This window comes from Maricaulis sp. (assembly GCF_030149515.1).
Taxonomy (GTDB): Bacteria; Pseudomonadota; Alphaproteobacteria; order Caulobacterales; family Maricaulaceae; genus Maricaulis.
Genome location: NZ_JASBRI010000012.1, coordinates 56,958 through 113,859, shown reverse-complemented (window position 1 = coordinate 113,859; position 56,902 = coordinate 56,958). Strand labels below are relative to the sequence as shown.

50 protein-coding genes (3 of these 50 cut by a window edge) are annotated in these 56,902 nt (G+C 65.2%); 20 read left to right on the top strand and 30 right to left on the bottom strand.

What is annotated here, in order from left to right; all coding sequences use genetic code 11:
* A protein-coding gene (locus Q1U94_RS05185) for a hypothetical protein (protein ID WP_300542473.1) crosses the window boundary here: on the bottom strand, nt 1–2,688 show its 5' portion. The gene continues 258 nt to the left of window position 1, outside the view; only the first 2,688 of its 2,946 coding nucleotides appear in the window; its start codon is at nt 2,686–2,688; the stop codon falls past the left edge of the window.
* Between the two features lie 171 nt (nt 2,689–2,859).
* Between Q1U94_RS05185 and Q1U94_RS05180 the strand changes: the two genes are divergently transcribed.
* Both Q1U94_RS05180 and Q1U94_RS05175 read left to right on the top strand, forming a co-directional pair.
* Nucleotides 2,860–3,270, top strand: a complete 411-nt coding sequence (locus Q1U94_RS05180; protein WP_300542472.1) for an NADH:ubiquinone oxidoreductase subunit NDUFA12 — start codon at nt 2,860–2,862, stop codon at nt 3,268–3,270.
* A 55-nt stretch (nt 3,271–3,325) separates the two neighbouring features.
* Nucleotides 3,326–3,811, top strand: coding sequence for a DUF2155 domain-containing protein (locus tag Q1U94_RS05175; protein WP_300542471.1), 486 nt, complete (start codon nt 3,326–3,328; stop codon nt 3,809–3,811).
* On the opposite strand, the gene aat is transcribed toward Q1U94_RS05175, so the two are convergent.
* From aat to aroQ, 4 genes are read right to left on the bottom strand one after another with little or no spacing between them, the layout of a single operon-like run.
* Nucleotides 3,778–4,428 (bottom strand): leucyl/phenylalanyl-tRNA--protein transferase, encoded by a 651-nt coding sequence (gene aat / locus Q1U94_RS05170; protein WP_300542469.1) that lies wholly within the window; start codon nt 4,426–4,428, stop codon nt 3,778–3,780. The two genes, Q1U94_RS05175 and aat, sit on opposite strands and share 34 nt — an antisense overlap.
* 21 nt (nt 4,429–4,449) lie before the next feature.
* Nucleotides 4,450–5,796: an acetyl-CoA carboxylase biotin carboxylase subunit gene (accC, locus tag Q1U94_RS05165; RefSeq protein ID WP_300542467.1), complete on the bottom strand. Its 1,347-nt coding sequence runs from the start codon at nt 5,794–5,796 to the stop codon at nt 4,450–4,452.
* 28 nt (nt 5,797–5,824) lie between these two features.
* Nucleotides 5,825–6,310, bottom strand: a complete 486-nt coding sequence (gene accB, locus Q1U94_RS05160) for an acetyl-CoA carboxylase biotin carboxyl carrier protein (protein ID WP_300542466.1) — start codon at nt 6,308–6,310, stop codon at nt 5,825–5,827.
* Nucleotides 6,311–6,341: 31 nt separating this feature from the next.
* Nucleotides 6,342–6,776 (bottom strand): type II 3-dehydroquinate dehydratase, encoded by a 435-nt coding sequence (aroQ, locus tag Q1U94_RS05155; protein WP_300542464.1) that lies wholly within the window; start codon nt 6,774–6,776, stop codon nt 6,342–6,344.
* 76 nt (nt 6,777–6,852) lie between these two features.
* Here aroQ and thiS point away from each other — a divergent pair, with 76 nt between their 5' ends.
* Genes thiS through Q1U94_RS05140 form a run of 3 tightly spaced genes read left to right on the top strand, consistent with a single transcriptional unit; the run spans nt 6,853 to nt 8,332 of the window.
* Nucleotides 6,853–7,053 (top strand): sulfur carrier protein ThiS, encoded by a 201-nt coding sequence (gene thiS, locus Q1U94_RS05150; RefSeq protein ID WP_366917259.1) that lies wholly within the window; start codon nt 6,853–6,855, stop codon nt 7,051–7,053.
* Between the two features lie 2 nt (nt 7,054–7,055).
* A complete protein-coding gene (locus tag Q1U94_RS05145; protein ID WP_300542462.1) occupies nt 7,056–7,856 on the top strand; it encodes a thiazole synthase in 801 nt (266 codons plus the stop codon).
* Nucleotides 7,857–7,915: 59 nt separating this feature from the next.
* A complete protein-coding gene (locus tag Q1U94_RS05140) occupies nt 7,916–8,332 on the top strand; it encodes a VOC family protein (RefSeq protein ID WP_300542461.1) in 417 nt (138 codons plus the stop codon).
* Between the two features lie 9 nt (nt 8,333–8,341).
* Here Q1U94_RS05140 and Q1U94_RS05135 read toward each other — a convergent pair whose 3' ends face one another.
* The 3 genes from Q1U94_RS05135 to Q1U94_RS05125 form a co-directional block, all read right to left on the bottom strand.
* Entirely contained in the window at nt 8,342–9,088 is a 747-nt protein-coding gene (locus Q1U94_RS05135; protein WP_300542460.1) for a thioredoxin domain-containing protein, read from the bottom strand.
* A 111-nt stretch (nt 9,089–9,199) separates the two neighbouring features.
* Nucleotides 9,200–9,511 (bottom strand): cupin domain-containing protein, encoded by a 312-nt coding sequence (locus tag Q1U94_RS05130; protein ID WP_300542458.1) that lies wholly within the window; start codon nt 9,509–9,511, stop codon nt 9,200–9,202.
* On the bottom strand, nt 9,511–9,972 hold the full coding sequence (locus tag Q1U94_RS05125; RefSeq protein WP_300542456.1) for a RidA family protein: 462 nt from the start codon (nt 9,970–9,972) through the stop codon (nt 9,511–9,513). Before Q1U94_RS05125 ends, Q1U94_RS05130 begins: the two co-directional genes overlap by 1 nt.
* A 103-nt stretch (nt 9,973–10,075) precedes the next feature.
* Between Q1U94_RS05125 and Q1U94_RS05120 the strand changes: the two genes are divergently transcribed.
* Complete coding sequence (locus Q1U94_RS05120; RefSeq protein WP_300542455.1) at nt 10,076–10,942, top strand: alpha/beta hydrolase; 867 nt, start codon at nt 10,076–10,078, stop codon at nt 10,940–10,942.
* A gap of 135 nt (nt 10,943–11,077) precedes the next feature.
* On the opposite strand, the gene Q1U94_RS05115 is transcribed toward Q1U94_RS05120, so the two are convergent.
* Nucleotides 11,078–12,361, bottom strand: coding sequence for a DNA polymerase IV (locus Q1U94_RS05115; protein ID WP_300542454.1), 1,284 nt, complete (start codon nt 12,359–12,361; stop codon nt 11,078–11,080).
* Nucleotides 12,358–13,251, bottom strand: a complete 894-nt coding sequence (locus Q1U94_RS05110) for an ROK family protein (protein ID WP_300542453.1) — start codon at nt 13,249–13,251, stop codon at nt 12,358–12,360. The genes Q1U94_RS05115 and Q1U94_RS05110 overlap by 4 nt, the downstream gene beginning before the upstream one ends.
* Nucleotides 13,252–13,445: 194 nt before the next feature.
* On the opposite strand from Q1U94_RS05110, the gene Q1U94_RS05105 reads away from it, so the two are divergent.
* Nucleotides 13,446–13,811 (top strand): response regulator, encoded by a 366-nt coding sequence (locus Q1U94_RS05105; protein ID WP_300542452.1) that lies wholly within the window; start codon nt 13,446–13,448, stop codon nt 13,809–13,811.
* 10 nt (nt 13,812–13,821) lie between these two features.
* Nucleotides 13,822–15,186 carry a PleD family two-component system response regulator gene (locus Q1U94_RS05100; protein WP_300542451.1) on the top strand — a complete coding sequence of 455 codons (1,365 nt, stop codon included), beginning with the start codon at nt 13,822–13,824 and terminating at the stop codon, nt 15,184–15,186.
* 54 nt (nt 15,187–15,240) lie between these two features.
* Here Q1U94_RS05100 and rpmG read toward each other — a convergent pair whose 3' ends face one another.
* From rpmG to Q1U94_RS05070, 6 genes are all read right to left on the bottom strand, one after another.
* On the bottom strand, nt 15,241–15,408 hold the full coding sequence (rpmG, locus tag Q1U94_RS05095) for a 50S ribosomal protein L33 (protein ID WP_203293366.1): 168 nt from the start codon (nt 15,406–15,408) through the stop codon (nt 15,241–15,243).
* A gap of 101 nt (nt 15,409–15,509) precedes the next feature.
* Nucleotides 15,510–16,685, bottom strand: coding sequence for an MFS transporter (locus Q1U94_RS05090; RefSeq protein WP_300542448.1), 1,176 nt, complete (start codon nt 16,683–16,685; stop codon nt 15,510–15,512).
* A gap of 78 nt (nt 16,686–16,763) precedes the next feature.
* Nucleotides 16,764–17,444 carry an NUDIX hydrolase gene (locus Q1U94_RS05085; protein ID WP_300542446.1) on the bottom strand — a complete coding sequence of 227 codons (681 nt, stop codon included), beginning with the start codon at nt 17,442–17,444 and terminating at the stop codon, nt 16,764–16,766.
* Nucleotides 17,441–19,705: a ribonuclease R gene (rnr, locus tag Q1U94_RS05080; RefSeq protein WP_300542444.1), complete on the bottom strand. Its 2,265-nt coding sequence runs from the start codon at nt 19,703–19,705 to the stop codon at nt 17,441–17,443. The genes Q1U94_RS05085 and rnr overlap by 4 nt, the downstream gene beginning before the upstream one ends.
* A gap of 5 nt (nt 19,706–19,710) precedes the next feature.
* Nucleotides 19,711–22,317 carry a type I DNA topoisomerase gene (gene topA / locus Q1U94_RS05075; RefSeq protein ID WP_300542442.1) on the bottom strand — a complete coding sequence of 869 codons (2,607 nt, stop codon included), beginning with the start codon at nt 22,315–22,317 and terminating at the stop codon, nt 19,711–19,713.
* Nucleotides 22,318–22,444: 127 nt separating this feature from the next.
* Nucleotides 22,445–23,728 (bottom strand): D-alanyl-D-alanine carboxypeptidase, encoded by a 1,284-nt coding sequence (locus tag Q1U94_RS05070; RefSeq protein WP_300542440.1) that lies wholly within the window; start codon nt 23,726–23,728, stop codon nt 22,445–22,447.
* Nucleotides 23,729–23,887: 159 nt separating this feature from the next.
* On the opposite strand from Q1U94_RS05070, the gene Q1U94_RS05065 reads away from it, so the two are divergent.
* From Q1U94_RS05065 to clpA, 3 genes are all read left to right on the top strand, one after another.
* Nucleotides 23,888–24,553, top strand: coding sequence for a phasin family protein (locus Q1U94_RS05065; RefSeq protein WP_300542438.1), 666 nt, complete (start codon nt 23,888–23,890; stop codon nt 24,551–24,553).
* A gap of 358 nt (nt 24,554–24,911) precedes the next feature.
* On the top strand, nt 24,912–25,241 hold the full coding sequence (gene clpS / locus Q1U94_RS05060) for an ATP-dependent Clp protease adapter ClpS (RefSeq protein WP_300542437.1): 330 nt from the start codon (nt 24,912–24,914) through the stop codon (nt 25,239–25,241).
* Nucleotides 25,242–25,245: 4 nt separating this feature from the next.
* The gene (clpA, locus tag Q1U94_RS05055; RefSeq protein WP_300542435.1) at nt 25,246–27,555 is read left to right on the top strand and encodes an ATP-dependent Clp protease ATP-binding subunit ClpA; all 2,310 of its coding nucleotides are present in this window, start codon (nt 25,246–25,248) and stop codon (nt 27,553–27,555) included.
* A 64-nt stretch (nt 27,556–27,619) separates the two neighbouring features.
* On the opposite strand, the gene Q1U94_RS05050 is transcribed toward clpA, so the two are convergent.
* Entirely contained in the window at nt 27,620–28,699 is a 1,080-nt protein-coding gene (locus tag Q1U94_RS05050) for an AraC family transcriptional regulator (protein ID WP_300542434.1), read from the bottom strand.
* Nucleotides 28,700–28,879: 180 nt separating this feature from the next.
* Between Q1U94_RS05050 and Q1U94_RS05045 the strand changes: the two genes are divergently transcribed.
* From Q1U94_RS05045 to Q1U94_RS05035, 3 genes are all read left to right on the top strand, one after another.
* Entirely contained in the window at nt 28,880–29,704 is an 825-nt protein-coding gene (locus tag Q1U94_RS05045; RefSeq protein WP_300542433.1) for a DUF2306 domain-containing protein, read from the top strand.
* Nucleotides 29,705–29,777: 73 nt separating this feature from the next.
* Nucleotides 29,778–31,565 carry a DNA helicase RecQ gene (gene recQ, locus Q1U94_RS05040; protein ID WP_300542432.1) on the top strand — a complete coding sequence of 596 codons (1,788 nt, stop codon included), beginning with the start codon at nt 29,778–29,780 and terminating at the stop codon, nt 31,563–31,565.
* Between the two features lie 229 nt (nt 31,566–31,794).
* Nucleotides 31,795–32,217, top strand: coding sequence for a hypothetical protein (locus Q1U94_RS05035; protein ID WP_300542430.1), 423 nt, complete (start codon nt 31,795–31,797; stop codon nt 32,215–32,217).
* Here the strand turns inward: Q1U94_RS05035 and Q1U94_RS05030 are convergent.
* The 4 genes from Q1U94_RS05030 to Q1U94_RS05015 all read right to left on the bottom strand — a co-directional run bounded on the left by Q1U94_RS05030 (nt 32,214) and on the right by Q1U94_RS05015 (nt 38,056).
* On the bottom strand, nt 32,214–32,651 hold the full coding sequence (locus Q1U94_RS05030) for an HIT family protein (protein ID WP_300542429.1): 438 nt from the start codon (nt 32,649–32,651) through the stop codon (nt 32,214–32,216). The genes Q1U94_RS05035 and Q1U94_RS05030 overlap by 4 nt on opposite strands.
* The gene (locus tag Q1U94_RS05025; protein ID WP_300542428.1) at nt 32,648–33,844 is read right to left on the bottom strand and encodes a GNAT family N-acetyltransferase; all 1,197 of its coding nucleotides are present in this window, start codon (nt 33,842–33,844) and stop codon (nt 32,648–32,650) included. The genes Q1U94_RS05030 and Q1U94_RS05025 overlap by 4 nt, the downstream gene beginning before the upstream one ends.
* A gap of 12 nt (nt 33,845–33,856) precedes the next feature.
* Complete coding sequence (locus tag Q1U94_RS05020; RefSeq protein ID WP_300542427.1) at nt 33,857–35,227, bottom strand: M48 family metalloprotease; 1,371 nt, start codon at nt 35,225–35,227, stop codon at nt 33,857–33,859.
* Between the two features lie 114 nt (nt 35,228–35,341).
* On the bottom strand, nt 35,342–38,056 hold the full coding sequence (locus Q1U94_RS05015) for a ribonuclease E/G (RefSeq protein WP_300542426.1): 2,715 nt from the start codon (nt 38,054–38,056) through the stop codon (nt 35,342–35,344).
* A gap of 476 nt (nt 38,057–38,532) precedes the next feature.
* Here Q1U94_RS05015 and Q1U94_RS05010 point away from each other — a divergent pair, with 476 nt between their 5' ends.
* From Q1U94_RS05010 to prfB, 3 genes are all read left to right on the top strand, one after another.
* Nucleotides 38,533–39,744 carry an N-acetylmuramoyl-L-alanine amidase gene (locus Q1U94_RS05010; protein ID WP_300542425.1) on the top strand — a complete coding sequence of 404 codons (1,212 nt, stop codon included), beginning with the start codon at nt 38,533–38,535 and terminating at the stop codon, nt 39,742–39,744.
* A gap of 97 nt (nt 39,745–39,841) precedes the next feature.
* Nucleotides 39,842–42,346, top strand: a complete 2,505-nt coding sequence (locus Q1U94_RS05005; protein ID WP_300542424.1) for a penicillin-binding protein 1A — start codon at nt 39,842–39,844, stop codon at nt 42,344–42,346.
* Between the two features lie 88 nt (nt 42,347–42,434).
* Nucleotides 42,435–43,566 (top strand): peptide chain release factor 2 gene (prfB, locus tag Q1U94_RS05000; RefSeq protein WP_300542422.1). Its coding sequence is split into 2 segments (ribosomal slippage): nt 42,435–42,503 and nt 42,505–43,566, totalling 1,131 coding nucleotides; the frame shifts between segments, so codons are not numbered across the junction.
* Here prfB and Q1U94_RS04995 read toward each other — a convergent pair.
* The 3 genes from Q1U94_RS04995 to Q1U94_RS04985 form a co-directional block, all read right to left on the bottom strand.
* Nucleotides 43,563–43,880 (bottom strand): transcriptional regulator, encoded by a 318-nt coding sequence (locus Q1U94_RS04995; protein ID WP_300542420.1) that lies wholly within the window; start codon nt 43,878–43,880, stop codon nt 43,563–43,565. The two genes, prfB and Q1U94_RS04995, sit on opposite strands and share 4 nt — an antisense overlap.
* A 10-nt stretch (nt 43,881–43,890) precedes the next feature.
* Entirely contained in the window at nt 43,891–44,511 is a 621-nt protein-coding gene (locus Q1U94_RS04990) for a hypothetical protein (protein WP_300542419.1), read from the bottom strand.
* Nucleotides 44,512–44,574: 63 nt separating this feature from the next.
* A complete protein-coding gene (locus tag Q1U94_RS04985; RefSeq protein ID WP_300542417.1) occupies nt 44,575–45,819 on the bottom strand; it encodes an acyltransferase family protein in 1,245 nt (414 codons plus the stop codon).
* 255 nt (nt 45,820–46,074) lie between these two features.
* Between Q1U94_RS04985 and Q1U94_RS04980 the strand changes: the two genes are divergently transcribed.
* Nucleotides 46,075–47,325 carry an acyl-CoA thioesterase/bile acid-CoA:amino acid N-acyltransferase family protein gene (locus tag Q1U94_RS04980; protein WP_300542415.1) on the top strand — a complete coding sequence of 417 codons (1,251 nt, stop codon included), beginning with the start codon at nt 46,075–46,077 and terminating at the stop codon, nt 47,323–47,325.
* A 134-nt stretch (nt 47,326–47,459) separates the two neighbouring features.
* On the opposite strand, the gene Q1U94_RS04975 is transcribed toward Q1U94_RS04980, so the two are convergent.
* The 4 genes from Q1U94_RS04975 to bcp form a co-directional block, all read right to left on the bottom strand.
* Nucleotides 47,460–47,942, bottom strand: a complete 483-nt coding sequence (locus tag Q1U94_RS04975; RefSeq protein ID WP_300542414.1) for a polymer-forming cytoskeletal protein — start codon at nt 47,940–47,942, stop codon at nt 47,460–47,462.
* Nucleotides 47,943–48,003: 61 nt separating this feature from the next.
* A complete protein-coding gene (locus tag Q1U94_RS04970; protein ID WP_300542412.1) occupies nt 48,004–49,245 on the bottom strand; it encodes a peptidoglycan DD-metalloendopeptidase family protein in 1,242 nt (413 codons plus the stop codon).
* A gap of 116 nt (nt 49,246–49,361) precedes the next feature.
* Entirely contained in the window at nt 49,362–50,171 is an 810-nt protein-coding gene (locus Q1U94_RS04965) for a ferritin-like domain-containing protein (protein WP_300542410.1), read from the bottom strand.
* Nucleotides 50,168–50,641 (bottom strand): thioredoxin-dependent thiol peroxidase, encoded by a 474-nt coding sequence (bcp, locus tag Q1U94_RS04960; RefSeq protein ID WP_300542409.1) that lies wholly within the window; start codon nt 50,639–50,641, stop codon nt 50,168–50,170. Before bcp ends, Q1U94_RS04965 begins: the two co-directional genes overlap by 4 nt.
* Before the next feature lie 102 nt (nt 50,642–50,743).
* On the opposite strand from bcp, the gene Q1U94_RS04955 reads away from it, so the two are divergent.
* A complete protein-coding gene (locus tag Q1U94_RS04955) occupies nt 50,744–54,178 on the top strand; it encodes an AsmA-like C-terminal region-containing protein (RefSeq protein WP_300542408.1) in 3,435 nt (1,144 codons plus the stop codon).
* Between the two features lie 320 nt (nt 54,179–54,498).
* Here Q1U94_RS04955 and tyrS read toward each other — a convergent pair whose 3' ends face one another.
* On the bottom strand, nt 54,499–55,740 hold the full coding sequence (gene tyrS, locus Q1U94_RS04950) for a tyrosine--tRNA ligase (RefSeq protein ID WP_300542406.1): 1,242 nt from the start codon (nt 55,738–55,740) through the stop codon (nt 54,499–54,501).
* Nucleotides 55,741–55,802: 62 nt separating this feature from the next.
* Between tyrS and Q1U94_RS04945 the strand changes: the two genes are divergently transcribed.
* On the top strand, nt 55,803–56,902 hold the 5' portion of the coding sequence (locus tag Q1U94_RS04945; RefSeq protein ID WP_300542404.1) for an anhydro-N-acetylmuramic acid kinase. The gene runs 16 nt beyond the window's last position; 1,100 of the gene's 1,116 nt are visible here — the first part of the coding sequence; it begins with the start codon at nt 55,803–55,805; the stop codon falls past the right edge of the window.
* Nucleotide 56,902, bottom strand: a 1-nt sliver of a protein-coding gene (locus Q1U94_RS04940) for an alpha/beta hydrolase (RefSeq protein WP_300542403.1). The gene runs 683 nt beyond the window's last position; just 1 of its 684 coding nucleotides falls inside the window; its start codon lies beyond the right edge, outside the window — the gene reads right to left on this strand; the stop codon is cut by the window's right edge — 1 of its three bases falls inside, at nt 56,902. The genes Q1U94_RS04945 and Q1U94_RS04940 overlap by 17 nt on opposite strands.

The window sequence follows — 56,902 nt, the reverse complement described above, 5'->3', positions numbered from 1 at the left end:
GAAGCCACGGGAAATGAATTTCGCTGCTTCTTCCCGGGAGAGCTTTTCCTGTTCGACACCCTTGCCGATGCCGCCGGGGTCGGCGCGATCCGGTGCGATTTCGGCCAGGTCCTGCCGGCCCAGATAGGATACGCCCAGCTCGCGGAAGAGATAGTCGAGGATCGAGGTCGCCTGCTGTATGGAGTCATTGCCTTCGACCGGGCCGGCGGGCTCGAACCGGGTGTAGACGAAGGCATCGACATATTCCTCCAGCGGCACCCCGTATTGCAGGCCGATGGAAATCGCGATGGCGAAATTATTCATCAGCGAGCGGAAGGCGGCGCCTTCCTTGTGCATGTCGATGAAGATTTCGCCCAGCTCGCCATCGTCGAACTCACCGGTGTGCAGATATACCTTGTGGCCGCCCACTGTGGCCTTCTGGATATAGCCCTTGCGCCGGTCCGGCAGTTTGCGGCGCGCGGCCGGCTTTTCCACGACACGTTCGACTGTGCGTTCGACGATGCGCTCCTCGACCGGCGGTTCGGCGGCGTAATCGCCCTTGTCGAAATCGATGGCGGGCAGCAGATCGAACAGGCCGGAGGCTGTGCGACGGATGTCCAGGCGGCGCAGGCCCAGTTCGGCACCCGTGTCGATCAGCGCGGCGACATCGTCGATGGTGGCATCGCCGTCCAGCTCCAGGGAAAGCGCGCAGGCCCCTTCGATCTGGTGTTCCAGGGCTTCGGCCAGGCGCATCTGCGCCTGCGGTGGTGCCGGTGCGAAAACCCCGCGGATGCCGGCATCGAGACCGGGGGCCTCATACAGGTCGCCCGCGCCCAGCGCATAGCGGTCAGCGGCGCGAATGTCGGCCTCGGAATAGCCCAGCGCTGCGCACAGGGACTGGCCTTCCGTCTCCACCACATCGCCCGGCAGGCCAAGTTCGCGGCAAACCCTGTCGCCGAGTGTCCAGCGATTGAGCGCATGGCGTACCGAGGCGCCTTCACCGATTGAATCCTCAAGCCGTTCCAGGGCATCTTCGGGTACGCCGCGCTCGAGCAGGGCCTCGCGGGAAATTCCTGGCGCGCCGCGCAGCGTGCCGTGTCCGGCGGCGTGATCCTCTGCAGTCTCGATCTCGGTGGCGGACAGGCCCAGCGTTTCCAGTCCGCGCCGGGCACATTCGCGCAGGCGGTAACCGCCCGCGAAGCTGCCGTCGGCTGTGACGGCGCCCGCAACCGGTGCGGCACCCAGGCTGTCGGCGTCCAGCAGGCCGGCGATGCACGGGTCGGGGGCGTGACAGGCCAGCTGAACGCCGGGCCGCGCGAGGGCCGCCTTGGGCAGGAAGGGACCGGCGGCCTCTTGCAGGCGGGTCACGACGCCGTCGAAGGCTTCGGGCAGTCCGTCAAGCTCGAGATCGGGGCCAAGGCCGGGCGCATTGGCGCCGGTTTCCGACGCTGCTTCGCGCAGCGCGATTGTCGCCAGGCGTCCGATCGCGGCGGCGGCCGTACGACCTTCCTCGCTGTCATAGGCCAGGCCGCAGCTCATCAGCAGGGCGCCGACCCCGTCCAGCGACAATGTGCCTGCCGACTGCGCACCCTTGGGAGCGCTCAGGGCCAGTGCCGCTGCCCAGTAACATACGGCGTCGGCAAGCAGGTCGGCGCGCACCTGGCTGGCTTCGTCGAGGAAGGCGGGCAGGTGAATGTAGAGCGTGGGCCCTGCCGCGGCGGGGCTTTCGTGAAATGCCAGTCCCGGCGTGCCGAAACTCCAGATCGTGCGGGCGATTCCGGTGCGGAAGTCGCGGGCGCGAACGCTGCCGCCGTCCTGGTCGAAGGACCAGGCATCGTCGTCGCGGATCGCCTGGGCCAGCGCGTTGGGCACATGCAACAGCGCCGGGCGCTGCGGCACGGCGTCGGGGATGAGGGCGCTCAGGGCATCGTCGCTCGTGCCTTGGCGCGCCAGGGCAAGGGCACGCTCGACGGCTTCCTCGGGAATACCGTCCTTGAGGGCCCGGCGCATGGCACGGGCCAGGGCAGCATTGCGCCTGGGGTCGAAACAGTCCGCCTCGTCTCCGGAACAGCGCCGGCAGGCTTCGCCGATCGCTTCCAGGCGGTCGCGCGTGACGCGGGCGCCGACTTCGAGCACGGATGAGCGCAGCGCACCTTCTGCAACCCTGCGCAATTGCCCGGGCGCTGTGCGGGCGCCGGCACGTATCTGCAAGGGTGCGTCGGCCGCGCCGGCCGGTTCCGGTGTGTCGCCATAGGCCCAGTCGACACCGCCGTCGCGGATCAGGCCGGCGTCGGGACTGACAAAACGGCCGGTGATCGTGGCGGCCAGTTCGCGGGCAAAGGTCTCTGCCGCCTCCGGCGTATCGAAACCGCCCTGGCGCGCGGCAGACCAGGCCAGCGAGCCGGCAAGACGGGTGCCCACGTCCTCCAGTCCGCGCTCGAGACGGCGTTCCTCACCATCGGCGATATGGGGTGTGAGTGCGCCGAACGACTTGACGCCAGGCCTGGGCTTGGTGGCAGCGGGGCGCGGGATGTTCAGGAGATCGGCCAGGGTCTGCGCGGCGTTGGAACTCCAGCCGGCCGGCACCGTGATATGGCGCGTATCGGCGCCGAATTCAGGATCGCAACCGGCTGCAACCTCGCGGTCTTCCGGCATGTAGCGCTCGCCCGCAGCAGACAGAGTTTCGGCGAACCGTTCGAAGACCTGCATGTTTTCCACCACCCTCAAGCCTCCCGAATCGCCCGGGAGAGTCACAAGTCTACCGCGCCGGAGGACGGCCAAGAACCCCGCCGCCAGGCCCAGCCGCGTTCGGCACTGGACCGGCCCGTCTTGCGCAGGCATATAGGCGCGGCTGTCTCGACCGACTCGGAGCCGCTGACAATGTTCGGATTGATCGCCAAGATTTTCGTGTGGTGGAAGGACGCCACGCCGGGAACCTTCCTGACGCTTGCCATGCGCGGCGCGAAGAAGGTCGGTGAAGACGAATACGGCAATCGCTATTTCGAAGAACGCGGAACGACAGGACCCGACGGCCGCAAGCGCCGCTGGGTGGTCTACAAGGGTTATGCCGATGCCTCGCGTGTGCCGTCCGACTGGCATGGCTGGCTGCACCACACGTTCGAGAAGCCGCCGAGCGAGGAGCCGCTGCGGCGCCAGCCCTGGGAAAAGGACCATTATCCCAATCTCACCGGCACGGTTTACGCCTATCGCCCGACCGGCAGTCTCCTGGTAGGCGAGGAACGTCAGGCCGCCACGGCCGATTACGAGGCCTGGTCTCCGGACGAGGCCTGATCACCGGGGCGGCCGCGCCTCGACAGTGTCACAATCGGTGGGCAGAGTGGGCGTCATGAAAACCGGTCTTCTTGTTTCCCTTGCGTCTGTGTGCTTGGCGGCGTCAGCGCTGGCTCAGCAGACACAGTCCCAGTCGTCCGAACCCTCCGGCGCGGATCGCGACGAGGTTGCCGGCATGCTGCGCCGGGACGATCCCGATGCGCGCGAGCGGGAGCCGCTGTCTTCCGAGCCCGGCAGCGTCGTTGTGCTGCGTGGTCTCGACAAGGTCACGGCGCGCACCCGGGATTTCGAAATCGAGATCGGCGAGACGGAACAGTTCGGCGCCCTGGCCATCACCGCGCAGTATTGCCGCAAACGGCCGCCGGAAGAGACGCCGGAGACCTATGCCTTCCTGCAGATCCGTGACCGGCGCACGGATGGGTTCGGGGTGGATGTCGAGGGCGAGCAGATCTTTTCCGGCTGGATGTTTGCCTCACGCCCGGCGCAAAACCCGCTCGAACATGCCGTTTACGATGTGTGGGTGCTGGACTGCAGGGCCTGAGCGCCGCTGATTTCATCCGGCATTGCGAAGAAATCCGCATCCTTGGCGAGAGCCCGCGAAAGCAGCGTCTTGTAGTCGGTTCGCGGGATCGTCTCGGCGCCGAAACGTTCCAGGTGTTCCGTGGTGAACTGGGTGTCCAGCAGGACATATCCGCCGGCCCTCAGCCGTGCGACGAGATGGACCAGGGCGACTTTCGACGCGTCGCGCCGTCGCGAAAACATGCTCTCGCCGAAGAACGCGCCGCCCAGTGCGACGCCGTAGAGGCCGCCGACCAGCTCGCCTCCGGCCCAGCACTCTACCGAATGGGCATAACCGAGCCGGTGCAGTTCGCTGTAGAGCGTGAGAATGCCGGAATTAATCCAGGTCTCCTCCCGGCCGGGCGCCGGTTCGGCACAGCCCTGCACCACTTGTTCGAAGCACTCGTCGATACCGACCTGGTACAGGTCCTTGCGTACGGTCCTGGCAAGGCTGCGGGAGATGTGGAAACCGTCCAGCGGAAGCACGCCGCGTTCGTCGGGATCGAGCAGATAGATGCGCGGATCGTCACGGCCCTCGGCCATCGGAAAGACGCCGCGAGCGTAACAATCGATCAGGTCTTCCGCACCGAAACCGCGCATCGGGCCTCCGCAGCGAAACGGCTAGCCGTTGCGCTTGGCCAGCCACTCCTCGAGCCAGCGGATATGGTAGTCCCCGTTCACGAAATCCGGTTCCTCGAGCAGGTCGAGGAAGATCGGGATCGTGGTCTCCACACCGCCGACGACCATTTCTTCCAGTGCCCGTCGCAGCCGCAGCAGCGTTTCCGCCCGCGTCCGGCCGTGCACGATCAGCTTGCCGATCAGGCTGTCATAATAGGGCGGGATGGAATAGCCCGCGTATAGGGCGGAATCGAGGCGAACGCCGAGACCGCCCGGGGCATGGAATTCGGTGACCTTGCCCGGCGAGGGCGCGAAGGTCTTGGGGTTTTCCGCATTGATACGGCACTCGATGGCCCAGCCCTCGAAGGCGATGTCGGACTGCTTGATGTCCAGCGGCGCGCCGTCGGCCACGCGAATCTGTTCGCGCACGAGGTCGATACCGGTGATCATCTCGGTGACCGGGTGTTCCACCTGCAGGCGGGTATTCATTTCGATAAAATAGAACTCGCCGTTCTCCCACAGGAATTCGATCGTTCCGACACCGCGATAGCCGATCGCCTCGATCGCCTTGCGGACCGTGTCGCCGATCTTCTTGCGGTCTTCGGCATTGAGCGCCGGCGAGGGTGCCTCTTCCAGGAGTTTCTGGTGGCGGCGCTGCAGCGAGCAGTCGCGTTCGCCCAGATGGACCACATTGCCGTGCGTATCGGCCAGGACCTGGATCTCGATGTGGCGCGGCTGGCCGAGATATTTTTCCAGATAGACCGTGCCGTCGCCGAAGGCGGCCGAGGCTTCTGCCGACGCAGTCTCCATCGCGCCTTTCAGCTTGTCGGGGCTTTCAGCGACCTTCATGCCGCGCCCGCCGCCACCGGAAGCAGCCTTGATCAGAACCGGATAACCGATCTCCTCCGCGATCGGCTTGGCTTCCTCATAGGTTGCGACACCGCCTTGCGAGCCGGGCACAACCGGGATACCGGCGTCCATCACGGCCTTCTTGGCCGTGATCTTGTCGCCCATCATGCGGATATGCTCGGCCGTCGGGCCGATGAAGGCGAGGCCATGGGCCTCGACGATCTCGGCGAACCGGGCATTCTCCGACAGGAAGCCATAGCCGGGATGGATGGCCTGGGCGCCGGTCACTTCCGCTGCGGTAATGATCGAGGGAATGTGCAGAGAGGATTTGCTCGCCGGCTGCGGGCCGATGCACACGCTTTCGTCGGCCAGGCGGACAGGCATCGCATTGGCGTCGGCCTCCGAGTGGACGGCCACGGTGCGGATGCCCATCTCGCGGCATGCGCGATGGACGCGAAGGGCAATCTCGCCGCGATTGGCGATGAGGATCTTGTCGAACATGGTTATGCGCTCGCGTCGGGTATGAGCGTCAGGACAGGACGAAGAGCGGTTCGCCGTATTCCACGGGCTGGCCGTCCTCGACCAGGATATCCGAAATCGTACCGGCCTTGTCGGCGGTGATCGGGTTGAAGGTCTTCATGGCTTCGACCAGCAGGATGGTGTCGCCCTGTTTCACCTTGTCGCCCACGCGGACGAAATTGGCGCTGTCGGGATTCGGCCTGAGATAGACGGTGCCGACCATGGGCGATTTCACCGTGCCGGGCTGATCTCCGGCGGGGGCGGGAGCGGCGGCCGGCGCCTCCTGCGGTGCCGAAGCGGCGGCTGCAGCGGGCGCCGGCGACGGGACGGACACGGTCTGTGCGACCGGTGCCACCGTCAGCTGGCGTGCGATGCGCAGGCGCAGATCGTCATGCTCGACTTCGATCTCGGACAATTCCGTTTCGCGGAGGATGTCCGCCAGCTCGCGAACGAGTTTGGGGTCGATCGGAGAGCGGGAGCGGGAATCAGAACTCATGATGAAATGCCTTTGGTTCCGTCGATTGCGTTTAAAGACACCGGGCGGCGGCTTCGATCCCCAGCAGGTAGCTGTTCAGCCCCAGACCCGTGATGGAGCCCCGTGCGGCCGAGGCGATGTAGGAGTGATGCCGGAAAGGTTCTCGTGCCGCTGTTTGACTCAAATGAACTTCGATGACCGGAGGTTCTATAGCGCGAACGGCGTCATGCAAAGCGACCGATGTATGCGTCAATGCACCCGGGTTGAAAACGACCGCAGAGGCGTTGACGTTCGCGTCATGCAGCCAGTCGATCAGCTGTCCCTCGTGATTGGACTGGCGAAAGACGATGGAAACCCCCAAATCACGGGCACGGGACTCGCACGCGGATTCGATATCGGCCAGCGACATCGCCCCGTAGACTTCGGGTTCGCGCGTACCGAGAAGATTGAGATTCGGGCCGTTGAGGATGTGAATGGGTTTGGTCATGGCCTTGCTTTGAAGCCGGAAGGGGAATTACGACGTGACAGACGTCAGGACTCACGAAAGGTCAAGCGAAGCCGTGCTGCAGCTCACAGTCAATGGCGAAAGCCGGTCGATCCCGGCCGGTGCGAAGATTGCCGACCTTGTCGCCGATCTAAAGCTCGACGGGCGAAAGATCGCTGTGGAACGCAATCTGGAGATCGTGCCGCGCTCTCTTTATGGACAGACGGCACTGGAAGACGGCGACCGGATTGAAATCGTCGCGTTTGTAGGAGGTGGTTAGGCATGGACGACGCAACGACCCTCAAACCGCAACAGGACGCACCGCTGGTCGTCGCCGGCCGCAGCTTTTCGTCGCGTCTGATCATCGGCACGGGCAAGTACGAGACCTATGCGCTCAATGCCGAGGCGCTGCAGGCGTCCGGCGCGGAGATGATCACGGTGGCGGTGCGCCGGGTGAACCTGTCCGATCCCGGCGAACCGCGCCTGATCGATTTCATTTCGCCCGAGGATTACACCTACCTGCCCAACACGGCCGGCTGTTTCACCGGCGAGGATGCCATCCGCACGCTGCGCCTGGCGCGCGAGGCTGGAGGGTGGAACCTGGTGAAGCTGGAAGTCCTCTCCGATCCCAAACACCTCTATCCCGACATGGCCGAGACGTTGCGCGCAGCCGAGATGCTGATCGCGGACGGGTTCGAGGTGATGGTCTATTGCTCGGACGATCCGGTCTACGCCAGGAAGCTGGAAGAGGCCGGCTGCTGCGCGATCATGCCGCTTGGCGCGCCGATCGGGTCGGGCCTGGGCATCCAGAACCCGGTCAATATACGCCTCATCGTCGAACAGTCGGGCGTTCCGGTGATCGTGGATGCGGGCGTCGGAACGGCCTCCGATGCCGCCGTGGCGATGGAACTGGGCTGTGACGGCGTGCTCATGAATACGGCCATTGCCGAAGCGAAGGATCCGGTGCGCATGGCGCGGGCGATGCGCCACGCCGTTGTCGCTGGCCGCGAGGCCTATCTCGCCGGGCGCATGCCGAAGAAGCGCTATGCTGATCCGTCCTCGCCGCTGTCGGGTCTGATCTGATCCCGGCTTGCAATGTTCCCATTTTGTTCTAGTCTGGTTTTCCGCTATGGAGGACCGGTATGGAACAGCGTGTCTCGCTTATCACCCTTGGCGTGGACAATCCCGCGAGGGCGCGTGAATTCTATGAAAAGCTCGGCTGGACCGCCGCGTTCGAGAATGAACAGATCGTTTTCTTCCAGCTCAACGGTGTGGTGCTGGGCCTGTTCCAGCGCGAAAGTTTCGATCACGACATGAAGCGCGACAATGATGGCCGGGGCCGTGTGGCGCTGGCCTATAATGTGCGCGACAAGGCCGAGGTCGATCCATTGCTGGAAAAGGCCGTCGGCGCCGGCGCCACCCTCCTCAAACCGGCCGAAGAAGCCCCCTGGGGCGGCTATTCCGGCTATTTCGCCGATCCCGACGGCCATGCCTGGGAAATCGCCTGGAATGGAAGCTGGGCCATCGATGCAGACGGCAATGTGCGCATCGACGGGTAGGGCGGGTGCCTAATCCGCCGCCAGGGCCCGGTTCAACGCCTCTTCCAGCGCCATTTCGTTGGCACCGGGCACCACTGTGCCGTCGACGATGAAGAAGGGGGTGCCGGACACGCCCAGAACCTGGCCAAGCGAGCGCACCTGGTTGATATGATCCATGATTGCCGGGTCTTCCATGTCTTCGCGCATGCGCTCGACATCGACACCGGAGACCCGGGCTAGCTGGTCGATCCGTTCGTCCGGCAGGGGGCCGGACGAAGACACCATGGCATGGTGGAAGGGGGCATAGACGTTTTCGCCCTGGCGCAGCGCGGCGATGGCCGCCCGGGCCGCCTGGAGCGAATCCTCGCCCAGGATCGGGTATTCCTTGAAGATGAACTGGACGCGGTCACCGTGCCGCTCGCGCACCGCCTCGACCCATTGCGCGGCCACGCGGCAATAGGAACAGCGATAGTCCATGAATTCGACGATCACGACATCCGCGTCGTCGGGCCCCACGCGTGGATCGCGAGGATCATTGTAGATCGCGTCGGACTGGGCAGCGACAGCATCGTAGGTCGCCTGCATTTCGCGGGCCCGGGCGCGGCGCTGCAGTTCGATCAGGGCCTCTTCGATGATTTCCGGATTTTCAAGGATATAGTCGCGCACGATCTCGCGCACTTCCTCCCGGTCCGCATCGGACATCTGGGCATCGGCGTTGCCCTGCTGGCAGCCCATCAGGAAAACGGCCGCAGCCACCAAACCGGCAAATCGCATCATGATCGAAGATCCCTTTTCGACAGTGTCCGGCACCTTTAGCCGACACCGGCAGGCCGGGCGAGGGCTGCACCTGTAAATTCGTCGTGTCCGGTCCGCGCGCCGCAGCGACGGCTAGTCGCTGTTGATGTCCTCGACCACGAGAATGCGGGCCTCGCCGACCGGATGGGCGACATGTTCCTCGCCATTGCCGATGGCCAGTGCGTCGCCCACCTCCAGCAGCATGACTCTCTCCTCACCGTCTTCGCGGTATTTCATCTCCACTGTCCCATCGAGGACGACAAAGACCTCGTCGCCCGTATTGCGGTGCCAGCGATAGGGTTTGTCGGTCCAGTGCAGGTCGACGCCGGTGGTGCCGAACAGGGCGAGGCGGTGCGAGCCCCAGGCGCGATCGGCGGTGAAGTCGCGGGCTCGGATGCGTTTCATCAGGCGATCTCGAAGATGCCATCGACTTCGACCGCCGCACCCAGCGGCAGTTCGGGACATGAGACTGCCGAACGGGCATGGCGGCCCTTGTCGCCGAAGGCCTCGACCATGAGGTCGGAACAGCCGTTGATGACCTGGGGGATTTCGACGAAGCCCGGTTTCACGGAGACGAACCCGCCGAGCTTGACGACCCGTTGCAGCCGCGAGAGATCGCCACTGCAGGCAGACTTGAGCTGGGCGATCAGATTGATGCCGCACAGCCGGGCTGCGGCCTGGCCGGCGGCCAGGTCCATGTCCTCGCCCAGCCGGCCCTTTACCAGACCGTCCGGTCCGAGCGAGACCTGGCCGGAGATGAAGACCAAATTGCCCGTCTGCACGAAGGGCACGTAATTGGCCACCGGTGCGGCAGGTTCGGGAAGGGAAATGCCGAGTTCGGCAAGGCGGGCTTCGATCGCGGACATCGGCGTCTCCATGGCTGCGTGTCACCGGCAACTTAATGGCGTATTCGCGCCATTCAATCTGCCTGCTTGACTTGACGCGCACGTCATCCGGCAGAGTCATGTCATGACCACGCTGATCGAAGAAGATGAAATCCGGTTCGACGCCCGAGACGGCTATTCGCTGTCCGGACGGATCATCGCGCCGGACAATCCGAGGGCCGCAGTGCTGATTTCGTCCGGCACGGGTTTTCCCAAGGGATTCTACCGCCGCATCGCCCTGGCCGGGGCGGAACACGGTTTTGCCTGCCTGGTCTATGACTACCGCGGTATTGCGGGATCCGCGCCCGAACGCCTGCGTGGTTTCAGGGCCGACATTCTCGACTGGGGCCGGCTGGACATGCCCGCCGCGCTGGACCGGGCGGAGGCGTTGGCGCCAGGCAAGCCGCTCTACACGCTGGGGCATTCGGTGGGCGGCCACCTGATCGGCCTGGCGGACAATGCCGGCAAGGCCCGCGCGCATGCCTTCGTGTGCTGCGGGTCGGGACATTGGGGCCGGCATCGGGCCGGCTACAAGCCACGCGTGAAATTCTTCTGGTTCCTCTACGGGCCGGCCTGCCTGGCCCTTGCGGGCTATATACCCGCGGGCGGCGCCTGGGGTGGAACGGCGCTGCCGCGCGAGGTTTTCCTGCAGTGGCGCCGCTGGGCATCGCTGCCAGGCTATCTGGGCGACGATCTGGAGAATATAGGCGAGCATTGTTACGACCGGATCGCCGCGCCGATCCGGTCCTACCAGTTCTCCGACGATCCGATCGCCACGGAGGGGGCGGTGCAGGATATTCTGGATATCTACACGTCCGCGCCGAGTGAAATGATCCGCCTTGCTCCCGCCGATCTCGGCCTTGACCGCGTCGATCATGCCGGCGCCTTCCGGCGCGGGGCTGAACGCTTCTGGCCGATGCCGTTCGACTGGTTCGATACGTTGGCAAGCTAGGCTTTCCTCCCCGCAAGGCGGAATGTCGGCGACAAACTGCGCCCTCCCGGCGCCGCGCGCCGGGCCCCTTCGACCCGATGTTGCGCATAGGCCCGCTTCCCCACGATGTGGGGAAGAAAAACTTGCCGCTAATCCTCACTCCTTCCGCTTCGACCGGAAACCGATTCCCTTGACCACGGCGTCACCGCCATACTTTTCCCGGGCCCTGTCCATGGCGCGCTCGGCGGTGGCGCGGCGCAGGGCGCCCGGGTCCAGCAGGTCGCCACTGTCACCCACTGCATCCTGCAAACTCGAAAACCCGATCCCGATCAGCCGGTAGCGGGTGCCGTCTATCTCCGGCGACAGAAGTTCGCGGCCCACGCGGAACAGCGTGTCGGCAAGCTGGCTGGGCTCCTTGAGAGTGCGCCGCCTCGTACGGGTCTTGAAGTCGGAGGCTTTCAGCTTGAGTGTCACCACAAGGCCGGAAATCCCCTTGGCCTTCATCTGGTCGGACACACGCACGCACAGCCGCCAGAGCTGTTTTTCCAGGATTTCGCGGTCGTCATAATCGGCATTGAACGTGGTCTCGCAGGACACGCTCTTGCGTTCGCGCTCGGGCTTGACCTTGCGCGTATCCTCGCCGCGGGCAAGACGGGCCAGGTGATAACCCATTTCACCATAGCGCCGGGCCATGTCCCTGTCGCCATGCCGGCGGATGTCGGCGAGGGTGCGGATGCCGTCTCGCTCCAGCTTCGCCGCGAAGGCCGGCCCCACGCCATAGATCGCCCGCACCGGGCGCGGACCGAGAAAGTCCATAGCCTCGGCCTCGCCGATGACGGCGAAACCATGCGGCTTGTCGAGATCGGAGGCGGTCTTGGCGAGGAATTTGTTGAAGGACAGCCCCACCGAAACGGTGATTCCCACCGTTTCGCGGATGCGGCGCTGGAGGCGCAGCAGCGTCAATGCCGGCGGGGCGCCGTGCAGCCGGGTTGTGCCGGTGAGATCCAGAAAGGCCTCGTCGATCGACAGGGGTTCCACCAGCGGGGTGATGTCCTTCATCATCTCGCGGATGCGATAGCCCTCGGCCGCATACTTGCCGTGAACCGGCTTGATCACCACCGCATCCGGACAGGCCTTGAGCGCCTTGAACATCGGCATCGCCGAATGCACGCCATAGAGCCGGGCGATATAGCAACAGGTCGAAACCACGCCGCGCTGGCCGCCGCCGACGATGACCGGCTTGTCCTCCAGCTCCGGATTGTCGCGCTTTTCGATCGCAGCAAAGAAGGCGTCGCAGTCGATATGGGCGATGGAAAGCGTGTTGAGTTCGCGATGGCGCAGCAGTTTGTGGGAGCCGCAGGCCGGGCACGCGTCCAGACCCGGTTCGAGCGGGGCCAGGCAGGCCCGGCAATAGCCCGGATCGGCGAGTGCCGGTTTCATTCCGGTGCCGCCGGCCACAGCCACGCCGCTCCGCGCACGCCGGAACTGTCACCATGCATGTGGCGGCGCACGCGGGTCTCGAGAATGTCGGAAAAGACGTATCGTGGCAGACCTTCCTCGACCTTCTGCGGCAGATCCTGCGTATTGGACAGGCCGCCGCCGAGCACGATCACGTCGGGGTCGATGATATTGACCACGCTGGCGAGCGCCCGGGTAAGCCGGTCGATATAGCGCCCGCGGCTGTCGCGAGACGCCGCATCGCTCGCTGCCAGGATGTCGCGGGGTTCCCGTGCGATCCCTGTACGTTCGGCATGCTCGCGCGCCATGCCGGGCCCGGACAGCCAGGTCTCGATACATCCCGACTGTCCGCACCAGCATGTTGTCCCGGGAAGTTCCCCGGGTTTGGGCCAGGGCAGGGCGTTGTGGCCCCATTCACCGGCAATGTGCTGGGCCCCCGTGAGCAATTGGCCATTGATGACGATGCCACCGCCCACACCGGTGCCCAGGATCACGCCGAACACGACGGACTCGCCGGCCCCCGCGCCATTGCGCGCTTCGGACAGGGCGAAACAGTCGGCATCATTGGCCATGCGGACCTCGCGGCCCAGCCGGGCCTCGAGATCCGTCTTGAACGGACTGCCATTGAGCCAGACCGAATTGGCATTGCGCATATTGCCCGTCTTCGGGCTGATGGAACCGGGATGGCCCAGGCCGATGCGGGCCGGACCGTGCCGCCCCTCCAGATCGTCGATAATTTCGGCGATAGCGTCGATCGTTCCGGCATAATCCCGCGGCGTCGCGATCCGTTCGCGCACCAGCAGGCGCCCGGCCGCATCCATGACGGCCGCTTCGGTCTTCGTGCCTCCCAGATCGATTCCGATACGGAGCATGTGCCCTCCCTCCGGCGCGGTATGAATCCTGTTTGTAATCCCCCGATTTGTTCTTATCTTGTTCCGGAACGGACGAAAAGTGCCCGTTGACTCATGGTTGGTTAAGGAAGATCGGGTTTGATGCAGGCGGGGTTAAACACGCACGGTACAAGCGTGCATCAAACGGGAAGCGCGTCGTCGACATGCTGCAGGTCATGCCCAAAAAGGTCCTGATCGTCGAGGATAACGAGCTCAATATGAAGCTCTTCAACGATCTGCTCGAGGCTCATGGCTATGAGACCCTGCAGACGAAGGATGGCTTCAAGGCGCTCGAACTGGCGCGCGAACACACGCCTGACCTGATTCTCATGGACATCCAGCTGCCGGAGGTTTCCGGTCTCGAAGTCACCAAATGGCTCAAGGATGACGAGGTTCTGTCGGCCATTCCCGTTGTCGCCGTGACGGCGTTCGCGATGAAAGGGGACGAGGAGCGCATCCGGGAGGGCGGCTGCGAAGCCTATCTCTCCAAGCCGATCACCGTGACCACCTTCATCGAGACCGTCCGCCAATTCCTCGATTAGGGGGCGGCCAGTGAGTGCACGCATCCTTGTTGTCGACGATCAGGCCGCCAATGTGCGCCTGCTCGAAGCCCGGCTTCAGGCCGAGTATTTCGACGTGTGCACTGCCGCTGACGGTTTCGAGGCGATCGAGGTGGCCCGGACGGAACAGCCCGATCTCATTCTCCTCGATGTGATGATGCCCGGCATGGACGGTTACGAGACCTGTTCCAGGCTCAAGGCCGACCGCAATACCCGCCATATTCCCGTGGTCATGGTCACGGCGCTGGATCAGCGCGAAGACCGGATTCGCGGCCTGGAAGCCGGTGCGGACGAATTCCTGACCAAGCCGATCGACGATGTGGCCCTGTTTGCCCGGGTGCGCAGCCTGCTGCGCCTAAAATCGGTCCTCGACGAATTGCGTTATCGCGAATCCAATGCGGCGCTGGCCGGCGTCGATACCGAACCCGCAGGCGAGGAGTCTGAAGCAGCGGGCGCGGTGATCGTCAGTGCCGATCCGCGCGCCGCCGGACGCTATGCCGGGGCCCTTCCGTCCCGGGTGACGGCGCGCGGGGTGAGCGATCCTGCCGAAGCCATGGTGGCCGTGCAGGATGGTACCGATCTGCTGATCGTCGATCTCACCTCGCCGGATTATGACGGTTTGCGGCTGTGCGCCCGGGTTCGCTCGGATGCGGCGACCCGGCAATTACCGATCCTGGCCGTGGTCAATCCGGACGATGTGTCCCAGGCCGTGCGGGCACTGGATCTCGGCGTCAACGATATCATCCATCGCCCCGTCGACGCCGGCGAGCTCAGCGCGCGGGCGCGTACCCAGCTGCGCCGAAAGCACTACGCCGACCGGCTGCGCGACCAGCTCGACCAGAGCCTGGAAATGGCGGTCACCGATCCGCTGACCGGGCTGCACAATCGCCGCTATATCTCCTCGCGCCTGCGCCAGGCCCTGGCCAGCGCGAACAATGGCGGTGCGCCGGTTTCGGTGATGATCGCCGATATCGACCATTTCAAGTCGATCAACGATCTCTACGGCCACGAGGCCGGAGACGTGGTCCTGCAAGGCTTTGCCGGACGCATGCAGAGCGCGCTGCGCGCGCTGGATCTGGCGGCACGCTATGGCGGGGAGGAATTCCTGGTGGTCATGCCCGGTGCGGGTATGGCGGAGGCCCGGATCGCCGCTGAACGCCTGCGCAGCGCTGTCGCCGAAGAGCCCTTCGTGCTGGAAGACGGCACAGATATCGCCGTGACCGTCAGCGTGGGCCTGGCCCAGGCATCGTTCGGCGAGACCTTCGAAGCCCTGCTGCGCCGCGCCGATGCCGCGCTCTATACCGCGAAGAATGAAGGCCGGAATCAAGTTCAGGCCGCGGATGCTGCCGCGGCCTGACCTTAAGGCTGTTGCCTGAAATCGTTCAGAGGGACGCTGACACGCGTCCGCTTCCTACTTGATCTTGGCTTCCTTGAATTCGACGTGCTTGCGCGCGATCGGGTCGTACTTCTTCAGCACGAGCTTCTCGGTCATCGTACGCGCATTCTTCTTGGTCACGTAGAAGTAACCGGTATCAGCCGTCGAGTTCAGGCGGATCTTGATGGTTGTCGGCTTCGCCATGGCTCAAAGTCCCGAAAATTTCGCGCGCGCCACGGCCCCATGCCGTCGCGGGAGCGCGCGAACATACGCATGGGCGCGTGTGTGTCAACTGTTGTCGGCGGTCATTTCGCCGATGCGGTGAGGCTTCTGAGGCCGACGACAATCACATACGCGCCGGAGATGGCCGACAGGGTCCACAACAGCCCCCACGGCCCGATGGCGTCCATGGCACCGCCAGCGACGGGCGGGCCGGCAAAGCTGCCCAGGCCATAGGCGAAGATGAAGCCGGCATTGGCGGCCGCAATGGCGCCGCCGGTAAAGCGTTCGCCCAGGAGCGACAGGCCGACCGAGTAGAGCCCGCTGGCCACGCCGGCCTGTATAAAGATCAAGGGCAGCAGGAAAATCGCGGTCGAACCGGCCAGCCCGGCCGCCAGCGGGGTGAAGGTCGCGATGGCAGCGATCCAGAACAGGGTGGCACGCCGGTCGGTCTTGTCGGCGATAAAGCCCAGCGGGATCTGGAAGGTCAGCGCGCCCAGCGCAGCGGCCACCATCACCATGCCGATCATCGTGTGGGCCAGGCCGATACGTTCGCCATAGACGGGCAGGAGGGAGAAGGCGAGGGTTTCCAGCGCGCCGAAAGCCAGACCCGCCAGGATGGCAGCCGGCGCAGAGCGGGCGGCATTGAGCATCGCGCCCAGCGACGAGCCTTCGCGGTCCGGTGCGACGGCTTGCGGACCGCGCAGCGCGGTGACCGGCAGGATGCCGGCAAGGAAAATGGCCGCGCCGACGTAAAAGCCCATGTCGCCCTCCGGATCGAAGGCTGCGAACAGCAGGCCGCCAATGCCGAACCCGCCTGCCAGGGCGGTTCCGTAGACGCCCAGCATGAAGGCGCGGCGTTCGGGCGAGACGACCTGGTTGATCCAGCTTTCCGAAATCACGAAGACGACGGTCATCAGACAGCCCACCGTGAAACGCAGGACGAACCAGCCGGTGACGTTTTCCCAGACGGGAAAGAAGACAAAAAGCGCCGCTGCGCCCGCCAGCGCCGCGACCAGGATCCGGCGCGCCGGTGCCAAGGTCATCAGGCGCGGCACCAGGGGCGCCATGATCAGGGTGGACAGGGCCGCGGCCGCGCCGTTGAGACCGACCAGCAGGCCTGAACCGGTCATGAATTCCAGTCTCAGGGAGATCAGCGGCATCGACAGGCCGAAGACGATACCGCACACCCCGGCACACGAAATCGCCGCGATGAGGGCGCGGATATTGCCGTAGCGGATGTCGGTCAGAAGCGTGGTCATGGCCGCAGCTATAGCGAGCCGCAAGGCTGGCGTCTCTCCTGGAGTCAGCCTGGGGGACTCGAGGGCAAGGCGAGGCGGCTACAACCCTTCCACCACCATCTTTCCGTACCGTTCGCGCATGCAGCGCACCGGCTCGGGTGCGGGCGGCAGGACGCGCTTTAACTCGTCGAGCACGAAGTGCGTCACGAAGGGCAGGTCAAGATCGCGCGCGTCGGCGAGCGGCACCCATTGCACGTCTTCCAGCTCTGCGCTCGGCACGGGCGGGCGGTTGTCGTAGAGCGCGCCTGCGTCGGCGGTGAAGAACCAGGTGTCGAAGCGGCGCGTGCGGCCCGGGGGAGTGATGGCGCGGGTGATAAGACGCAGCGGGGCGAGGTCGGGCAGGACGCCGAAACGCCGGAAGGGCGCCCAACTGGCATGGCGCGAGGGGCAGGGGCCGTCGCGGGCGATCAGGAGGCCGGTCTCTTCCGCCGTCTCCCGTACCGCTGCTGCGGCCGCGGCCCGGGCCCGGCGCCTGGGCAGGGTGCGGGCCATGGCGGACAGCACATCGTCCGCGAGATCGCGGGCAATGGGGGCGGTATTGTCTGCCCGGTCCACCCGGCCTCCGGGGAAGACATACTTGTTGGGCATGAAGACATGCCGGGCCGAGCGGCGGCCCATCAATACCTCCACGCGGCTGCCGTCGCAGCGGGTCAGGATGAGGGAGGCGGCGAGGCGCGGGCGGATGGGTCTGAGGCCGGCACTCCGGCGCTCGTCGCTCATCGCCGCTTGCCCTTTCTGCCCTTCCAGGGCTTGCCCGAACGGCGGCCGCCGGGCGGGCCGCCATGGCGCCGCCGCCCCTTGGGCCTGGGCCCCTTTTCCGGGGGCGTGAGAATATCCAGCAACAGCCCGCCGGTGACCGGCTGGGCTTCCTCGATGCGCACCGTGACCGTCATGCCCAGACGATAGCGATTGCCGGTCTCCAGGCCAATCAGCGCATGTTCGCGATCGTCGTGCTCGAAACGCTCCTGGCCCAGCCGGCTGATCGGCACCAGCCCGTCGGCGCCGGTTTCGGCCAGGCGGACAAAGGCGCCGAAACGCGTGACACCGGTGATCCGGCCCTCGAATTCCCCGCCCACCTTGTCGGACAGGTAAAGCGCGATGAAACGGTCCACCGCGTCTCGCTCGGCGGCCATGGCGCGGCGTTCGGAATGGGTAATGTCTTCGGCAATCGCCGTCAGCTTCGAGCGCTCCTCGTCGCTCTGGCCGTCATGTCCGAGATTCAGCGCGCGGATCAGCGCGCGGTGGACGGTGAGGTCGGCATAGCGCCGGATCGGCGAGGTGAAATGGGCGTAGCGGTCGAGATTGAGTCCGAAATGGCCCTGATTCTCGGTGTCGTAGACGGCCTGCGACTGGCTGCGCAGCACCACCTCGTTGATGGTCTCGTAGTGTTCGGAATTCTTCGCCTGGGCCAGGAGTTTGTTGAAGCGGCCGGTCACGACGCGCTCGCCGCGCGTCCATTTCAGGCCCACCGTGGGCAGGAAGTCTGCCAGCCCCTCGATCTTCTCTTTCGAGGGCTCCTCGTGCACCCGGTAGATGAGCGGGGTGCGCTTTTCTTCCAATGTCTCCGCGGCGCAGACATTGGCCTGGATCATGAATTCCTCGATCAGCTTGTGCGCATCGAAACGCTCACGCACCTCGATGCCGGAGACCTTGCCGTCCGGTCCGACACGCACCCGGCGCTCCGGCGCATCGATCTCCAGCGGTTCGCGCCGTCCGCGCGCCTCCCGCGCCGCGAAATAGGCGCCCCACAGCGGTTTCAGCACGTCATCGAGTAACAGTTTGGCCGTCTCGCCGCCCTTGCCGTCGATGGCGTTCTGGGCCTCGGTATAGGAGAGTTTTGCGGCCGACTTCATCCAGCCGCGCAGGAAGCGGTGCGAACGCTTGTTGCCGTGCCTGTCGAATACCATCCGCACCGCCAGGCAGGGACGTTCCTCGTTCTCGCGCAGCGAACACAGATCGTTGGACAGGCGTTCCGGCAGCATCGGCACGACCCGGTCTGGCAGATAGACCGAATTGCCTCGCTTGTAGGCCCCCCGGTCCAGCGCGCCGCCGGGTTCGACATGGGCGGCCACGTCGGCAATGGCGACGATGACCTGCCAGCCGCCCTTGTTCTCCGGATCCTCGTCCGGCGCGGCCCAGACCGCATCGTCATGGTCTTTCGCATCGTCCGGGTCGATGGTGATCAGGGGCAGGTGCCGGATATCCTCGCGGCCTTTCATCGTGGCCGGTCTGACCGTGTCCGCCTCGCGCTGTTCGGCCTCGGAAAAACCCTGCGGCACGCCGTGGGAGTAAAGCGCGATGAGACTGCCCGCACCGGGTGCCGTGGCGTCGCCGACGACCTCGACGATCCGGGCAGTCTTCAATCCGTGGCGATTTCCCTTGACCAGTTGGCACAGGACGAGATCGCCGTCCCCGGCCTTCTCGGCCTCGCCCTTGACCGGTACCAGCTCATGCCGCGAGCGGCGGTCGACAGGAAGCAGGCGGATCGGACCGGATTGCGGCTTGCGCAGGACGCAGAGGAGTTTGTGGGCGCTCTGGCCGAGCCGTTTGATCAGCCGGGCCTCATAGCCGCCCTCATCGTCGGGGGCGAGGCGGACCAGGGCCCTGTCGCCGATGCCCAGCGCCGTCTGCCCCTTGCCGCCGGCCCCTTCGCCGGGCGCGAGGCGGATTCGCGGTGCGGCGCGGTCGGAGCGCACCGGTTCGGCCAGGAGTTCGCCGTCATTGTCGCGGTCGGTGATCTCCACCACGGTCACCGAGGGCAGGGCACCGGCCAGGGTGTAGGTCTTGGACGGGCTGCGCGCGATCGCGCCGTCTGCCTCAAGCTCGGCCAGCACGTCCTTCAGCGCGCGCTTGGCGTCGGTGCCCTTGAGTTTCAGGGCGCGTGCGATCTCGCGCTTCCCGAACTCGCCTTCGCCCAGCTTGATGGCCTCAATGACCGCCTCTCGCAGGGAGCCGGCGTTCGATGTCGTATCGCCGGCCATCGTGCCTACTCCGCCTTGGTTGTCTTGCCGGCCGTCTTTTTGGCGGCGGGCTTCTTTTTCGCCGCTGTCTTCTTGGCGGCGGTCTTTCTAGCAGGCGCCTTTTTCTTGGCCGGCGCCTTCTTCCGGCCGCCCTTGGCCGCCTTGGCCTCGACCCATTCCATGGCCTGTTCCAGGGTCACGCTCTCCGGATCGGTACCCTTGGGCAGGGTGGCGTTGACCTTCTCGTATTTCACATACGGGCCATAACGCCCGGACATGATGCGCACGGGCTTGCCGTCATGCTCGCCCAGCTCCCTCAGCGCCGTTGCCGTCGAGCCGCGGCGTCCGCCACTGGCACGCTTGTCGGCGATCGCCGAGACCGCGCGATTGAGACCGATCTCGAAGACATCCTCGACGCTGGCGAGATTGGCGTAGGTCTTGTCGTGATGCACATAGGGGCCGTAGCGGCCGATATTGGCGGTGATGGGCTGGCCGTCATCGGGGTGTTCGCCGACCAGGCGCGGCAGGTCGATCAACTGGATCGCCTGGGCTTCGGTCAGCTCGCCGGGATTCCAGCCTTTCGGAATCGAGGCGCGCTTGGGCTTGTCCTCGCCTTCCAGCTCCATCTCCAGATAGACGCCGAAACGGCCATCCTTCATGATGACGGGCTTGCCGGTGTCGGGGTGGATGGCCACCTGGCCGTCACCCTCGATCCTGGGTTCGGCGTCCTGCTCGCCCATCTGGCGGGTGAACTTGCAGTCGGGATAGTTGGAGCAGCCCAGAAAGGCGCCGAACTTGCCCAGGCGCAGGCTCAAGGTGCCTTCGCCGCAGGAGGGGCAGAGCCGCGGATCCGACCCGTCTTCCTTCTCCGGGAAGATGTGCGGTGCCAGGGCCACGTTGAGCGCTTCCAGCACCTCGCCGATGCGAAGTTCGCCGATATCGTCGACGGCGGCGCGGAATTCGGTCCAGAAATCGCGCAGCAGCTGTTTCCAGTCCAGATCGCCGGCCGACACCTTGTCGAGCTGGGTCTCCAGGCCCGCGGTGAAGTCGTATTCGACATAGCGGGCAAAAAAATTCTCCAGGAAGGCCGTTACCACGCGGCCCTTGTCGAGCGGCTGGAAGCGGTTCTTCTCCATCACGACATAGTCGCGGTCGCGCAGCACCTGCAGGGTGGAGGCGTAGGTAGACGGGCGGCCGATCCCGAGCTCCTCCATCCGCTTGACCAGCGAGGCTTCGGTAAAGCGCGGCGGCGGCTGGGTGAAATGCTGGTCGGCATGGGTTTTCACGGCCTCGGCCGATGCACCCTGGCTCACCCTGGGCAGGCGCGTTTCGCCTTCATCCTCCTCGTCGTCGCGGCCTTCCTGATAAAGTGTCAGGAAACCGTCAAAGAGCAGGACCGAACCGGTGGCGCGCAGGCCGGTTTTCTTGTCGTCGCTGACAATATCGATCGAGGTGCGTTCGAACCGGGCGCTTTCCATCTGGCTGGCCACGGCCCGGCGCCAGATCAGCTGGTAGAGCCGTGCCATATCCTCGTCGAGATGGAGGCTTTCCGGCAGGCGCGCAAAGGAGGTCGGGCGGATCGCCTCGTGTGCCTCCTGGGCGTTCTTCGCCTTGGTCGAATACATGCGCGGCGAAGCGGGTACGTAGAGCGAACCGTGCTCGCGGCCGATCACGTCGCGCGCCTGGTTGATCGCCTCTGACACCATGGAGACGCCATCGGTCCGCATATAGGTGATCAGGCCGGTGGTCTCGCCGCCGATATTGACGCCTTCATAGAGTTTCTGGGCCGTCTGCATGGTCCGCGTCGCGGAAAAGCCCAGCTTGCGCGCGGCCTCCTGCTGCAGCGTCGAGGTGGTGAAGGGCGGCGGCGGATTGCGCTTGGCCGGTTTGGCCTCGACCGCGGCGACCGAGAGGTCGGCCGTCTTGATCGCCTCGACCGCGGCGTTGGCGCTGGCCCGGTCCTTGATCGAGAGCTTCTGCAGCTTCTTGCCGTCCAGGGTGACCAGTTTGGCGCGGAAAGGATCGGTGCCGGCCGCGATGTCGGCATCGACTGTCCAGTATTCTTCCGAGCGGAACTTCTCGATTTCCAGCTCGCGGTCGCAGATCAGCCGCAGGGCGACCGATTGCACGCGGCCGGCCGAGCGCGAGCCCGGCAGTTTGCGCCAGAGCACCGGTGACAGCGTGAAGCCCACCAGATAGTCCAGCGCGCGCCGGGCCAGATAGGCATTGACCAGTTCCATGTCGACGGCGCGCGGATGGCGCAGCGCGTCCTGGACCGCCTGTTTGGTGATCGCGTTGAAGGCCACACGCTCGACAGTGACATCCTTGAGCACGCGGCGTTTTTGCAGAGCCTCGAGCAGATGCCAGGAAATCGCTTCGCCTTCGCGATCCGGGTCGGTGGCGAGGATGAGCCGGTCGGACTCCTTCACGGCATCGGCGATCGCCTTCACCCGTTTGGCCGACTGTGTGTCGACCTCCCAGGCCATGGCGAAATCCTCGTCCGGCTTCACCGAGCCGTCCTTGGGCGGAAGATCGCGGACATGCCCGAAGCTCGCCAGAACCGTGTAGTCCGACCCGAGATACTTGTTGATGGTTTTGGCTTTGGCCGGGGATTCTACGACGACGACATTCATCGGTTCTTGCGTCCAGACATGGGCTGAGGGCCGCCGGGCGGCAGCCAAGGCGCGCGAAAGTGTTCGAGGGGGAAGGTTGTGTCAACCGACCGGAAGATTCCAGCCCGTCACGCAGGACAGACGGTGCTCAGCGCCCCGGTGCGACCGTGAAACAGGGATGGCTGCGGGCGGCGAGGTCGGCGCAGGCCTGGCGGGCTTCGGTCTCGGTGAGGGCCTCGAACCGGGCGCGCCAGAGTCGGTCGCCATCGATATCGACCGACCGCGCGGCGGGCTGGGCCGCGCCGAAGGCAAGCGAGAAGCCGGTCACCCGGTCGAGCTGCTCGCGCGCGCGACCGGCCGTGTTGTACGCGCCGACCTGTACGGCCCAGCGGCCGCGCAGGAGGGAGGGTTCGCGCGCGGCTTCCGGTTCGGCCGGGCGCGTCATCTCGTCCTCGTCGGCCAGAACGATCCGCACCGGCGGGGCAGCCTGGCTCGACCCCATCTCGGTCGGTTCCGCCAGGTGCAGGGCAGCAACGTCCATGGCGATCAGTTCCTGCTGGCGCATCGGCGAGACACGCGGCGAGGAGAGGGCGGCGAACAGGCGCGTATCCTCGCGCTGTTCCAGGGTCGCAAAGGCCGCTTCGATCAATTCCTCGGCGTGGGCGTCGCGGGCGGACCCGCTCGGCCCGCCCATAACGACCGCGACCAGACGGTGATCGCCGCGCTCGGCGGAGACCACGATGTTGAAGCCGGAGGCGCGGATATAGCCGGTCTTGAGACCGTCCACGCCCTCGACGCGCCCCACGAGCGTGTTGTGGTTGCGATAGGTGCGCCCGTTGAAACGGAAACGGTCCTCGTCGAAATAGTGGAAATAGTCCGGGAAGTCGCGGTGCAGCGCGATGGCCAGGCGGGCCATGTCGCGCGCGGTGGTCCGCTGGCGCCGGTCGGGCAGGCCGGAAGCATTGCGGAAGGTGGTGTTTTCCAGGCCAAGCTCGCGGGCGCGTTCGGTCATCAGCTCGGCAAACCGGCTCTCGCCGCCGCCCAGGCGTTCGGCGACCGCGACCGCAACATCGTTCGCGCTCTTGATGACCAGGGCCCGGATGGCTGTCTCGGCGGTGAGGGTTTCCCCGGCGGGCACGCCGAGCCGCGAGGGAATGGCCTCGGCGGCATTCTGCGAGATCCGGATCTGGTCGTTCAGCCCGATTTCGCCGCTCTCGATGGCCTCGAACAGCATGTAGAGGGTCATCATCTTGGTCAGCGAGGCGGGATAGCGCTGGGCCTCCGAACGCCGCGAATGCAGTACCGTGCCCGTGTTCTCGTCGACGACGAAGGCGGCGTAACGCGATGTATCGGCACGCGAAAACCCCGTCGCAAACAGGCCGATGGCGAGTGCCGCAAGGGCAGTGAGAACAAGACGAAGTCCGGTAACCATGGCGGCACTGTCGCCAAGCGGTGTTTCCAGCCGGTTAAACCTGCCTCATAGGCCATTACGAAAGTTTTGTGCAGCGCACAAAATTCTCTTGACGCGGGGCGGCGCCATGGCTATGTTTGCTGCGACTGCGAAGAGCGGTCGCAACAAAAGTTTGAAACGATGAGCGACGTCAAGACCACCAAGACCGAACCGCAAGCCTCCGCTGCCGAAGCGGACGCCTCCGCAACGCCGAAAGCGGCGACGGAGACAGCGAAGCCGGTCAAGACGCCCGTCAAGAAGACGGCGGCCAAGACGGCCTCCGCAAAGAAGTCGGGCACCAAGCCGGCGGCGCCCAAGTCTAAGCCCGCCAAGGCCAAATCCGCTGCCAAGCCGGCTCCGGCCGCAGCCCGCACCAAAACGAGCACCACAATGAACCAGACCATTGAAAGCATGACCGCCGCGAGCAATGAAGCGCTCAAGGAAGGTTTCGAAAAGACCCTGAAGTCCGTGACCGAAGCGTCCAACTTCCAGAAGGAAACCGTCGACGCCATGATCGCGTCCGCCACGGTGGCCGGCAAGGGTCTCGAGACTGTCAATGCCAACGCCGTCGCCTACACCAAGTCGCTGATGGAAGACGGTGTCTCCGCGACCAAAGCCTTCGCGTCCGCGAAGTCGGTCCAGGAGATTTTCGAGATCCAGTCCGAGTTCACCAAGACGGCGATGGACAACTACCTCGCCGAGCTGAACAAGACGACCGACCTGTTCTCGGACGTTTTCAAGGACACGCTGAAGCCGATCAACGATCGTGTGACGGCCGCCATGGAGCTGGCGCAGGCCCAGCGCTAACCGCTCCGGCGAAACGAGTTTTCCTCCCCGACTGGGCCCGGTGATGATCACCGGGCCCATTTTTTTCGGGTACGTCTTTTTCTGAAAGGGCCGTTGAGCGGCCCTGCTGCGCACGGCTCCGGTTTTCCGGATGCCGGTGGCGCTGTCCTCCCCGACCGGGCCCGCAGTGAGCCGGCGGATCCCCTATAATTTGTGGGGCCCCCTTCTTATGTCGTTTGGGACGAAACGGGAAGAAAGAATTTCGCCGACGTGTTATCTTTTTTGCCGGATGCGGGTGCAGCCGCCTCCTTTCCATCGCGTCGGCGGCATCCCATCTCCCGGATCGGGGCCGCGAGTAACATTCGAGCACGTTTAAAATATGACCGAGCGAAATCATGAAGATGCGGGCGTAGAAGAGGAAACTGGCCTTGCTACGAAGACCCGGCCGGCAACCAAGAAACCTTCGCTTTACCGTGTCCTGTTACTAAATGACGACTACACGCCAATGGAGTTCGTGGTCGAGATCCTCGTCCGCATCTTTCGAAAAACTCCAGAAGACGCCGCCAGAATCATGCTCCACGTGCATCAAAACGGCGTCGGAATGTGTGGCGTGTACACGTACGAGGTTGCCGAAACCAAGGTAGCCCAGGTCATGGACGCGGCACGGCGGGCTCAGCACCCGCTCCAGTGCACAATGGAAAAGGAATAGAGTGGTGCCCTCATTCTCTTCAGATCTCGAAGACAGCCTGCACCGCGCTCTGGGCTACGCCAATGAGCGTGGGCATGAATTTGCCACCCTGGAGCACCTCCTCCTCGCTCTGGTGGATGACCAGGACTCAGGCGCCGTGATGAAGGCGTGCGACGTGGATCTCGAAGAGCTTCGCGCGACGTTGACCGAATATATCGACAACGAACTGGCCGAGCTTGTCGTCGACGATGACGAGGACGCCAAGCCGACCGCCGGCTTCCAGCGCGTTATCCAGCGTGCGGTGATTCACGTTCAAAATGCCGGCCGCGAAGAAGTGACCGGGGCGAATGTCCTGGTGGCCCTGTTCGCGGAGCGCGAAAGCCATGCCGCCTACTTCCTCGCCGAACGGGACATGACACGCTACGACGCCGTGAACTTCATCTCCCACGGCATCGGCCGCAAGCCGGGTGCGTCCGAAGAGCGTGCCGTGCGCGGTACAGAAGAGCCGGAAGAAGCCCAGAAGGACGGCGATGCGCTGACGGCCTATTGCGTCAATCTGAACGAGAAGGCGAAGAAGGGCGCTGTCGATCCGCTGATCGGCCGCGAGTCCGAAGTCGAGCGCTGCGTTCAGGTCCTGTGCCGCCGCCGCAAGAACAATCCGCTCCTGGTGGGCGATCCGGGCGTCGGCAAGACGGCCATCGCCGAGGGTATTGCCCGCAAGATCGTTGAGGGGGAGGTGCCCGACGTGCTGGCCGGTGCGACCATCTATTCGCTCGACATGGGCTCGCTGCTGGCGGGTACCCGCTATCGCGGCGATTTCGAGGAGCGTGTGAAACAGGTCGTCAAGGAGCTCGAGGACAAGGATAATGCGGTCCTGTTCATCGACGAGATCCACACCGTTATCGGTGCCGGCGCGACGTCGGGCGGGGCAATGGATGCGTCCAACCTGCTCAAGCCGGCGCTGCAATCGGGCGGCCTGCGCTGCATGGGTTCGACGACCTACAAGGAATACCGTCAGCACTTCGAGAAGGACCGGGCCCTAGCGCGGCGCTTCCAGAAGATCGACGTGACCGAGCCGTCGGTGCCGGACGCGATCAAGATCCTGCAGGGTCTGAAGTCCTATTTCGAGGATTTCCACGATGTCCGCGTCACCAATGAGGCGCTGAAGTCGGCCGTCGAACTGTCGGCGCGCTACAGGGGCGACCGCAAGCTGCCGGACAAGGCGATCGATGTGATCGACGAGGCCGGGGCGCAGATGCGCCTGCAGCCGGTGTCCAAGCGCAAGAAGACGATCGGCGTGAAGGAAGTGGAGACCGTGGTCTCGACGATGGCCCGCATTCCGCCGAAGACGGTGTCCAAGGACGACGAACAGTCGCTGAAGGCGCTGGAAACCGATCTCAAGCATGTCGTGTTCGGCCAGGACGATGCGATCGACCAGCTGGCGACCGCCATCAAACTGTCCCGTGCCGGCCTGCGCGAGCCCAACAAGCCGATCGGCTGCTACCTCTTCTCCGGCCCTACGGGCGTCGGCAAGACCGAGGTGACCAAGCAGCTGTCCGAGATCATGGGCGTCGAGCTGCACCGGTTCGACATGTCCGAATACATGGAACGCCATGCCGTTTCCCGGCTGATCGGCGCGCCTCCGGGCTATGTCGGATTCGACCAGGGCGGCCTCCTGACCGACGCCGTCGACCAGCATCCGCACTCGGTGCTGCTGCTGGACGAGATCGAGAAGGCGCACCCCGACCTGTTCAATATCCTCCTGCAGGTAATGGATAATGGCACGCTGACCGACTCGAACGGCAAGAAGGTGGATTTCCGCAATGTCATCCTGGTGATGACGACCAATGCGGGCGCCGCCGACGCGCAGAAGGAAGCCATCGGTTTCGGCCGCGGCAAGAAGACGGACGAAGCGGACAAGGCCGTCGAACGCCTGTTCACGCCGGAATTCCGCAACCGTCTGGATGCGATCATTCCGTTCGCGCCGCTGTCCACCGACACGATCGGCCGCGTGGTCGAGAAATTCGTCCTGCAGCTGGAAGCCCAGCTGATCGACCGCGGCGTGACTTTCGAGCTGACGCCGGCTGCCACTGCCTGGCTGTCCGAGCGCGGCTATGACAGCCGTTTCGGCGCCCGCCCGCTGGCCCGGGTCATCCAGGAACACATCAAGAAGCCGCTGGCCGACCAGATCCTGTTCGGCGAGCTCAAGAAGGGCGGACTGGTGAAGGTGGATGTGGATCCGGCGGACGAAAACCGCCTCGACTTCCACATTACGCCCGGCGACCGGCTGTTGCCGCGCAACGCGAAGAAGAAATCGAAGAAGGAAGAGGTGTAGGGCCTCGGTCTTTCAAGCGAAACGGAAACGGCGCTCCACCGGGGCGCCGTTTTTTATTCGGGGTCTATTCTGCGGCGAGGCCCGGCGGCGCATCGCGTCCGGCGGCCCTGAAGGCCCGCGGGGTCTGGCCGGTGACGTCCTTGAACGCCCGGTTGAACGGACCGATTGAGGCGAAGCCGCTGTCGAGGGCGATTTCCAGGATGGACAGGTCCGCGCTGGCGGGCGCGTGCAATTGTTCCATGGCGTGATCGATCCGGTAGCGGTTGATCAGGCGGTTGAAATTGGGTTCGCCCAGTCCGGCGGTGATGGCCCGGCTTATCCGGTAGTCCGGCTCGTGCAGACGCCGGGCAAGGCCCGCGACCTTCAGATCCGGATCGAGATAGAGGTGCTCGCGTGCCAGGATATCCCGGACACGATGCCCCAGTGCGCGGTCATCTTCACTGGCCGGACCGGCTGCGCGGGTCTGCGTCTCCGGCACTAGCGGGTGGGCAGCACGATAGCGGATGGCACCGCTCATCACGACCAGGATCGCCAACGCGCAGGCGGCCTGGATGCCGGCCATGAGTTCGGCGGGCAAGGGGGCGTTGCCATGATCCAGAAGCATCACGCAGGTCGATACGCCCAGGCCGAAGGTCGACAGGTAGAGCAGCCGCAGCCGGCGTTCATTGACCGTCAGACGGCTGGACCAGCCGCGCAGGCCTTCCCAGAAGGCGAGTACCAGCACTGTCGAGCTCAGGAGCGTCTGGAAGCCGTCGAGCCCGCCGGCGACCGCCGGGAAGTAGGCGGCCTCCACCGCAGACGGCATGAGCGGACTGAGGACGGCCTGGTCGATCACGGTCGGCGCGAAAATACCCGCCACGAGCATGAGTTCGGCGGGACCGATGACGGTATGAGTCCTGAACAGAGCCCGGGCGACCAGCCAGAAAACGCTGCAGGTACCACATCCGGCGATGATGACCAGAGGTGCAGCCGGACCCAGTGCGCCGCCGAACACCTCACGCAACATGACGGCGGTGAGCCCGGTGCAGAAAACAGCCCAGGTCAGGTGGAGGAGGGAGCGCTTGGGCATGGCAGCGATGGCAATGATCCAGGTCAGGGCGAGACCGGCTACTGCCAGCTTTATGGCACCCGCGATTTCCAGCATGTCTCGACTCCCGGCGTCGGCGTTTCTGCAAGCATGCGGCGTGCCAGCGGCGCCAGTCAAACCTGCACACGGAAGACGCCAGTTTAGCCGATTTCCAAATCGGCAAGACAAGCGGCATCGATCCGCCGCCAATCCCGCATATCCGGGCGCTGTGCTGCGCCGTGTTCAAAGGGATTTGTCATGTCCGACACCATCGCGCGATCCGCACCGTTGCCACCCATCGCGCTCGCCCAGCGCTTGTTGAAAGGCGCAGGAGCGCTCTGGTTCCTGGTGGTCGTCGCCGGCCAATGGCTGTTTGTCTATTACATTCTCGCAGCTTATGTACCGCGAACCGTTTCAGGTGCCTGGGAGCGCTGGGACGAGACCGGGCTTATCCATGGCTTCACCGAGGGCGACCTGCCGGGCAATCTGGGCTTTATCAGCCACGTCCTGCTGGCGGCGGTGGTCACGCTGGGCGGCACGTTGCAACTGATCCCGCAACTGCGTCAGCGGCTGCCCGTCCTGCACCGCTGGATGGGGCGCACCTTTCTGGCCGTAAGCGTCTTCATGGCGGTGGGCGGTATCGTGCTGATCTGGGGACGGGGCACGCGTCTGAACGATGTGACAGGCCTTGCCACGACGATCGACGGTATCCTGATCCTCGTCGCCGCGGCCTTTGCGCTGCACTTCATCCGCCGCCGCCAGATCGACCGGCACCGGCGCTGGGCCATGCGGCTTTTCATCTTCGTCAGCGGCGTCTGGTATCTGCGTGTCGGCTACATGGCCTGGGGTATCGCCACCGGCGGTGCCGGTATCGGCGAACGGATGGACGGTCCGGCGGATTACGCGCTGGCCTATGCATGTTTCCTTTTGCCCTGGGCGATCCTGGAACTCTATCTGCGCGCCTGTGACTGCCGTGCCCTGACGGTCAAGCTCGGCATGGCCGGGGTGATGCTCGCCGCTGCGGTCGTCACCGCTCTCGGCGTATTCGGGGCCTGGCTGGTGATGTGGAGCCCGCACGTGTGACGGCCCCGGCCAGGTGGGGAATGTGTGCACAATCACACTGCGGACGGCATCGTGCTTGGCTAGGCTGGGTGCGATGTCCGATCCGCTTTCCATCCTCCGCTCCGTCTTCGGCTATGACGAGTTCCGGCCCGGCCAGGCCGATATCGTTGCGCATATTCTCGCCGGTACGCCGACCCTGTGCGTGATGCCTACCGGGGCGGGAAAATCCTTGTGCTACCAGGTGCCGGCCCTGCTGCTGGACGGGCCCGCCATTATCGTCTCGCCACTGACGGCGCTGATGGACGACCAGGTCGCAGGGCTCAGGGCCAATGGTGTGGCCGCGGCGGCGATCCATTCCGGCCGCGACCGGGCCGACAATGTCGCCGACTGGAAACGCGTCCGGGCGGGTGAGGTGAAGCTTCTCTACCTGTCGCCGGAACGGCTGATGACGCCGCGCATGCTGGGCGCGCTCGACGCCTTGGCGCCGGCGCTCTTCGTCGTCGACGAGGCGCATTGTATCTCCAAGTGGGGCGCCAGTTTCCGGCCGGAATACGAACAGCTCGCCGCCCTGAAGGACCGTTTCCCCGGGGCCCGGCTGGCGGCTTTCACGGCGACGGCGGATGCGGCCACGCGCGAGGACATTGCCGCCAGGCTCTTCGGCGGGAGCGGCGAGATCGTGGTGCACGGCTTCGACCGGCCGAACCTGTCGCTCGCGGTCGAGCCCAAGTCGAACGGCAAGAAGCAGTTGCTGGATTTTCTGGATGTCCGGCGCGGCGCCGCCGGCATCGTCTATTGCCTGTCGCGCAAGTCGACCGAGGAGATTGCCGGCCTGCTGGTCTCGGAGGGATATCGCGCCTTGCCCTATCATGCCGGCCTGTCGCCCGAACTCCGGCGCGAGCATCAGGAAACCTTCATGGCCGAGGAGGGCGTGGTGATGGTGGCCACGATCGCCTTCGGCATGGGGATCGACAAGCCGGATATCCGCTATGTCGTGCACCTCAACATGCCCGGTTCCATGGAGGCCTATTATCAGGAGATCGGCCGGGCCGGCCGGGACGGGCGTCCGGCCGAGGCCATGATGTTCTACGGCCTGTCCGATGCCCGCATGCGGCGTCAGTTTGTCGACGATGACAGCGGCGATGAGGGGCACAAGCGGCGCGAGCACAAGCGGCTGGATGCGCTCCTGGCCTATTGCGAGGCGACGCGCTGCCGGCGTCTGGCGCTCCTGGCCTATTTCGGTGAGCCCGATGGCCGGGCCTGCGGCAATTGCGATACCTGTCTCGACCCGCCCGAACTGGTGGACGCCACGCGCGAGGCGCAGATGCTGATGTCGGCCATTGCCCGCACAGGCCAGCGTTTCGGCGCGGCGCATATTGTCGATGTGGTGCGCGGGGCCGACACCCGGCGCATTCGCGAACGCGGCCATGACCGCCTGCCCACGCACGGCGTCGGGGCGGACCGGCCGAAATCCTTCTGGCAGGGCCTGGTGCGCCAGTGCCTGGCCGGCGGCTATCTCGACCTGGACATCGAAGGCTTCGGTGCATTGAAACTGACCGCTGCCGGCGACCATGTGCTCAAGGGGCGGGCGCAGCTCGAGATTCGCGAGATCAAACCGATCAGGACCGAAAGGCGCCAGCGCCGCATCGAGGCCGCCGAGGCCGAAGGCGATATCGATGCCGGCCTGCTCGCCACCCTGAAAACCCTGCGCAAGAAACTCGCCGCCGAACGCCAGGTGCCGGCCTATGTCATCTTCTCCGACGCCACCCTGATCGAGATGTGCCGCATCAAGCCGCAGACCCTGGACGAGCTGGGCCTGGTAAAGGGGGTCGGCCCGAAAAAACTGGCGGATTACGGGCACGTGTTCCTGGACGCGCTGGGATGACGGTCGAGGCGGCCGGGACCTCCTGATCGAAGACGCGGACGACACGGCCGCGCGGCAGACCCCGGCGCTCCGGCCGGGAGACGTGGGGAGGAGGGAACCCACACCGTTTCCCGGGCCAAAGCAGAGCGGTGCCGCACCAGGCATGGCAGGCACCGTCCTGTCGGCGTGACAGGTGCCGAGACTCAGGCCTTCAATCGAAACTCGTCCGCAGATCAAAGGGGGGAGCCGGATGCGGCATCTGGACGTGCTCTATCGCGTTCTGGTCGGTTGCGTGGGTATCCAGGTGATCTATGGCGGCTACTGGGCGCTGCATGACCTGTCGGCGCGGCTGCGGCTTTGGCCGGACCCGGCCCGGGCGGAGGCTTTCGTCGAATCGCTGACACCGCTGCAGGAGACGCTGTTCTTTTCCCATGTCGCGATGAATGCCGTCGTTCTGGGACTGGTGCTGGCGCGTCTCCGGCTGGCCCTGCCGGCCTTCATCCTGTCCTTCGCCCTCGACCGGGGCGAATGGGTCATCATGGGCGGCAATACGCTGTTTTCCTCGATGGTGGCGGTGGATGCCTGGGCGATGTTCTCGTTTACCCTGCAGGGAGCGATCATCGCGCTCTTGCTGATCCTGACCTTCGAGGGCGAGCTCAGGCGCGCCGGCTAGGGATTTTCGATCGCCGCCGCGATCCTTGCCGCCTGCTCCTTCAGCACATCCATGTCCGCCTCGCCGCCGCCATGCCGCCCGAGCGCTTCACCGTCCATGCGCGGAATGATGTGAAAATGGACGTGGAAGATGGTCTGGCCGGCCGGCGCGCCATTGAACTGGGTGATGACGATTCCGTCGGGCTTGAGCGCCGTGTTCACGGCCTTCGCGATACGCTTCACCCGCACGATGGCCGCCTGCAGAGCCCCGTCGGTCATTTCCAGCGCATTGCGTACGGGTTCGCGCGGGACGACCAGGGTGTGGCCCGGCGCCTGGGGGTAGATATCCATGAAGGACAGGACGTGCTCGTCCTCATAAACCTTCACGCACGGGATCTCGCCCCTGAGGATTTTCGCGAAGATATTGTCCGGATCGTATTGACCGTGAAGGCTCATGGCGTGTCTCCCCCTTTGAGGTCCGACTTAAACGGGCTCTCCAGATCCTGCAAGGCGATGTCCGCCTCGACCGCCGCGCGTTCGCGCGAAAGGAAGCCGGCGACGGCGTCGCGGAAGCCGTCATTGGCAATGAAATGGGCCGAATAGACCGGCTGGGGCCTGTAGCCGCGGGCCAGCTTGTGCTCGCCCTGGGCGCCGGCCTCGACGCGGCCCAGCCCGCGCTCGATGGCGATGTCGATGGCCTGGTGATAGCAGAGCTCGAAATGCAGGAAGGGGTGGTCGGCCAGACGTCCCCAATAGCGCCCGTAAAGCGCGTTCGAGCCGGCAAGGTTGAGCGCGGCGGCGATATAGCGGCCGTCCGCCTTGGCCATTACCAGTACGACCTTGTCGGCCAGGCGCTGATGCAACAGGTCGAAGAATTCGCGATTGAGATAGGGATAGCCCCATTTGCGCGACCCGGTGTCCCGGTAACAGGCGAAGAACGCGTCCCAGTGGTGGGGATGCAGATCGTCGCCGCTGAGCCGCTCGATCGCGATTCCGGCCTGGGCCTCGCGGCGTTCCTTGCGCAGGGCCTTGCGCTTTCTCGAGGACAGGTCGGCCAGGAAATCCTCGTAGGTTTCATAACCGCGATTGGTCCAGATGAACTGGCGGTCCGTGCGCTGCAGCAGGCCGAGCTCGCCCAGTTCGCGCCATTCAGCCGCGAGCGGGAAATTCACGTGCCAGCCGGACACGCCCCATTGTTGTGCGGTCTGAACGGCGCCGGCGGCGAGAGCCCGGCGCAGACCCGGTTCCCGGGCCAGGATGCGCCGGCCGGTGACGGGCGAGAAGGGCACGGCTGTGAGGAGTTTGGGGTAGTATTGCCCGCCGGCCCGCTCGAAGGCGTCGGCCCAGGCGTGGTCGAACACGTATTCGCCCATGGAGTGGGACTTCACGTAAAGCGGAAGGGCGCCGGCCAGCCGGCCCTGTTCGTCCTCGACCACGAGATGGCGCGGAATCCAGCCCGTCTCCCCGCCGACGCAAGCCGAGGCCTCCAGCGCCTCCAGGAAATCCCAGCTGAGGAAGGGGTCGTACTCGGCATCCGGCGGATTGGCGACGGCGTCCCAGGCCTGCCGGCCGACCGACGCCAGGGCGTCGACCGAGCGCAGGCTCAGAACCGGTCCGTCGCGACCGTCATCGGCGGGCGGGGGCGGCACGGTGTCGGCCCGTCAATTGGTGCGGTCGCGGCGCTGGCGCCGCATCCGCCGCAGCTCTTCCTCGCTGGGCTGGGAGACGGCCTGTATCTCGGTTGCCCGTATCCAGGCCGGTGTGCCCTGGTCCAGGCCCTGGCGGGCCCTCGCCGCAAACTGGTGGGCACGCAGGCGATCGCCCATGGCATACGCCTGTTCGGCAACGGCGAGCTCGGCCAGTGCGGTGTCGCCATTGCGTTCGTGCAGGATCGAGAGCTGGTACCAGGCAAAGGCATTGTCCGGTTCCATGTCGAGGGCGACGCGCAGATGCTGAGCGGCCTCCTCGCGGTATGCCGGATTTTCTGTCGCGATCATGGCGATCGCTAGATTGATGCGCAGAAGCGGCGCGGTCGGCTCCAGCTCCACCGACCGCCGGTGCGGCGCGATGGAGGCTTCCACCCGTCCGCTTTCGAACAGCATCTGGCCGTGCAGTTCGTGGAAGTACGGATTGTCCGGTTCCTCGTCGAGCAGGCTCTGCATCTCTTCGAGAGCCCGGTTCAGGCGCGCATCGTGATAGTAGGCGACGGCCCGCGCATACCGGGCGGGCAGGGAGGTATCGCTCTCGGGGTAGCGGTAGAAGACGAATTCGGGGGCCACGAGGAACCCGTATATCTTCGCCTGCATCCTGCGAAGCGTGGCAATCTCCTCCGGTGAATCCGTGTCGCCGGAATAGGGGGATTCGGCAATTCCGCTGCGCAGGTTCGCGATCCGGTCCGAGGACAGCGGGTGGGAGCGGAAATAGGCGAAGCGGCGCTGCTGCGACATCACTTCCTGATACCGGAAGCGTTCGAAAAAGGTCACGAGCCCGTTGGGCGACTCGCCGGCCCGTTCGAGAATGCGCAGTGCCGCCTGGTCCGCGCCGGCCTCCTGAGCCCGGCTGTAGGTGAGGTATTGGAGGGCGCCGAACTGCTGGCTCGACGCCATCAGTGCGCCGGCTGCACCGCCTTCGCCGGCCATGGCGGCGAGAACGCCGAGGCCGAGGCTGACGAACATCGGCACCTGGGCCGAGGCCATGGCATCGCCGGAGCGGGCGAGGTGGGCGCCGGTGATGTGACCGGTCTCGTGCGCCAGAACGCCCTTGAGCTGGTTGGGCGTGCCGGCCTCGACGATCATTCCGGTATGCATGAAGATGTTCTGCCCGCCGGTGACGAAGGCATTAATCTCGGGGTCGGCGACGAGATAGAAGTCGACATCGCTCGGATTGAGATCGGCCGCCTCGAGAATCGGGTCGAGATAGCCACGCATCACGTGCTCGATCTCGGTGTCCCGGATGAGCGACTGGCTCAGCGCCGGTGCATGTGTTGCCACAGCGAGGCTGGCGGCTGTGGCGATGGCTCTCAGGATCGACATCCTGCCTCCACTACTCGTCCCCCGCCCTTATCATGATAACAGCGTGTTCCCGGCACGCCATCGAAGTTGGAGGCAGCCGGGCCGCAAATCAAGATCTGCAGCCCGGCTGCGATATCAGTCGCCGAACAGGCCGGTCCGGTTCCACCAGCCACGGCGCTTGGGGCGCTTGGCGTCCTCATCTCCGGCGTCGCTGCCGGCCGTGGCGGCTTCGGTTTCACGCGCGGGCTCCTCCGGTTCCGTCGTTTCGGTTGCGGCCGGCGACGGCGCCGGTGTGTCCCCGGCAGGAGTATCTCCGCCGGCTGCGTCCTCGGCCGCCGGAGCGTCCTCCGCCTTCTTGCGGCGCGGACGGCGTTTCGGCTTGGGCTTGTCCTCCGCTGCCGGCGCCGTCCCGGCTTCCGGCGCCTCGGCACCGTCTTCCCTGGCCGCGGTTTCGGCCCCGGCCTCGGCCGGAGTGTCTTCCGCCTTCTTGCGCGGCCGGCGCGTGCGGCGTTTGGGCCTTTCTTCCGCAGCGGGCTCTTCGGCCGTTTCGCCCGTAGCGCCGGCAGCCGTTTCGGGCGCTTCCGCGACCTCACTTCCGGCCTCAGCGGACCCGGTCTTCTTGCGGCGTGTGCGGCGCTTCGGTTTGGGCTTGTCCCCGGTTCCGGCTTCGGCATCCGTCTCGGCGGGAGCCTCGTTCACCGTCTTGGCGGCCGGCGCCTCTGTCTCTGCCTCTGCCTCTGCCTCTGCCTCTGCCTCTGCCTCTGCCTCTGCCTGGGCGTCGGCCGGCTGGGCGGTGTCCGGCGTTTCAGCCTGAGACTCGGCCTGTGTTTCGGTCTGGGCCTCGTTGCGCCGGCGGCCACGGCCACCCCGGCGACCGCGGCGCCGGCGGCGGCGCGGCTGGTCCTCGCCATCATCGCTGCCGTCCTCGTCGCTCGCGTCCGGGCTCTCGGCCGTGTCGCCGCCCTCGACGGCAATCACATCCATGGCGGCAGGCGCCTCGTCCGAACCTCCGCCCTTGCGGCGGCGCCGGCGGCGCCGGCGGCGGCCCGAACCTTCGCGATTGTCCTCATCCTCGTCTTCGACCGTGTCGGCCTCGCCGGGGATTTCGATCTCCTCGACGGATTCGACCGACAGCGGCGCGACCGGCAATTCCTCGCCCGGTTCACGGCTTTCCAGGGCCTCGATGGTGAATTCCGGCGCCAGGATCGTGTCGTCGGCAGCAACCGCGATGCGCATCGCGAAACGGGTCTCGATGGCCAGCAGATGATCGCGCTTGTCGTTGAGGATATAGATCGCGACATCGGTCGGGACCGAGATCCGGACCCGTTTGGACTTGCCGCGCGTGCCCTCGCGTTCCAGACCGCGCAGGGCGACGAGCGCGCTCGATTCGGTCGAGCGGAGATGGCCCGAGCCGCGGCAGGTGGGGCAGGGTTTTGTCGAACCTTCCAGAAGGCTGGTGCGGCGGCGCTGGCGCGAGATTTCCATCAGGCCGAACTGGGAGATGCGGCCGACCTGGAGGCGCGCCCGGTCGCGCTTGAGAACGTCCTTCATCTTCTTTTCGACGGCGCGATTATTCTTGTTCTCATCCATGTCGATGAAATCGATCACAATGAGACCGGCCAGGTCGCGCAGGCGCATCTGCCGGGCGGCTTCCGCCGCCGCCTCGAGATTGGTCTTGAGGGCGGTCGCCTCGATATTGCGCTCGCGCGTGGCGCGGCCGGAATTAACGTCGATCGAGACCAGGGCTTCCGTCGGATTGATCACGATATAGCCGCCGGATTTCAGCGGCGCGATGGGCGAATAGATCGCTTCGAGCTGGGCCTCGACCTGGTGCTTCAGGAAGAGCGGCACGGTTTCCTTGTAGTGCTGCACCTTCTTGGCGTGGCTGGGCATCAGCATCTTCATGAAGGCTTTCGCCTCCTTGTAGGCCTCTTCGCCCTCGACCTGCACGCTGTCGATATCCTTGTCGTAGAGATCGCGGATGGCGCGCTTGACCAGATTGCCTTCCTCGTAGATCAGCGCCGGGGCCACCGATTGCAGCGTCAGGCTGCGGATATTCTCCCACAGGCGCAGCAGGTAATCGGCGTCGCGCTTGATCTCGGTCTTGGTGCGGCTGGCACCCGCGGTGCGGATGATCAGGCCGACGCCCTTGGGCAATTCCAGCTCGTTGACCACGGTCTTCAGCCGCTTGCGGTCCGAAGCGTTGGAGATCTTACGGGAAATGCCGCCGCCCCGCGGCGTATTGGGCATCAGCACGCAGTAGCGGCCGGCCAGGGAGAGATAGGTCGTCAGCGCGGCGCCCTTGTTGCCGCGCTCTTCCTTGGCGACCTGGACCAGCAGGATCTGCCGGCGCTTGATCACCTCCTGGATCTTGTATTTGCGGAACATCTGGCGGCGGCGGCGCGCGGCCTGGGCGTCATCGACATCATCGTCGCTGTCGTCGCCGATGGTTTCCGGAGCGTCCTCCGCGTCGCCGGCATCCGAATCGGGATCGGCCCGGCCTGTGCCGGCCTCGTCAGCTTCCGGTGCTGCGACGGGTTCGTCGTCCTCGTCGGCCCGCACGACCGAGGCTTCCTCTTCGGCCAGCGCGAGGCGGTCCTCATAGGGGATCTGGTAGTAGTCCGGATGGATTTCGTTGAAGGCCAGGAAACCGTGGCGATTGCCGCCATATTCCACGAAGGCCGCCTGCAGGGACGGTTCTACGCGCGTGACCTTGGCGAGGTAGATGTTTCCGCGAATGGGACGGCGGGCTTCCGCCTCGAAATCGAAATCCTCAACTTTGGAACCGTCGACGACGACGACGCGGGTCTCTTCGCGATGACCCGCATCGATCAACATTTTCTTGGACATTAAAAGTCTCTCCTGCGCACGCCGGCAGGACCGTCCGGCCGATCTCGGCGGGACGCGCAACACGCGGCGGCGGGGGTGCGACGGACGGGGGGCAGCCTGTAGTCGTATGACTGTGCATCAGGCGCTCCTCGCGCATCAGCAGTTACCATTTGCGCCTCCCGGCCTGTCTGAAGGGCGTCGGGCGCGGCGGTCGGGGCTTCGGACAAGACATAAGAACCGAAGCGGCGATAGTGAAGCCGGCGGGCCTCGCAGGGCGCGGCCGGAACCTGCCGGGCGGCACGGGTTTCGACATCGAAATCTCGGTGTCGCCAAGCTGTTGGCAACATGCAACATTCCAATCGGGAAGAAAAGTGTCTCTCGCCGTTGCCATCTTGCGTGGAAAAACAGGGCTGCCGCATCAACCAAACGTCAAGCTCCGCGCGATAAGGTGACGCAAAAGCCGTGGACAGAATCGCGGCAGTGACGATGGTGTGGATATGCGCGTTCAACAAATCATGACAGTCTTGGCGGGGATCCTGACCCTGGGCGGGGCAGGCTGGGCCGACCAGGAAGTTCGCGACATCCGTTTCGGTGTCGACGGCGAGCGTACGCGCGTTGTGATTGAAACCGCCGAACCCGCAGATTTCCGTGCCTTTACGCTGGACGGCCTGTCCGACCGGCTGGTGGTCGACCTGCCGGACATGCGCTGGTCCGTCACCGGTCTTGCCGCCGGCGAAGGTGTCGGCCACGGCCTGGTCGACGCGTTCAGATTCTTCAACAATTCCGCGGCGTCCTCGCGCGTCGTGTTCGAACTGGAACATCCGGCCGTTATCGTCAGCCAGTTCGCTCTCGACCCGGCGCACAACGGGGGCAATCACCGGCTCGTCATCGACGTGGAGCGCGCCTCCGACGATGCCTTCCAGTCGGCGTCCGGCTTTGCCCTTGGCCATGCCTCCAGTCTCGATTCGCTGATCGCGGAACGGGTGGAAGCGGTCTATGTGCCGCCCCAGCGCGAACGCCGTGTTGTCGTGGTCGATCCCGGCCATGGCGGCCGCGATCCCGGTTCGATCGGCACCCGGGGCACACATGAGAGCGACGTCGCTCTGGAAGCGGCGCGTGAATTGCGCCGCCAGCTCGAAGCGACGGGGCGCTATGAAGTCCTGCTGACCCGCGACCGCGACATCTATCCCTCATGGGAACAGCGCGTCGGCGTGATGGCCGAGGCGCGCGCCGACCTGTTCATCTCTCTGCACGCCGATTCGTCGTCGAGCTCGAGCGTTCACGGCGCGGCGGTCTATACGCTGAACGACCGGGCTGAAAGCCGGGCCCGCCAGCGCGCCCGCCAGGACGCCAACCACACCGCGCAGGTCGATGTGAACAATATCCTCGTCGAGCTCGAACTGCGCGAAAAGCGTAACCAGTCTTCCGCCTTCGCCGAAGTGCTGCTGGAACATCTGGGCAATGCCGGTCCCTTGCTGGCCAACCCGCATCGTCAGGCAAACCTGTTTGTCCTTCTGGACCCGCGTGTCCCGGCCGTGCTGGTGGAAATGGGCTTCCTTACCAACCGGACCGACGAGAACAACCTGAATTCCGCGTCGGCCCGCCGCCGCCAGATGGCGGCGATCGTCTCCGGCATCGACGATTATTTCGCCAATCGCGGAGACGATGTCTTCGCCGACTCGGACACGATTGCACTTCCGGCGCGCTGAATCGCTTTAATCTGACGATCTGCGCGGCCATAATGCCGCCTCGGTGTCATGCTCCTGGGATACAGCTGTCCAGCGGGTAGAGCGGCCAGAGGGCGTAATGAGACTTTTCACACTGCGTAACACGATGCGTATGGCGCTTTGGGGCGGTATTGCTGCCGCGGTCCTGGCGCTGGTCGGCTTCATCGCCGCTGCGGTCTATGTCGTGCGCGTCACCGACGATCTGCCCAATCACCGGCAGCTGGAGGAATACACGCCGCCGATCATGAGCCGCGTGCATGCCGGCGACGGGCTGCTGATCGCGGAATATGCGCGCGAGCACCGCGTCTTCGTGCCGATCGACAATATTCCGCAGAATGTGGTGCACGCCTTCATCTCGGCCGAGGACAAGAATTTCTACGAGCATGGCGGCCTCGACCTGCGCGGCATTATCCGCGCGGCGGTCTCCAATATCGGCAATGTTCTCAACGGCCGCCGTCTGGAGGGCGCGTCGACGATCACCCAGCAGGTGGCCAAGAACTTCCTCCTGTCCTCCGAGCAGCGCATCGAACGCAAGGTTCGCGAAATGGTGCTGTCGCGCCGGATCGAGCGGGCCTTCACCAAGGACGAGATTCTCGAGCTTTATCTCAACGAAATCTATCTGGGGAACCGCGCCTACGGTGTCGCGGCGGCCGCGCTGAACTATTTCGGCAAGTCGCTGGACGAACTGGAACTGCACGAGATCGCCTATCTGGCGGCCCTGCCCAAGGGTCCGGCCAATTACCATCCCGAGCGCCGCCGCGAAGAGGCCATTGCCCGCCGCAACTGGGTGATCGGCCGCATGCTGGACAATGGCTACATCTCGGCCGAGGCCGCCGAGGAGGCCCGGGCGCAGCCGCTGCAGGTTGTCGACCGCCTGTCCGGTGCCACCTATACCGCGGCGGAGTATTTCGTCGAGAATGTGCGCCGCCAGGTCTTCTCCATGTATGGCGAGGACGAGCTCTACGATGGCGGCCTGTCGATCCGCACCACGCTGGACACGTCGATGCAGCTGGCGGCCCGGCGGGCCCTGCGTGACGGTCTGGAGGCCTATGACCGCCGTCACGGCTATCGCGGCCCCCTCGAGACGATCGAGCCGGGCGAGGGTTGGGAAGAGCGTCTCGCTGCCGTGGAAACACCGCGCGATCTGGACGAGGGCTGGATGCCGGCCGTTGTTCTGGGCACGACCGCTTCGGCGGCCCGGATCGGGCTGATGAGCGGCGAGGAGGGCGAAATCCCGATGTCCGCGCTGGAATGGGCACGCGAAACCCGGCCCGACGGCGAACTCGGTCCGGTCGTCAGCCGGCCCTCGCAGGTGCTCGGCGAGGGCGATGTGATCCTCGTCGCCTCGATCGCCGGTCAGGACGAGTACGAAGAGGGCCAGTACGGGTTGCGCCAGGTGCCGGAGATCAATGGCGGCATTCTCGCCATGGACCCGCATACCGGCCGTGTCCTGGCCATGGTGGGCGGCTATTCCTTCCAGCACAGCCAGTTCAACCGCGCCACCCAGGCCCGGCGCCAGCCGGGCTCGTCCTTCAAGCCCTTTGTCTACGCCTCTGCGCTCGACCACGGCTATACGCCGGCCAGCCTGATCCTGGATGCGCCCTTCGTCGCATCCGGCGGGCCGGAAGAGCGCTTCTACATGCCCTCGAACTATTCCGACCGGTATTACGGCATGTCGACCCTGCGCCTGGGTCTGGAACTGTCGCGCAATGTGATGACGGTACGCCTGGCCCAGGAAATGGGCATGCAGCCCATCGTCGAATATGGCGAGCGCTTCGGCATCTATGACGACATGGAACCGGTCCTGGCCATGGCCCTGGGGGCGGGCGAGACCACGCTGGAACGGCTCGTGGCAGCCTATGCCGCCCTGGTCAATGGCGGCCGTGAAGTGGAACCGACGATTCTCGACCGGGTGCAGGACCGGTCGGGCGAGACGATCTACGCCCACGAGGTCCTGCCTTGCGAGACCTGCGATGTGGAGACATGGTCCGGGGATCTGCTCGAACCGGTCTTCCCGGAAGTGCGCGAAGAGGTCGTAGACCCCGTGACCGCCTATCAGGTCGTGCACATGCTGGAGGGCGCGGTGCAGCGCGGTACCGGTACGGCGCTGCGCGCGCTGGGCCGGCCGCTGGGCGGCAAGACCGGCACGACGAACGATTTCCGGGATGCCTGGTTCGTCGGCTTCGGCCCCGACCTGGTGGTCGGCGTCTATGTCGGATTCGACACGCCCTATCAGCTGGGTGATGGCGAGGCCGGCGGCCGTGTGGCCGCGCCGATCGCACGGGACTTCCTGGCCGCGGCGCTGGAGAATTATCCGGTGGCCCCCTTCCGCGTCCCCGAGGGCGTACGCCTGGTGCCGGTCGATCGCCAGTCCGGCGAACCCGGCGCGCTGGGCCAGCCCGGCGTGATCCTGGAGGCCTTCCGCCCCGGGACCGAACCCTCGCGCGATACCGAGGAGGATGAGAGCGGCCTGTCCTTTGCCCGTGCCACGGTCAGCGACGATCCGCTCGCACTCCTGCTCGCCGACGAGGCGGGGGAAGAGGGCGAGGAAGACAATGACGACGAGCTGGGCGGTCTGTACTGACCGTCTTGTCTCGTCCTCGTGCTGACTTTATCTCCATGAACCTCAATCGTGACTCGCTTTCACAAAGCCTCGAAGAGGTCGCTAGGCCATGCGTGCTGACATCCAGACCCTGTCCGACGAAATCCAGCAGGCGGTGGGCCTGCTGAGGAGGCGTCTTTGACTGGGATACCGCCCAGAAACGCCTCGACGAACTGAACGCCAGATCCGAGGATCCGGGCTTCTGGAACGATCCCCAGCAGGCCCAGGTCCTGATGCGCGAGCGCAACCGGCTGGAAAGCGCGATGACGACGATCCGCGAAGCCGAGACCGAGCTCTCCGATGCCGTCGAGATCGTCGAGCTTGCGGAAATGGAAGGCGATGAGGAGATGGTGGACGAGGCCGTTGCCGGTCTCAAACGCCTGGCCGATCGCATGCAGCGGGCCCAGCTGGAAGCCCTCCTGTCCGGCGAGGCCGACGCCAATGATGCCTTCGTGGAAATCCATTCCGGTGCCGGCGGCACGGAGAGCCAGGACTGGGCCGCCATGCTGGCGCGGATGTATTCGCGATGGGCCGGCGATCACGGCTACAAGGTCGAGGTGATGGAGGAACAGGCCGGCGAAGAGGCCGGGCTGAAATCCACGACCCTGCTCGTGCGGGGCGAGAACGCCTATGGCTGGCTGAAGACGGAAAGCGGCGTGCACCGGCTGGTGCGCATCTCGCCGTTTGATTCCAGCGCCCGGCGCCATACCAGCTTTTCCTCGGTCGGTGTCTATCCGCAGATCGACGATGCGATCGAGGTCGAGATTGACGAGTCCAAGGTGCGCACCGACACATACCGGGCTTCGGGCGCGGGCGGCCAGCATGTCAACAAGACCGACAGCGCCGTACGCCTGACCTATGACATGCCCGGCGAAGAGCGGCCGATCGTGGTGCAGTGCCAGAATGACCGCTCCCAGCACAAGAACCGGTCCCAGGCCTGGGACATGCTGCGCGCCCGGGTCTACGAGATCGAGCTGCAAAGGCGGGAGGAAGCGGCCCAGGCCGAAGCCGACAGCAAGACCGAGATCGGCTGGGGCCACCAGATCCGTTCCTATGTCCTGCAGCCCTATCAGATGGTCAAGGATCTGCGCACCAATGTGGAAACGTCCAACACGTCAGGCGTGCTGGACGGCGATCTGGATGAATTCATGGCAGCCGCCCTGGCTGCCCGCGTCGGCGGCGACGAGGATGCAAACGCCTAGCCCGGGCCGTCTTCGCCCGCCTTGCCGAGCAGGGAGGCCATCGCCTCGACATAACGGGCGAAGGCCTTGGATCCTTTCCGCGTGATACGCACCCGGGTCAGCGGTTTGCGGCCCATGAAGCTTTTTTCTATGGCGACATAGCCGGCATCTTCCAGCTTGCGAAGATGGATGGAGAGATTGCCCTGGGTTGCGCCGAGCGCGGTCTTGAGCTCGGTGAAATCCGCCACTTCGGCATGGGCCAGATACGTCATCACGCCCAGGCGCAGGCGCCCGTGGATGATCTCGTCGATCTGGTCGAATGGCGATGCGGTCATGACGGTGCGCTCAGCGGGCCCGGATTGCCGTACGCCACATGACAAAGCCGGGCAGTGCCATAAGGAGGAAGAGCGAGAGCGAGGTCACGAGATTGAACAGCCCGGACCCTATGGTGAGACCGAGGGCGACGGCGGCGAGAAACCAGCCCAGGGCGACAATTCCGTACCAGGCCTTGCGGCGCAGGCTTGCCGCCACGAACCAGGCGCCGCCCTGCATGGCGAAGACGACGGGCACATAGTAGAGCCAGATCATGAAATCGCCGGCCTTGACGGCATTGAAGGCGAACACGCAGACCATGGATATGTTGGCCAGACCGGCAGCCTGGAAGGCGGCCTCGTAGGCGCGGCGTGTCACGGTGCCGGTGTCGGTCTGCTTGTGGTTGAGCCAGAGTACGACCGCCAGCACCGCCAGAAAGCCGCCGGTCGCGATGATGGCAGCTGCCAGGTGGGCCCAGGCGGGCACGGGAGCGAGTCCCGCCGTGCCGACCCAGTGCAACAGCGTTTCCAGACCGTAGAACAGCCCGGCGGTCATCAGCAGGACGCCGAAGGCGGCACTCGGATGGGGGTCGCTTTCCGCGATACTGCGCAGGAAGGCGAGGTCGGCTCTGGCGTTGATGAGATCATCTGACATGGCAGGTCTGTCTCCGGAAGGGTGCGGCGCGAAAGCGCCGCACCTGTTCGAGTATGAAACGATTCACGCGGCGTTGCCCGCTTGCGCTGTCGCGGGCGGTGTATCGCGCCGCCTGGGATGACGTTTGCCGTTGAGCCAGCCGCCGACCCAGCTGTGCCGGACCAGCAGGTGATAGCTCGCCAGCAGCAGCGCCATCGTGACAGCCAGGATGATCGCCAGTTTGGCAAGGCCGGGCAGGGCCAGATCCGACAGGGCGACCTGCAGGGCCATCACCAGCGGCAGGTGCATCAGATAGACCCAGTAGGAGGAGTCGGCGAGATAGCGCCAGACGCGGTTCTCGCGGGCAAGGACATGCAGGGCGGCTCCGGAGAGACCGAAGGTCCACGTCCAGATCGCCAGCGTGTAGGCACCGGCATAGAGGATGCGGTCCTGGCCCGGTTCGGCCGGCATCAGCAGTGGTTGAACGCCGGTCCAGGCTAGGCACAGGGCCGTGAGCGTCCCGGCCGCGGCCAGATTGATGGGCCAGGCCCGCTTCCAGCAGTTCAGTACCAGATCGCTGCGGCGGTGTACGGCCCAGCCGGCAGCGAAGGCCGTGCCGTAGCCGATCAGCGCCCCGGTGTTGGGCACAAGGCCCGTATCGGGCGTCGCGATGCCGAACCACTGCATCCAGACCGGCGTGATGGCGAACCAGACCGCCAGCGGCGCGGCCAGCAGAACGGCGCCAAACGGTGTGCGGGCCAGAAGGCCCGTGGCGGCGTCGATCAGGCGGCCGGTGCGGTCGGAGCGGTCGATGGCGCGGACCAGCGCCGTCAGCGGCAGGCTTACGGCGTAGAAGATGACCAGCAGATACAGGAACCAGAGGTGGGTGAGGGGAAAGGTCTGCATTGTCAGTGGCGGCGTTTCGCCGTCCGGGGGCGTCCCGCCATTGGCTTTGATAGCACCCCAGATCACGACCATCACGATGGCTGCAAAGAGCGGCAGCCACAGCGTGACGAGCGGCATTCCGATGCGTTTGACCCGGTCGATTGCGAAACCGCCCAGCCCGCGCCGGTGAGCGGCGAGGCGGGCAAAATAACCGGCGATCAGGAAAAACAGCGTCATGCGGAAGATGTGTGGAACGTAGAAGGCGAGGGCGAAGGGTGTGGCGGCCTGGCTGTCCTGGATAATCCAGATAGGCGGTCCGGGGATGAAGGACATGGCTGCGTGAAGGACAACGCCCAGCAGGAGGGCGATTGCGCGCAGCCCGTCGAGGGCATGCAGACGGCCGGTCTGGCCGGCATCTGCGCGAAGGGTTCGGGTGGACGACATGGAGGGCTCCCGTGTGATTGAAGGGTCCGTATACAGCAGACAAGTTTAAAAAACAAACAAGTCTATATGGTCCGGAAAATGGAATGCCGAGGCCGGCCCCATGCGCCCGGCATCCGGCGGATGCGTGCCCTCGCATCGTGCTTGCGATCGAACCTGTCCGGGACGGCCTGGGGCTGTAGGGCACTCCGCCTTGCCTCGGCACGAAAACCACTGGAACATCGCGGGCGCTGGCGTCGCGGAAAAGCGAGGTGGGGGATGAAATTCCTGTCATTGGTACTCGTCATCGTGCTTCAAGCGCTCGCGATCCCGGTTGCTCGCGCCGGTTCGGATGTCGCCATTCATGCCGTTGCCGACGCTTTCTTTTTCGATCGGGCGAGCGAGTTGCGGGTCAGCGGGCTGCCGCCGGGGTCGGAGGCTGTCCTCACTGTGACGGCGACGGATGGTGCGGGGCAGAGCTGGTGGAGCCAGAATGTTTATCGTGCGGGCCCGGACGGCATTGTCGATCCCGCGACGGACGCCCCGGTCCGGGGCACCTATGAGGGCGTGCAGGCCAGCGGACCCTTCTGGTCGATGGTTGGCGGAGATCGTTTCCACACGTCACAGGATGCCGATGTGCAGATCCGGCTGTCCGATGCCACGGGGCATGTGCTGGCGGAACGGGGCGTGCGGTGGTTGTCACCGCGCGCAGCGTCCGGGATTTCCACTGAAGCGCTGCCGGTGTCCGGCCTGGCCGCGACACTGTATTTGCCCGACGACGGCACCCGGCCGCTTCCGGTGGTGGTTGTGCTCGGCGGCAGCGGCGGCGGCTCGAATGGCGAGCGCGCAGCCCTGCTGGCTTCGCGAGGATATGCCGCGCTCGATATCGCCTATTTCGGAGCGGAGGGAACGCCGGCCTATTTTGTGGAGACACTGCCCCTTGAGCGCTTCTTTCCGGCGTTCGACCGGCTGGAAAGCCATCCGCGGGTCGATGCGTCCCGGATCGCCGTCATGGGGCGCTCCTATGGAGCCCAGCTCGCGCTGCTGCTTGCCGCTCACGACGACCGCATCCGGGCGGTCGTTGCCGAGGCTCCGTCTTCAGTCGTAACGGCAACCCCGGCGACCTATCCCTACGGCCCTTCCGCCTCGGCCTGGTCCATCGGGAACCAGGCCCTTGCCTTCCGCTCCGGCGATGGGGACGAGCCCGGTGAGGCGGCGATCCCCGTCGAACGGATCGACGGGCCGCTTCTCCTGCTGAGCGGCGACGATGACCGTATCTGGCCGTCAGGGGAAATGTCCCGGGCGATCGTCCGGCGTCTGGGACGGCTGGATTTCCCGAATGATGTGCGCCATTTGAGCTTTCCCGATGCCGGGCACAATTTCGGCGGCGGTGAGCAATCCTACGGTGTTGCGAACCTGCCGCCCAAGGAGCGCCGGGGGCGCAGCGGTGGCACCGATGCGGGCAATTCCCGTGCGGGAATAGACGCATGGGAGGCCACGCTGGAATTCCTGCAAGACACCCTGCGCTAGCCAGCGATCAGTGCGTGCCGTGTGCGAGCAGTTCGGTTGATCCGGGCTGCTGGCGCTTGTTGCAAAGCGTCAGACAAACGAAAACCGGCGGTGCCTTGGCGCCGCCGGTCGTTTCAATTCGCAGTGTCCGCTGATCAGAAGCCGGACTTGGAGGCCGCCACCGGCGGTTCCAGATCGGCCAGCGGGTCGGAGCTCTTGGCCGGGGCCGGCGGTTTGGTGTCGGTGGTGCCGGACTTCGAGATCGTTTCGGTCTTGTCGGTCTTCGGCTTGTCCGATTTCTGGCCGCCATCCTTCAGCGGATCGGAGGAGTGCCGGCAATGGCCGTCGAAGAAGGCGCCGCTTTCCACGGACAGGGCGGCGTGGACGATATCGCCCTCGATGCGGGCGGTCGAGGCCAGCTGGATCTGGCGGGCGCGCACGCTGCCCGTCACCTTGCCACGGACCACGACGGTCTCGGCAAACACTTCGCCACTCACGGAGGCTTCTTCGCCGATGATCAGCGAGCCGGCGCGCACATCGCCGTCGACCGTGCCGTCGAGCTGGATTTCACCGTCGGAAACGATCGACCCTGTCAGGACGAGGTCGCTGGAGAGAATGGAGGGAGCTTTCGATTCCATGGCGGTCCTTTTCGGAGGGGCGCTGTGTTGCGCTCCCGTCTCGGGAAGCGATTGGTCTTTGTTACCCTTGTTGAACATATTGGCCGGCTCTCAGTAAGCGTTCCGGATCGATGGCCGATCCATTGTACCAGATTTCATAGTGCAGGTGCGTGGCGGTGCTCCGCCCGGTCGAGCCCATCCCCCCGATGCGCTGACCGCGTTCAACTGTATCGCCACGCCGCACTGCGATTTCGTGGAGATGGCCGTAACGGGTGACAAAGCCGTAACCGTGGTCGATCTCCACGCAGCGACCATAGCCCGAGCGCCAGCCGGCGTAAATCACCCGCCCGGGCCCCGTCGCAATGATCGGCGCGCGGCGATAGGCGGCGAAGTCCATGCCGCGATGCGGGGTCGGACGGCCGTTGAACGGATCGATGCGAACGCCGAAATCGCTGGTCTGGCGATAGGTGTCGCCGATCGGCACGCCCAGCGGGCCGGCGTCCACGAACTCTTCCAGCTCTTCGACTTCCAGCAGACGTGCCGCAATCCGTGCGATCCGCGAGGAGAAGGCATCGTCGAGCTCGACGCCGGCGGCGGAGGAGGGTGTGGCGATGAAGTCGCTGGCCGAGATCGGTTCGAACGGACCGCCGCGTTCCTCGCCTTCGCGATTCTCGGCAATCACGTCCTCGATGTTCAGTCCGGTCAGGCGCAGGACAGCGCGCAGGTTCTGCAGGCGGGCCTCGGTGGCGTCCTCGGCCTGGGCCAGAACGGTGTCCTGTTCGCCCATGAGGTAGGAGATCTGGTCCTCCGGCGCGTCGGAGGAGAGGGCGGCGACATTGACCAGGGGATCGCGGGCTTCTCGAGGTGTCGGGTCGGCGGGGGTTGCCGCCATCAGCACGCGGCCATCGTCCAGTGCGGGCGAGGGCTCCATGTCCTGGCCGGTCAGCTGTTCGGCGAAATCCACCAGCTGGCGCAGCGTCTCGTGGCGCATCTGGAATTCGTAGGCGGTGCGGTCGAACTCCTCCATGCGCGATTCCATGAAGGAGATGACGGTGGCCTCATTGGCCTGGGCTTCCGCGACCATGCGGTGATAATTGATCCGCTCGCGCTCAAGCTCGGCATCCTTGGCAGCGAGGGCGCGGCCGTGGAAGGCGACAGAAACCGTGGTGAAACAAAGCCATCCCGCCAGGACGGTCGCGCTCAGCAGGGCCCCGATCTGAACGCCGGTCGAGATCGCGAAGTAGCGAACCTGACCATCGCTGCGATGATAGATCTGCCGGTCCGGAAACCAGCGCTGCGCCGTACCCCAAACGGCTTCTTTCACTCGTGAAAACATGCGCTACGTCGCTCGGATACTGCCTGCCCCAAAACCCCTGCGCGAGCATGTGACACAAAAGCCCGCCGGATATCAATACACTCCCATGCAAGAGGCACGCCGGATCAGGCCAGCGGCAGGTAGAAATCGGCCGGAAAACCGGCCCGCTCGCGGGCGCCGCTGTTGAAGGGCGGTTTCAGATTGCCCCTGTAGTAACGGCTCACCAGCGCCTGGAAGTGGGTTTCGGGGTCTTCCCCGAGCCGCGTGCAAACGGTTCTGAACCAGCGCACGCCTGCGGCGACATGGCCGATCTCCTCGGCATAGATCACCCGCAGAATCTCCGCGCTTTCCCGATCCCCGGCAGAATCGAGCCGGTCGATCATGCCGGGAGTGACGTCCAGTCCGCGGGCCTCCAGAACGAGGGGCGCGACCGCGAGACGGGCCGCCAGTGAACCGGATGTTGCCATGGCCGCGTCCCACAGGCCGTTGTGAGCCGGCAGTTCACCGTAGTGACTGTCCAATTCCTCGAGACGGTCGGCGATCATGACGAAATGGCGGGCCTCGTCGTCGCCGATGCCGGTCCAGTCGGACAGGAATTCGTCCCGTTGCGTCGCGGGAATGAGGGGGTCCGTCCCGAACCGCACCAGCATGTCGAAGGCGAGGTCCATGGCATTGAATTCGATATGGGCGATCGCATGCAGCAAGGCTGCCCGCCCGGTTCGAGTGTTCAGCCTCCGGCGCGGTACCTTGCCCGGCTGCACCAGTTCCGGCCTGGCAGGGCGGGCTGGCCGCGCCGGCGCCCCGGGCGCCGCACCGGCCGGCAGCATGCCCGCGCGCCAGAGCCGCGCCGCCTCGCGTGCAGCCGCCGCCTTGGCGCGCGGTTCGGCGGTGTCCAGGACCCGCCGCGCCAGCTGGAAGAGCGTGGGCACGGTCATCCCTTCAGGGCACGTACCGCGTCGAGCACTTCGTCAACATGGCCTTTGACTTTCACCTTGCGCCAGATATTGGCGATCCGGCCCTGGGCATCGATGACGAAGGTCGAGCGTTCGATGCCCATATATTCGCGCCCATACATTTTCTTGAGCACCCATACGTCATAGGCCTCGCACACCGTGCCGTCCTCGTCGGCGCCGAGTTGAACCGCCAGGTCGTGCTTGGCCTTGAACCTGTCGTGCTTCTTCACACTGTCCCTGGAAACGCCGACGACTGTCGCGCCGGCCCTGTCGAAGTCCGCGCGCGCCTGTGTGAAGTCGATGGCTTGTGTTGTGCAGCCAGGCGTATCGTCTTTCGGGTAGAAATAGAGCACAACGGTTTTGCCGCGCAGGGCGGCCAGATCGATCTCGCCGCCGCCGTCGGCGGGCAGTTTGAATGTCGGAGCAAGGTCGCCGGTTTTGAGTTCGCTCATCCTATCCCTCTTGCGTTTGTTGCGGTTGCCGCGGGCAGTAGAGTGTAAATTGCGCGTTCAACCCCAGGCGTCCAGTACCGCTGCTGCGGTCGGGAGGGGGTGATGCTGCGGAAGTCCCTGCGCTGGAGCCTGATCTATTTTCTCGAAGCCGTCGCCGTGCTGCTGGCGCTGGCGATCTTCGGGATCGGTGCCGTGCTCTGGCGCTTGTCCAGCGGACCGGTCGAGCTCGATTTCCTGCGCGAGGACGCACAGGTCATGCTGGCCAATGCGTTCGAAGGCGATGTCGTTGCCCTGGGTCGGCTCGAAGCCTGGTTCGATGCCGAACAGCGGGCACTGATGCTGACGGCACAGGACGTCACGGTGGCCGACCGGACAGGCGATGTGATCACGCGCGCTCCGCGAATCGAGGCCGGGCTGGCAGTCGACGCGCTCCTGCTGGGCCGGCTCGAACCCGTCTCGATCCACATCGAGGGCGGGTCCGTCTCGGTGGTCCGGCGGGCGGACGGGGCTGTCGGCGCAGGCCTGGGCGGGGTTGCGCGTGTGGCTGCGAATGCCCGGATGCCCGAGCGCGGCGGGGACGACAGTGCCAGCCTGTTCGAGATTCTGGCCGAGCCCCGGGCGGCGACGGACCGGCTCGGCCGCTTGCGCGATGTCCGGATCGAGCAGGCCGCCGTCCGCATCGTTGACGAACAGACCGGAACTGCCTGGCTGGTCGACGGTGCCGGTATCAACTTCGAACGAGACGATGCCCTGATTGTTGCCGAAGTCGCCGGCGCTCTGGCGACGCCGTCCGGTTTTGCTCCGGTCGAATTGCGGCTGCAGGCCGGTGCGGACCTGGAAAGCCTGCTTTTCGAAATGCGCTTCGACGAACTTTCGCCCTCCGGCGTGTTGCCCGGCAGCGGACCTTTGGCACCGCTGCGGGCTCTGGATGCGCCGGTCGATCTGGACATCGTCGTCGACGCCGCGCGGGATACCGGCATTCGTGCGGCATCGATCGTTCTGAATGTGGGCGAAGGCGCGATCCTGACAGGTGGGGAGCAGCGCGCCATGCAGGGTGCGGAACTGTCGGCGAGCTTCGACCCGGTGCAATCCGTGCTCAGTATTCATGAAGGCCGGTTTATGTCCGACCTGTTTGCGATCTCATTCGAGGGACAGGTGACCGATCTTGGCGGTTATCGGGGTGTCGTCCCGACCCGGGGCGATTTCGAGGTGCGCGTGGGAGAGGGATTTGTCGATCTCGGCGATGTGTTCGAACGGGATCCGCGATGGGAATCCCTCCTGGCGGCCGGCACGCTGCGCCTTGATGAACATGCCGTCGACTTCGAACGCCTCGAACTGGCCGTGGATTCCATTCGTGCCGGACTGGCTGGCAGCGCGTCGCTTGAACAGGGCGAGGACGGCACCTGGCTGCCCAATCTTCGCCTGTCCGGACCAATCGCTGGCGATGTGCAGCCGGAAACCGTTCTGGCCTACTGGCCCGTCGAACTTGCAGACAGTGCCCGCGAATGGGTGGATGAGCGCATACTGGGCGGCCGCTTCTACAATGCCCATTTCGATCTGGATCTGCGCGCGGAAGACCTCGAAGCCGGGCGAATGGACAATGAGCGCATGACGCTCAGTTTCGATTTCGAGAATGCGTCGGTCCTTTACATTTCCACCATGTCGCCCCTGGAAAATGCGCGCGGCGAGGCGGTGTTGCGCGGCAACGCTTTCGAAGTGGCGATGGAGAGCGGCCGTATCGGCGATATCGAGATCACCGAGGGTTATGTCGATATTCCGCGCCTCAATCCAAAAGGGGCCATGGCCCGTTATGGCGGTATCGCCCGGGGGGCAGCGGCGGACATTCTTGCCCTCATCGACGAGCCGCCGCTACATCTGCCCTCGGAGTACGGCATGGATCCGCAGCTTGTTGGCGGCCATGGTGAGATGTCCTTCGAAATCCGGCGGGCGATGCTGACCGATGTGCCACCGGAGGATATACCCTTCTTTGTCACCGGGCGGTTTGCCGATGCGAGCCTGAATATTCCCGGCACGCCGTTTGAACTGACCGATGGCGAAGTGGATATATCGGCGCGTCAGGATGGTCTTGAAGCGACCGGCAGTGCCCAGTTCCAGCAGACACCGGTGAGGATCCGGTGGACGGAAACGTTCGGCCTGCCGGATGATGCGCCCTCGACGGGTATCGAATTGGAGGCGGATGTAAGCGCGCACACACTGGATGCGTTCAACCTGCCGGTCCGGCGCTATTTCGACGGGCCTGTGCACATCACCGCTTCGGCCGTATCCGACGGGCTCGACTTCCGGTCGGTCGGGATCCATGCAGATCTCGAGAACGCCCTGCTCGAGGCTCCGGGCGGTGTCTGGTCAAAGGCGCCCGGGGAACCGGGCACGGCCGATATCACGGTAACTACGGACGAGGATGGGCATTATTCGCTTGATAGCGTCCAGATTCGCTCACCGGGTCTCGATATTGCGGCCTCTGCACGGGTGAGCGCTGCCGGCCGGCTGGAAACTGTGGCTCTCGAGCGCTTCTTTGTGGACGGCCTCGCCGATGTGGAAGGCCGCGTCGAGGTGCCTGCGGAAGCGGGCGCCCCCATCCAGTTGCGTCTGTCCGGACGCTATGTCGATGTCAGCGATTTCGTTGGCGAAATCGCCTCCTTCGGAGAGGGTGGTGCCGTCACGCCGCTTTCCGCCGGAGTGGATGTGGGCCGATTGATTCTGTCCGAACGCAGCGTGCTGGATGACTTCAGCCTGATCTGGCGCAGCGAAACCGCCGGCGTGCGCGCGGTTTCGCTGTCCGGCCGGACGGTCGACGGACCTTTCCAGGCCTTTTTCGGTGCCAGCGAGGAAGGGGGCGCGCGCGAATTCCGGGTGCAGGCGCAGTCGGCGGAACGTATCGCGTCGCTGTTCGGCCTGGAAAGTTACGCCCTGGGTGGCCAGCTGGCCGTGCTTGGATCGGCCCCGCCGCTCGGCACGGACGGGCCGCTGACAGCTCGTATCGAAATCGCCGATCTGACCCTTGTGCGCGTACCGATCCTGGCGCGCATTCTCGCCGCCGGCTCGTTCCAGGGTCTGGCCGCCCTGCTCAATGGCGAGGGCATCACGTTCGAGCGCGTGGAGGCCGACATTCTGTACGAGGACGGCCTGCTGACCATCGGCGAGGCCCGGGCAGCCGGCAATTCGCTGGGTGTGACAGCGGCAGGGACCATCGATTTCACGGTCCAGCAGGCCGCCATCGACGGCAATCTGGCGCCGTCCTATGTCCTCAACTCGCTGTTCGGGGAGGTTCCGGTTATTGGCGATCTCCTGGTCTCGCGGCCCGGCGAGGGAGTGATCGGAATTACCTATTCGGTCGAAGGCCCGTTCGACAGCCTCACCGTTTTCGCCAATCCCTTGTCGGCCTTCGCGCCCGGCCTGTTGCGCCGCATTTTCGAAGGCACGGCTGCCGAGCGTGCTGCAAGAGAGCGGGCAGACCAGGCCGCCGAGGCGCCTGCCGAGGATGGCGTCGAGGAACCGCCTGTCCCCGAAGGCCCCTGACTGCCAACCCGTCCTGCCGCTTTTTGCCTTCCCCGGTCTTGTGCCCCGGGCCCGGTTGAGGGCACGCAGCCTCGTAGGCGGCGATTGTTCTGCGGCGATGAAGCGGTGCCGCCTTCCTCAGGCACCGGCCCGGGGCCGGAGGAAGTGCGCTTTCTGTTCCTTCCCTCCACTTCTACCGACCGCAGAGCCGGGATTTCCTGCGCGAACGCGTCGCGCGTCCCGGGGGAAATGCATTGGCCGGGGACAGGTTTTCAATCCCGGTACCCGTCATCCTGACCGTCGTCGGGATGACGGAGTGCGCAAGGCCGCTGCCTGGCGGTCTAGGAGGGTTTGGCGAGGGCGTGCCGCTTTTTTCCGATCGAGAGTTTGATTGCCCCGTCGACCAGGAGTTCGGCGGTGGCCGGTGCGAACGGGTCGGTCAGCGCTTCGCCATTCACTTTCGCCGCGCCCGCCTTGATGTGCCGGCGCACCTCGCCATTGGAACTGGCCAGTCCGGCTTCGACAAAAAGCGCCGTCAGCGTGGTTTCGCCATCCGGAATGAAACTGACCGTCGGCAGGGCGTCGCCGGCCCCGCCGGCCGCGAAGGTCTGGCGCGCAGTCTCCTCGGCCTGGCGGGCCGCCTCGGCGCCGTGCATCATTGTCGTGGCCTCGTTTGCCAGGCGTATCTTGGCGTCATTGATCTCGGCGCCCTCCAGCGCTTCCAGGCGCGCGATCTCTTCGAGTGGCAGGTCGGTGAAAAGGCGCAGGAAACGGCCGACATCGGCGTCTTCGGTATTGCGCCAGAACTGCCAGTATTCGTACGGGCTCTTCTGGTCGGCATTGAGCCAGACCGCACCCTCAGCGGTCTTGCCCATCTTGGCACCCGACGCGGTGGTGATGAGCGGCGTGGTGAAGCCGAAGACTTCGGCCTGGCCGACGCGGCGGCACAGTTCCACCCCGTTGACGATATTGCCCCACTGATCGCCGCCGCCCAGCTGGAGGGTGCAATTGTAGCGCCGGTTCAGTTCCAGGAAGTCCACAGCCTGCAGCAGCATGTAGTTGAATTCCAGGAAAGTGAGCGGCTGTTCCCGGTCCAGGCGCTGTTTCACCGATTCGAAGGTCAGCATCCGGTTGATGGTGAAATGCGGGCCGAAGTCGCGCAGGAACTGGATATAGCCGAATTTCGACAGCCATTCGTCATTGTCGACGACAAGGGCGTCCGTTGGCCCGTCGCCGATCCGTACCAGGCGGGAGAAGGCTTTCAGGATCGAGGTCTTGTTGGCCTCGATCACATCGTCGGTGAGCATCTGGCGCGATTTGTCCTTGCCCGATGGATCGCCGATCTTGGTGGTGCCGCCCCCCATCAGGATGATCGGCTTGTGTCCGGCCTGTTGCATCCGGCGCAGCATCATGATCTGCACAAGCGAACCCACATGCAGGCTCGGCGCGGTCGCGTCGAAGCCGATATAGCCCGTCATCACGCCCTTCGAGGCCGCCGCGTCGAGACCGTCGATATCGGTCGCCTGGAACATGTAGCCGCGATCGACGAGATCGTGCACCAGCCGGGACTTGTATTCGCTCATGAACCCTCTCCTGATAGAGGGCTTCTAGGTCGGCACGACAGAACTGAAAAGAGGGTGAGCGCATGAAGCGCGTAATCGGATTGATGAGCGGAACCTCGCTGGACGGGATCGACGCGGCCCTGATCGAGACCGATGGAGAGGCGATTGCCGCATTCGGTCCGGGTGAAACGGTCGAATATTCGCGGGCCGACCGGACGGTATTGCAGGCGGCCGTGGATACGGCGCTCGCCTGGGGTTTTGAGGGGAAGATGCCGGTCTTCGATGCGGCCGAAGACGTGCTGACACGCCGCCATGGCGAACTGGTTGCCAGGCTGATCGGGTCGGCGGGGCTCGAGGCTGCGGATATCGACCTGATCGGCTTTCACGGTCAGACCGTCTTGCACCGTGCGCCGACGGCAGAGCGCGCGGGAAGAACGCTCCAGATCGGCAGCGGCCGTGCACTTGCCGACACGACAGGCATTCCCGTCGTCTTCGACTTCCGCTCCGAAGATGTTGCGCGGGGCGGTCAGGGTGCGCCGCTGGCGACGCTTTATCATGCCGCCCTGGGCGAGCGCAGCGGTCTGGAACGGCCTCTGGCCGTGCTCAATCTCGGTGGCGTGGCGAATGTGACATGGCTGGCGCCGGCCACGGATCCTGTGGCATTCGATACCGGTCCCGCCAACGGGTTGATCGACGCCTGGTGTGCGCGGCACACGGAGCAAAGCTGTGACCGGGACGGCAAGCTGGCGGCGTCAGGCCATATCGATTCCGGGTCACTCGACCGGCTGCTCGCGCATCCCTTTTTTGCAATGAAACCGCCCAAATCGCTGGACCGTTGGGACTTTACGCTTGAGCCGGTCGAACGGCTGGCCGTTGCTGACGGAGCTGCGACGCTGACAGCCTTCACCGCTCAGACAGTGGCCGACGCCATCGGGCAGTTGGGACATCCCAGACGACTGCTGGTGACAGGTGGAGGGCGGCACAATCCCGTGCTGATGCGCATGATCGGCGAACGTCTCGGCACCGTAGCCGAACCGGTGGAAACGGTCGGCTGGCGGGGCGATCTCCTGGAGGCCGAGGCATTTGCCTGGCTCGCGGCCCGGGTCGAGCGTGGCCTGCCGACCAGTCTTCCCTCGACCACGGGCGTGCGGGAACCGGTCAGCGGCGGCCGGCTAGTGCGGCC

Coding starts and splice junctions, on each gene's coding strand:
- aat (WP_300542469.1), bottom strand. CDS start 4,428: ATGCGCGGTTTCGGTGCGGAAGACCTGATCGATTGTTACGCTCGCGGC.
- Q1U94_RS04955 (WP_300542408.1), top strand. CDS start 50,744: ATGCTGCGGAAGTCCCTGCGCTGGAGCCTGATCTATTTTCTCGAAGCC.
- rpmG (WP_203293366.1), bottom strand. CDS start 15,408: ATGGCGAAGCCGACAACCATCAAGATCCGCCTGAACTCGACGGCTGAT.
- bcp (WP_300542409.1), bottom strand. CDS start 50,641: ATGAGCGAACTCAAAACCGGCGACCTTGCTCCGACATTCAAACTGCCC.
- Q1U94_RS04985 (WP_300542417.1), bottom strand. CDS start 45,819: ATGTCGTCCACCCGAACCCTTCGCGCAGATGCCGGCCAGACCGGCCGT.
- Q1U94_RS05070 (WP_300542440.1), bottom strand. CDS start 23,728: ATGGTTACCGGACTTCGTCTTGTTCTCACTGCCCTTGCGGCACTCGCC.
- Q1U94_RS05110 (WP_300542453.1), bottom strand. CDS start 13,251: ATGCTCCGTATCGGAATCGATCTGGGAGGCACGAAGACCGAAGCGGCC.
- accB (WP_300542466.1), bottom strand. CDS start 6,310: ATGAGTTCTGATTCCCGCTCCCGCTCTCCGATCGACCCCAAACTCGTT.
- Q1U94_RS05010 (WP_300542425.1), top strand. CDS start 38,533: ATGCGCGTTCAACAAATCATGACAGTCTTGGCGGGGATCCTGACCCTG.
- recQ (WP_300542432.1), top strand. CDS start 29,778: ATGTCCGATCCGCTTTCCATCCTCCGCTCCGTCTTCGGCTATGACGAG.
- Q1U94_RS04990 (WP_300542419.1), bottom strand. CDS start 44,511: ATGTCAGATGATCTCATCAACGCCAGAGCCGACCTCGCCTTCCTGCGC.
- Q1U94_RS05135 (WP_300542460.1), bottom strand. CDS start 9,088: ATGATGCGATTTGCCGGTTTGGTGGCTGCGGCCGTTTTCCTGATGGGC.
- rnr (WP_300542444.1), bottom strand. CDS start 19,705: ATGGCCGGCGATACGACATCGAACGCCGGCTCCCTGCGAGAGGCGGTC.
- clpS (WP_300542437.1), top strand. CDS start 24,912: ATGACCGAGCGAAATCATGAAGATGCGGGCGTAGAAGAGGAAACTGGC.
- Q1U94_RS05125 (WP_300542456.1), bottom strand. CDS start 9,972: ATGTCCGCGATCGAAGCCCGCCTTGCCGAACTCGGCATTTCCCTTCCC.
- Q1U94_RS05175 (WP_300542471.1), top strand. CDS start 3,326: ATGAAAACCGGTCTTCTTGTTTCCCTTGCGTCTGTGTGCTTGGCGGCG.
- Q1U94_RS05035 (WP_300542430.1), top strand. CDS start 31,795: ATGCGGCATCTGGACGTGCTCTATCGCGTTCTGGTCGGTTGCGTGGGT.
- Q1U94_RS05115 (WP_300542454.1), bottom strand. CDS start 12,361: ATGAAACCGGCACTCGCCGATCCGGGCTATTGCCGGGCCTGCCTGGCC.
- Q1U94_RS05050 (WP_300542434.1), bottom strand. CDS start 28,699: ATGCTGGAAATCGCGGGTGCCATAAAGCTGGCAGTAGCCGGTCTCGCC.
- Q1U94_RS05085 (WP_300542446.1), bottom strand. CDS start 17,444: ATGAGCGACGAGCGCCGGAGTGCCGGCCTCAGACCCATCCGCCCGCGC.
- Q1U94_RS05145 (WP_300542462.1), top strand. CDS start 7,056: ATGGACGACGCAACGACCCTCAAACCGCAACAGGACGCACCGCTGGTC.
- Q1U94_RS05120 (WP_300542455.1), top strand. CDS start 10,076: ATGACCACGCTGATCGAAGAAGATGAAATCCGGTTCGACGCCCGAGAC.
- topA (WP_300542442.1), bottom strand. CDS start 22,317: ATGAATGTCGTCGTCGTAGAATCCCCGGCCAAAGCCAAAACCATCAAC.
- Q1U94_RS05015 (WP_300542426.1), bottom strand. CDS start 38,056: ATGTCCAAGAAAATGTTGATCGATGCGGGTCATCGCGAAGAGACCCGC.
- Q1U94_RS05065 (WP_300542438.1), top strand. CDS start 23,888: ATGAGCGACGTCAAGACCACCAAGACCGAACCGCAAGCCTCCGCTGCC.
- aroQ (WP_300542464.1), bottom strand. CDS start 6,776: ATGACCAAACCCATTCACATCCTCAACGGCCCGAATCTCAATCTTCTC.
- Q1U94_RS04995 (WP_300542420.1), bottom strand. CDS start 43,880: ATGACCGCATCGCCATTCGACCAGATCGACGAGATCATCCACGGGCGC.
- Q1U94_RS05045 (WP_300542433.1), top strand. CDS start 28,880: ATGTCCGACACCATCGCGCGATCCGCACCGTTGCCACCCATCGCGCTC.
- Q1U94_RS05180 (WP_300542472.1), top strand. CDS start 2,860: ATGTTCGGATTGATCGCCAAGATTTTCGTGTGGTGGAAGGACGCCACG.
- accC (WP_300542467.1), bottom strand. CDS start 5,796: ATGTTCGACAAGATCCTCATCGCCAATCGCGGCGAGATTGCCCTTCGC.
- Q1U94_RS05130 (WP_300542458.1), bottom strand. CDS start 9,511: ATGAAACGCATCCGAGCCCGCGACTTCACCGCCGATCGCGCCTGGGGC.
- Q1U94_RS05140 (WP_300542461.1), top strand. CDS start 7,916: ATGGAACAGCGTGTCTCGCTTATCACCCTTGGCGTGGACAATCCCGCG.
- Q1U94_RS04975 (WP_300542414.1), bottom strand. CDS start 47,942: ATGGAATCGAAAGCTCCCTCCATTCTCTCCAGCGACCTCGTCCTGACA.
- Q1U94_RS05030 (WP_300542429.1), bottom strand. CDS start 32,651: ATGAGCCTTCACGGTCAATACGATCCGGACAATATCTTCGCGAAAATC.
- Q1U94_RS05105 (WP_300542452.1), top strand. CDS start 13,446: ATGCCCAAAAAGGTCCTGATCGTCGAGGATAACGAGCTCAATATGAAG.
- Q1U94_RS04965 (WP_300542410.1), bottom strand. CDS start 50,171: ATGACCGTGCCCACGCTCTTCCAGCTGGCGCGGCGGGTCCTGGACACC.
- tyrS (WP_300542406.1), bottom strand. CDS start 55,740: ATGAGCGAATACAAGTCCCGGCTGGTGCACGATCTCGTCGATCGCGGC.
- Q1U94_RS05005 (WP_300542424.1), top strand. CDS start 39,842: ATGAGACTTTTCACACTGCGTAACACGATGCGTATGGCGCTTTGGGGC.
- Q1U94_RS05020 (WP_300542427.1), bottom strand. CDS start 35,227: ATGTCGATCCTGAGAGCCATCGCCACAGCCGCCAGCCTCGCTGTGGCA.
- Q1U94_RS04980 (WP_300542415.1), top strand. CDS start 46,075: ATGAAATTCCTGTCATTGGTACTCGTCATCGTGCTTCAAGCGCTCGCG.
- Q1U94_RS05090 (WP_300542448.1), bottom strand. CDS start 16,685: ATGACCACGCTTCTGACCGACATCCGCTACGGCAATATCCGCGCCCTC.